Here is a 57,671-nt window from a genome sequence, read left to right as displayed (position 1 = left end):
TGCTGTATTAGATAAAACAAAGGAACCAGGAGCTATTGGTGAACCTCTATATTTAGATGTATTAAGAGCAGTAAATGAAATGGATAATCCTCCAAAGGTAGTAGGGGGAAGATTTGGATTAGGTTCTAAAGATCCATATCCAGCAGATATAGCTGCAGTTTATGAAAATTTAAAGAGTGATAATCCAAAGAATAGATTTACTATAGGAATCACTGATGATGTAACTAATTTATCATTAATATCTGATAAAGAAATAGATGTAGCAGTTGAAGGAACAACAGCATGTAAGTTCTGGGGCCTTGGATCAGATGGTACAGTTGGAGCTAATAAAAGCGCAATTAAAATAATTGGAGATCATACAAATATGTATGCTCAAGGTTATTTTGCATATGATTCAAGAAAATCTGGTGGAATAACTATTTCACATTTAAGATTTGGTAAAAATCCAATAAAGGCTCATTATGAAATAGATAAAGCGGATTTTGTAGCATGTCATAATCAATCATATGTATATTCATATGATGTTTTAGAAGGGTTAAGAAAAAATGGTGTATTTGTATTAAATACAATTTGGAGTAAAGACGAATTAGATGAAAAATTACCAGCAAAAATGAAGAAGTATATTGCAGAAAATAATATTAACTTCTATACAATAAATGCAGTTAAAATAGCTCAAGAAATAGGGCTTGGAGGAAGAATTAATATGATAATGCAAGCAGCATTCTTTAAGCTTGCTAATATTATCCCTGTTGATGAAGCTATTAAATATTTGAAGGAAGCAGTAGTTACTTCATATGGTAAAAAAGGTGAAAAAGTAGTAAATATGAATTATGCTGCTATTGATAAGGGATTAGAATCAGTAATTAAGATAGATGTACCAGAGTCATGGAAATCAGCGACTGGAGATGAAGAAAAAGAAAATATATCTGTTCCTGATTTTGTTAAAAATATTTGTATTCCAATGAATAAGCTTGAAGGTAATAATTTACCTGTATCAGCTTTTGTAAATAATAATATAGAAGATGGTACTTTTATGCATGGAACTACTAAATATGAGAAGAGAGGAATAGCAGTTAATGTTCCAGAATGGATTCCTGATAGATGTATACAATGTAATCAATGTTCATATGTATGTCCTCATGCATGTATTAGACCATTCTTATCTACAGAAGATGAATTAAAAGGCGCACCAGAAAGCTTTAAGAAACTTCAAGCTAAGGGAGTTAAGGGAGATGTACCTTATTTCTATACAATAGGAGTTACACCACTTGATTGTACAGGATGCTCTAACTGCGCAGAAGTTTGTCCAGCACCAGGTAAAGCGCTTATTATGAAACCATTTGATTCACAACATGATCAAATAGAAGCATGGAATTATGCTGTAGAGGATATAAAGAATAAGAAAAATCCTATGAATAAGAATACAGTTAAGGGAAGTCAATTTGAACAACCTCTTTTAGAATTCTCTGGGGCTTGTGCAGGTTGTGGAGAAACACCATATGCAAAATTGGTTACTCAACTATTTGGAGATAGAATGGTAATTGCTAATGCAACAGGATGTTCTTCAATATGGGCATCTTCAGGTGCAGCAACAGCATATACAAAGAACCAAGAAGGACATGGTCCTGCATGGGCTAATTCACTATTTGAAGATAATGCAGAATATGGACTTGGAATGTTTATGGGAGCAAAGACAATAAGAGAAAGAGTTGCTTCAAATATTAAAAAAGCATTAGATGAAGATTTATGTTGTAGTGCAAAAGAAGCAATGGAAGATTGGTTAAACAATAAAGATATAGGTGAAGGATCTAGAGAAAGGGCTCAAAAATTAGAAACTGCATTACAAGGATGTAGTGATGAACTTGCAAAAGAAATATTAAAAGATAAGGAATTTTTTATTAAGAGATCACAATGGATATTTGGTGGAGATGGTTGGGCTTATGATATTGGTTATGGTGGCTTAGATCATGTACTTGCAAGCAATGAAGACGTAAATGTTCTTGTATTTGATACAGAAATTTATTCAAATACCGGAGGTCAAGCATCTAAAGCAACTCCAACTGCAGCAATAGCTAAGTTTGCAGCTTCAGGAAAGAGAACAAAGAAAAAGGATTTAGGTATGATGGCGATGAGTTATGGTTATGTATATGTAGCTCAAGTTTCTTTAGGAGCTGATAAAAATCAAACAATAAAAGCAATAACAGAAGCTGAAAGTTATAATGGACCATCATTAATAATAGCATATGCACCATGTATTAGTCATGGAATTAAAAAAGGTATGACTAATACACCAGATGAACAAAAGAAAGCAGTTGATTGTGGTTACTGGAACCTTTATAGATATAACCCAACATTAAAGGGTGAAAAGAATCCATTTATATTAGATTCTAAAGAACCAAAATCAGATTTTAGAGATTTCTTAATGGGAGAGGTAAGATACGCAGCCTTAGCAAAAGTGTTCCCAGAGCTAGCAGAAGAATTATTTGCTAAGACAGAAAAGGATGCTAAGGAAAGATTTGAAAACTATAAAAAGTTATCACAAGAATAAGATAAAAGAGCTGAATTTATAAATTCAGCTCTTTTATCTTTTTATTAAATTTAGAATATACAGTATTTATTATGTAAGGTTCATTACAGTGAATGCTTAACTCATTGATAGGTAACCATTTAACACCACTAGTTTCTTCTTCGTTGACAATTAATTCATCTTCTTCATTAGCTTCCAATAGATAAGCAACAGATAAGTGTAAATGAGATGATACATATTTACCTTTTTTAATATGTCCATTAACATTAAGTACATCTAATCCAAGTATATTAGTCATAACGGGAGTTACGTTTTTAAGACCTGTTTCTTCTTTAGCTTCTTTTATAGCAACATGAAGTAAATCAGAATCACCATCTGCGTGACCACCGGTCCATGCCCAGCTCTTATAAATATTATGATAAATCATTAATACCTTTGTTCTTGATTTGTTTACTATATATCCTGAGCTAGTTATATGAGCAATAGTATTTTCTCTTGTTAATATATCATCATGAAGATTTATACATTTTAGTATTAAATCTTTATCTTTAGATTCTTGTTCATTGTAAGGTTTATAATTTTTTATATCTTCAATCCAATTCATAATATTAATCCCTTCTAAATTAAAGTATAATAAATATAATATCATACATAAGTAGAAAAAAGAATTATAATATTTATTGGATTAAAATAAGTATTACTTCAATATATAATATATAAATTAATTGCGAAGGGGAAAGATAAAAATGGATAATAATATAAAATGGGTTAATGAAATGAAAATAAACAGAACAATAGAAGCATTGAAAAAAAATAATATGGAGAGTTTTTTAATTAATACCCAAGGCGAATTGATAAATAAAATAGAAGAATTAGTTCAAGAAAATAGTAAAGTTACGGTTGGTGGTTCTATGACATTATTTGAAACAAAAGTTATAAACCATTTAAGAAGTGGAAGATATGAATTCTTAGACAGATATAAGGAAGGATTGACACCAGAGGAAATAAAACAAATATATAGGAATGCATTTTTTTGTGATGCTTATTTTACAAGTACAAATGCAATAACAGAAGAAGGGGAATTATATAATGTTGATGGTAATGGTAATAGAGTTGCTGCAATGTTATATGGACCAGATAAGGTAATAGTTATTGCAGGTGTAAATAAAATAGTAAAAAATATTGATGAAGCAATTTCAAGAGTTGAAAATCTTGCAGCACCAGCGAATACAAAGAGATTAAATAAGAAAACTCCTTGTGCAGCAATTGGAAAATGTATGAATTGTAATAGTCCAGAGAGAATTTGTAGAGAATATACAGTAATAAGAAAACCAGTACCAAATAGGATTTTTGTATTATTACTTAATGAGGAATGCGGATATTAAGAGTTAAGGAAGAAATTCAGCTTAGGCTGAATTTCTAAATTTAAAAGAAACTCCGAAAGGAGTTTCCATATAAACTATAAACTAATCAAGGGTATTCTAAAATTTGTACAGTAACTTCCCTTCTTCCCCATGCCATACATTCTTCGTAACTATTAAGATATACATCAATAATATTACCTTGAATAGCACCTCCGGTATCAGCTGCAATAGCAAGTCCATAGCCTGAAACATAAACCTTAGAGCCAAGTGGTATTACACCTGGATCAACAGCAATAGTACTTATACCGTCAGGATTTCTAACTGGTTTTAAACCAGAAGCTGTAATGCCATGTCCATAATATGCAGTGGATTCCATAGTTAATGTCTTAATTGCATTACCAACATTAGTACCTGTTGTTGGTATTGATGGAGTATTAAGCTCAGCAATCCTTGATTGAGCATTACTTATTCCTTCTTTAGCCATATTAATAGTTGTTGAACTATTTAATAATGGAATGTATGAGTTTAATGTATCGATAGCATTTTGTAATTCAGAGGCAGAAGCAGAAGAAGAGTTAGCAATAGATAATGGCTTTGATATTAATAATTTTTCATTTTCTTCTATAACTGAAAAAACTGCTTCCTTTTCAGAATTTAATTGTTCAACATATTGTTCTTGTTCGGCCTTTTTATCTTCGATATTTTTTAAATCTTCTTCAATAGTGTTCTTTAATAAAACTAACTCTGAGTTTTTTGTATTTAATGTTTGAATTGTAAGATCCAACTCTACTTTCTTTTCATTTATATTAGAGAGTATTTGTTTGTCAGTAGAAACTATTGTTGATATAGCTTGTACCTTAGAAAATAAATCAGATATACTTTTAGAAGTAATTATACTAACTAAAATATTAGAAGTCATATTTGTTTTATACATATTTCTTACTCTATTATCTAATACAACTTGTGCCTCATTTATATCTTCTTTCGTTTGTTCTAATTTAGCTTCTGTTGTTTTTATTTCATCTTCAATGTCTGCAATAGCTGCATTATTTTCATTTAATTGTATTGTAGTTTTATCGATCTCAACATCTAAGCCTTCAATTTTAGAATTTAATTCTAAAATTTGATTATCAAGAGTTTGATATTTTTCTAAGCTTTCATTTATCGTATCTTGTGGTGTAGCAGCATGCACCGAGACAAAACTTAATGAAGATGTTAATAATGCTGTAGCAATGGTTAAAGTAATTAACTTTTTAAACAATAAATGCACCTCCTATAAGAATTGTTATTCTTGACGTTACATTACTATAGAATTTTATATATGTCAAATTTACTGCATTAATATGTAATTTATGAGATATTATAATAAAATAAATAACATAATAGTAAATTTAAATATATTATAGCATATATTTATGGAAAAAAATAGAAGAAAAGATAGAATAGAAAATAAGTTGAATTATGAGATAAAGTAATATAAAATTTATAAAATAATATTTAGGAAATGGTTGGAGGTATTTTAATGGATAAGTTATATTATAAAGATCAATATTTAAAGGAATTTACAGCAGAAATACTTGATATAAAAGAGTCTGATGGTATGTTTCATGTAATTTTAGATAAAACTGCATTTTTCCCTGGGGGAGGAGGTCAGCATTGTGACTTAGGCTACATAGAAAATCATAAAGTAATTGATGTTTTTGAGAAGGATGGATTAATACATCATGTTGCAGAAACAAAGCCAATTAAGATACATAAAGTAAAGTGCAAAATAGATTGGAATAGAAGATTAGATGGAATGCAACAGCATTTAGGACAACATGTACTTTCAGGATGCTTTTTTAATTTGTTTAATGCCAATACAGTAAGTGTTCATGTTGGAAAGGAAATAAGTACTGTAGATATTCAAGGCTTTTTAGATGAGGAATCTATACGAAAAGCAGAGATAATGGCAAATGAAATTATTCAAGAAAATATTGAAGTAGAGTTTTTAACACCTTCAAAAAAGGAATTAAAAAAGTTAAAGCTTAGACGTGATTTGCCTAATACAGATGAGCAAATTAGAATTGTAAAAATTGGTGAATTAGATATTAATGCTTGTTGTGGTGTTCATCCTAGTAAAACATTAGATCTTCAAATAATAAAAATTAGGCGTTGGGAAAAGCATAAGGGTGCAACAAGAATTGAATATTTAGCTGGAAAAAGAGCTGTAGAAGACTATTTTAGAAAAGATGAATTTAGAAATAAAATATGTAGGTTTTTAAATTGTGGTGATGAAGATGCAATACATGCAATAAATAAATTATCAAATGAATTAAAAGATATTAATGATGAAAATAGAAAAATAAAGCTTGAAATTGGTGATTATCAAATTAAAGAAATGAAAGAAAATGCCATTAAGCTTAATAATATTAATGTAGTCAAAAGAATTTATAATGATGGAGATTTAAAATATATAACAAAAATTGCAGAAAAGATAACATTAGATGATAATATGGTGGTACTATTTGCAATAAAATTTGAAGATAAGGTTAATTTGATTTTTGCATGTTCGAAAAATATTAAAGGTTTATCAATGAATGCATTGTTAAAAGATACAATTACATTAATAGATGGAAGAGGAGGCGGAAGTGATTTTCTAGCTCAAGGAGGGGGAAAAAATAGTAGTAATTTAGATGGGGCAATGGATTATGCACTACGTAAAATAAACACCTTATAAAGTTATTTTCATATAATAGAGTATAAGATATATTCTAAGGAGATATGATTATGGACATAGAAGCTTCAAAAAATCACAATAATTTAGAAGAATCATATGAAAATTTTATAGAAGCTGAAGATGATGATAAGCTAATACAAGAAGAGAAATTAATACAAGAAGATTACATTACAGATGAGTATGACAATGTTATAATTAATGATTTGGATATAGATAATAATGAAGAAAATTATAACGATGTAGATGAGTTTGAAGGTAACTCTGAAGAAGTTCTTTCAGAAAAGATTGATTTAGAAAATTTGGATGAAGATAACGTTCATAGTTCAGAAGAAGATAATAGTAGAGTTACTAATAAAGGAAAAGAAGATGCTTATGATGAAGGTTATAAAGATGGTTATGAAAAAGGAGCTAGAGATGCAATGAAAGCTGCTTTTAGAGTTGGTTTTAGATATGGAATAAGAAGAAGTAGATATAGCAAATAATTATAATGTATGAGTATAAGTATTAGAGTATATATCAATTAGTAGATATATAATATTTATACTCATTTTATTTTTTTATAAAATAAGAATAATTAAATAGTAGATAGGAAAAATAAATATCAAAGGATTCAATTGGTGGTATTATCTTAAATAATCTTGGAGGATAATTATAATGAAAAGAAAAGTTATAATATATGCACTCCCCATTTTATGTATTTTAATGGTTGGTTGTGACTCTACTAGGATAAAGGAAAATAATGAAGTAAGTAATGAAAATACTGAATTTAAAAATACTGAATTTGTTAATACTGAAGAAGAATTAATAAATGCATTAACTAATGATTATAGTGTAACAATTACTGATAATATTACTTCAAATAATGAGCTTATTATCGAAGGCGAATTTTTAAAGACAGACACAACAGAGGAAAATAATGTTATAAGCGTTGGAAGAAAATTGAACTTATATAGTAAAGATGACAATAATAATGTAATTAATAATTATGTTTTAGAGGCTCCTAGCTTAACTATACAAAGTGAAAATACCGTGATAAAAGGTGGAACTTTTATAGGCGATGTTTATATTGAAGCTAAAGGATTTGAAATTGATAATACTAAGATAAAAGGAAATTTATATTTTAAGAATGAAGAAGCTAAGGGTACATTTGTTAAAAGTAATGCTTCTAGCGTGCAGGGAAAAATAAGTGTTAAAGAAAAAGAAAGTTAGCAAATATATGCTAACTTTTATTTTTAGAATATATTTTAAATTAAAATACATAAATATAAATATAAATATAAATGAAACTTGGGAGGTATATAAAAATGATGGATGAAATAAAGAAGGTATTACTGTTTGGAGTTGGAGCTGTTGCCAGCACTTATGATAAAGCAGCAGAAGTTGTTGAGGAATTAGTAAGCAAAGGGAAAATAACAGTTGAAGAGGGCAAGGAACTTGGAGAAGAGTTAAAAAGAACATTTAATGATAAGTGTAAGCATGAGGAAAAGAATCAATTATCAACTACAATTAAAGATATGAATATAGAAGTATGTAATTATGTAACTAGAGACGAATTCGAAATGTTAAAGGCAAGGGTATATAAGCTTGAAAGTATGTTAAGTGATGAGAAAAAGTAAAATTGTTAGATAATGGGAGGTAATTATGGAGGGGAGTTCAGTTAATAGATTTAAAGAAATATTAAAAGTATTCACAAACTATGGATTAGGATATTTATTAGGCAAAAAAGAAGAAAAAGAAAAAAAATCCCCTTCAAATCTTAGAAAGGCATTTGAAGAATTAGGGCCAACTTTTATAAAAATAGGTCAAATATTAAGTACAAGGCAAGAACTAATACCGGAAGAATATATAGTAGAACTATCTAAATTACAAGATAATGTACCAGCTGATGATTTTGTAAATATGGCAAAGGTATTTTACAATGAATTTAATAAAAATATTGAAGAGGAATTTCTTTATATAGATAAAACACCAATAGCATCTGCTTCAATAGCTCAAGTATACAGAGGTGTACTTAAAAGCGGTGAAGATGTTGTTATTAAAATACAGAGACCTAATATAAAAGAAACTATGAATATGGATTTAGATATCTTAATTGGACTTAGTGAAAAGTTTACAAAATTTTTTAAGGATACAGTGGTTAATCCTAAAGAAATTTTTTTAGAAATTAAAGCATCAACTGAAAGAGAATTGAATTTTATTTATGAAGCTGAAAATATTGAGAAGTTTCGAGAATTAAATAAGGATAGTGCTTGTATTTATGCTCCTTTTATTATTTATGATTATACAGGTCAAAATATTTTGACTCAAGAAAATATTGAAGGATTTAAAGTAAATGATAAAGAAGCGATTGAGAGTTTAGGCTATGATAGAGATGATATTGCAAAAAAACTAACTCTTTCATATTTTAAGCAAGTATTGAAAGATGGATTTTTTCATGGGGATCCACATCCAGGTAATATATTAATTCGTGAAGGTAAAATATGTTTTATTGATTTTGGAATTGTAGGAATATTATCTAAAGAAAAGCAAGAGGAATTAAATTTGGCTATTACAGCAGTGGCAAACGAAGATATAGATAAACTTACTGATTTTGTTATGAATATAGGTATTAAGAATGGTAAAACGGATAGAGAGTTACTTTATAAGGATATTGAATACATGTTTAGAAATTATTATACTACTTCATTAAAAAATATAAAGATATCTGTATTGTTTCAAGAAATGTCCGATATAGCTAAAAGAAATAACCTAAGATTATCTAGTGATTTCACTATGCTTATTAGAACAATGGTTATGGTAGAAGGATTAGTTGCTGAGCTTTCCCCTGAATTAAATATTATTAATTTAGTAATACCATATGTTAAGGGGTATTATAAAAATTATTTTTTTGAGCAATTTGATGTTAATGATTATTTATTAAAAGGATATAAATTAACTAGGGATAGTTTAAATATTCCATCGCGTTTAATTTCTTTAGCGGATACTTTAATAAGAGGAAGAACAAAGGTTAACATAGTAATTGAAGATAAAGATAAATATATAGATGTATTAAATAAAATGGTGAATAGATTATCCTTTGCTCTGGTAATTGCCGGAATGATAGTAGGATCGTCCTTGATCATTAATATAAATCCAGCACCACGTTTATATGGAATTTCGATTATTGGATTAATTGGATATTTTGGTTCAGGTATCTTAGGTTTATGGTTATTGATTTCAATAATAAGATCTGGAAGTCTTAAATAATATAATCGTTAAATTAAGTAAATACTAATATTAGTACAAAAGAGAAGGGAAGGAGTTTTAAATGCATTATAAAAAGGAATATTCAGATGTATTAAATGAAGTAAGTAGTAATATAAATGGAATATCTGATCAAGAAGCAAAGATAAGGCTTGAAAAGAATGGATTTAATGAATTAAAGGAAGGAAACAAGGTTCCTATATGGAAAATGTTTTTAGAAAATTTTAAAGATCCATTAGTAATAATATTACTTATTGCTGCAATAGTACAAATTTTTTTAGGTGAATTTGTAGAATCTTTTATCATATTTGTAGTAGTAATTTTAAATGCTTTATTAGGGGTCACACAAACTCGAAAAGCTGAAAGCTCCTTAGATAGCTTAAAAAAACTATCTTCACCTAATGCAAAAGTATTAAGAGATGGCAAGAAAAAGACAATACCGGTAAGAGAAATTGTTATAGGTGATATAGTATTTTTAGAAGCTGGAGATTACATACCTGCAGATGGAAGATTAATAGAAGCACAAAGTCTAAAGGTTGTAGAAGGAATGCTTACAGGAGAAGCAGAGGCAGTTTTAAAGCATAGCGATAAGATTGAGGAAGAGGTTGGTATTGGAGATCAAAGAAATATGGTCTTTAGTGGCGCTACGGTAGTATATGGGAGAGGTACTTTAGTTGTTACAGCAACAGGGATGAATACTGAGGTAGGAAAAGTTGCAACATTATTAGAAAGTGCAGGTAATAAACAAACACCACTTCAAGAAAAATTAGATGATTTTGGAAAAAAGCTAGGTATAATAATTATGATTTTAGCAGCAGCTATTTTTATTATCCAAGTAATTAGAGGATATATAGATGGTGAAAATATGAAAAATCTAATATTTAATTCATTTATGTTTGCTATTGCTGTTGCTGTTGCTGCAATTCCAGAGGCTTTATCATCAATAGTTACAATTGTGTTAGCTGTTGGAACAAAAGATATGGCTAAAAAACAAGCAATAATAAGAAAGTTACCAGCTGTAGAGACACTAGGATCTACAAGTGTTATTTGTACAGATAAGACAGGGACATTAACGCAAAATAAAATGACAGTTGTTGACTTTTTTATGTATGGAGTAAATAAAGCTAAAGTAGGAGAAAAAAATAATAATTCAAGCCAAGTTGAGGCTATGGATTTGTCATCTACACTTTGCAATGATTCGGAAATAACAGAGACTGGAAAGGAAATTGGAGATCCAACAGAAATAGCATTATTAAGGTTTGCAGAAAAGAGAGGAATTGATTATAAAGAGTTACGAGAAAAATATGATAGATTAAGTGAAATACCATTTGACTCTGATAGAAAATTAATGTCTACTGTTAATTCTATTAACGGAAATTCAATTATGTTTACAAAAGGAGCTCCAGATGTTGTTTTTTCACGCTCTAATACTGTTCTTAATAATGGTGAATTAGAAAAAATGACTGAAGAAATTAAAAATCAATATAGAAAGGTAAATGAAGACTTTTCAAATAAGGCATTAAGAGTATTAGCATTTGCAGTTAAAGATGTTCCGGATGAAAATTTCGTTCCTTGCTTAGAAGATGAAACAGAAATGACTCTAGTTGGACTTACAGCTATGATAGACCCTCCAAGAGAACAGGTTTATGATGCTGTTAGGGAGGCAACTGGTGCTGGAATAAAAACAGTAATGATTACAGGAGATCATAAAACAACAGCTTCTGCTATAGCAAGAGAAATAGGAATAATGGGAGAAGATGATATTTCTTTAACAGGAAAAGAATTAGATGATTTATCAGATGTGGAACTTAAAGAAAAACTTGAACATATTACAGTTTATGCAAGAGTATCACCAGAAAATAAAATACGTATAGTAAAGGCTTGGCAAGAAAAGGGGTATATTACTGCCATGACTGGTGATGGAGTTAATGATGCTCCAGCATTAAAACAAGCTGATATAGGTATAGGAATGGGTAGTGGAACAGATGTAGCAAAGGATGCATCAGCCATGATTTTAACAGATGATAATTTTGCAAGTATTGTATCAGCAGTTGAAATTGGTAGAACAGTTTATAGTAATATCAAAAAAGCAATTACATATTTATTTGCAGGAAATTTAGGTGCAATAATTGCTATTTTATTTGCTGTATTTGTAAATTGGTCAAATCCATTTTCTGCATTACAATTATTATTTATAAATTTGATAAATGATTCTTTGCCTGCAATTGCATTAGGGTTAGAAATGGCTGAGCCTAATATAATGAAGGAAAAGCCAAGGGATGTTAATGAAGGAATATTAGCTGGTGGAACATGGCAAGCTGTTATAATAAGAGGAATGATAATAGGAGTTTTTGTTATACTAGCACAATATGTTGGAAATTTAACATCTCCAATGTTAGGAGAAGCAATGGCGTTTTCAACTGTAACACTTGCAAGGATTTTTCAGACATTACCTGCCAGATCAAATTATGAACCGGTTCTTAAGATAGGACTATTTAAAAACAAATATGTTATAGGTGCAATAATAGTATGTTTGTGCTTATATAGTGTTGTATTAATTCCGGGAGTAAGAGGTATTTTTGATATACCGGATAGTTTTGGGGGATTACAATTGGGAATTTGCTTATGTTTTGCGATAATTTCAGCATTGATTATGGATTTAAGTAAACTATTTAAAAGAAAATAATAAAAAATAAGGCTGATACTTAACATCAGCCTTATTTTTTATTTTAAAACTTTATTAGCGAATTCTAATCCAAAATCATAAGCAGCCTTTAAGTTTTCTTCGCTAGGTTTAAATAGTATACCTAGTGGTTCACATACTACGTTAAATTTAAGTTGTTTATATCTTTCATTAATATTTTTAAGAGCTTCTCCACTCCAACCATATGATCCAAAGCAACTTGCTGGTAATCCCTTATGAATGACTGGATTTAATGAAGATAAAATAGTCCATATTTGTGGTAAAGTATCACATAATAATGTAGGAGAACCTAGTAATAAACCGCTGCATTGATTGATTTCATTTAATACTTCATTCATGTCTGCCGTAACTAAGTTGTACATTAAAATATCAACATCAAAGCTTGAAGCTTCAATACCTCTTTTTATTTCCTTAGCAATTTTTTCAGTATATCCGTAGGCAGTAACATAAGGTATTACTATACTTTGTTTCTCTCTTTTTGTTGGTTGACACCATTCTCTATAAAGATTTATAAACTTTTCAATATTAGTATCATCTAATACTAATCCATGTCCAGGACAAATATATTTTAAATTTAAATCTTTGATTTTATCCATTGCTTTAATCATAAAAGGTTTAAAAGGTCCCATAATCATTCTGAAATAATAATTATAAGCTTCTATATAGTCATCTTCTTTACTATCTTCAATTGAACTTTTTAAAATACGTTCATCACAATAATGAGCACCAAAAGAATCACAAGTAATTAATGTTTCATCTTCAATTACATATGTGTACATTGTATCAGGCCAATGTAATTGAGGAGCACTAATGAATTTTAAAGTTTTATTACCTAAAGATAATGTTTCCCCATCTTTAACTATCTTACTTTTGAAAGGTTTATTAATAATTTCACTTAAATATTTAATAGCTAAAGTACTTCCAACTACAGTTGCATTAGGAGCATATTCAAGTATTTTTTCAACTGATCCAGCATGATCAGGTTCTGTATGATTAACAACAACATAATTTATATCTTCTAAATTCACAATAGAGCGAATTTTATCTAAGTGTTCATCAAAGAATTTTTCTTTTACAGTTTCAAACAATGCAATTCCATCAGAGCCCTGTAAAAGATAAGAGTTGTAAGATGTTCCAAATTTAGTTTCCATTATTATGTCAAAAATTCTTAGGTTTGGGTCAAGTGCTCCCACCCAAAATAGGTCTTGAGTTATTTTGAATGTATTAGACATGTAAAAATCTCCTTTTTTATTTATTATTAAATACTATATGGTCTATAATAATAATTATAATCTATCAATAATTATTGTCAATAAATAAACGAGGACAAGTATAGTGTTTTAATAAATTTATTTTAGTATTTGCAATAAAATCTTAATAGATTACAAGTAAAAAAAACTAGCTAACTCAACTATAATTGCTTGTTAGCTAGTTTTTTTAATTTCTAGTATTAGAGTATTCAACTCCATATGAATACATAGATTCAAGAAGAGGAATTATTTTTTTGCCGATATCAGTAAGCCCATATTCTACTTTAGGTGGAACAACAGGATAGACTTTTCTAAATATAAGATTGTCTTCTTCTAAACTTCTTAATTGATTAGTTAGCATTTTTTGAGTTGTATCTGGTAATTTACGCTTTAATTCGCTAAATCTTAAATTATCATTACTTAAATACCATAAGATTAAAATTTTCCACTTTCCAGATAATATTTTATGAACAAGTACCATTGGGCATGTTTGATATTTAGCACAACGATTATTAAGTCTGCAATCATTATGAAAAGTAAGTATTTTATTCATGATAAAACCTCCTTTATTCGTACAATTATAAATAATAACATAAATAAAGGGGTAAAACTATATACTTAGTATCTTTTTTGATACTATATATAAAAAAAGTGCCTTCTTGTAGAATATAGACATAAAGAGTAATATTATGAATAGTTAAAATATCTAATTTAATTTAGTTGGATTTTAATAATTCAATATAAAATGATTAGAAAATCTTTTAATTGTTATTTAAAAATTAAATGTATAAAGATGGTATTTTTCTATTGAAGAAATAGAAATATCTTATTATACTAATAAGTGACAAAAGATTACAAAATTATACTAAAAATATTTCTAGGAAAAGTACTAGAAAAAAAATAAAAATGAAGTATAATAATTATTATTAAATAACAATTATTATTTAAAAAACTTTTAGGATAATGAAAGAAGGTATATTATCATGGCAAAGAAAATGATGACTATTGATGGTAATACAGCTGCTGCTCACGTAGCATATGCGTTTACAGATGTAGCCGCAATATTCCCTATAACTCCATCTACTACAATGGCAGAGGTTGTTGATGAATGGTCTGCTCAAGGGAGGAAAAATATTTTTGGACAAACAGTTAATGTTGTAGAAATGCAATCAGAAGCAGGAGCTGCTGGTGCGTTCCACGGTTCACTTCAAGCTGGTGCATTAACAACTACTTTTACTGCATCACAAGGTTTATTACTTATGTTACCAAACATGTACAAGGTAGCAGGAGAATTATTACCAGGTGTATTCCATGTAAGTGCTAGAGCAATAGCATCTCAAGCATTATCAATATTTGGGGATCATCAAGATGTTATGGCAGCAAGAATGACAGGATGTGTTATGCTTGCAGCTGGATCAGTACAAGAAGTTGCTGACTTAGCTCCAGTATCTCATCTTGCAGCTATAAAAGGAAGATTACCTTTCGTAAACTTCTTTGATGGATTTAGAACATCTCATGAAATTCAAAAAGTTGAAGTTTTAGATTATGAAGATTATGCAGAAATGTTAGATAGAGAAGCTTTAAAAGAGTTTAGAAATAGAGCATTAACTCCAAACAACCCTGTTACAAGAGGAACAGCTCAAAACTCAGATATTTACTTCCAAACAAGAGAAGCTTCTAATAAATTCTATAACGATATAATTCCAATAGTTGAAGAATATATGGCTAAAATGGAAGAAAAGACAGGAAGAAGCTATGGATTATTCAATTACTACGGTGCAGAAGATGCTAAAGAGATAATTGTTGCTATGGGTTCAGTAACTGAAGCTATAGAAGAAACTATAGATGAATTAAATGCTAGAGGGGAAAAGTATGGATTAGTTAAAGTTCACTTATTCAGACCATTCTCAGTAGAACATTTATTAAAGGTTATACCACAATCAGTAGAAAAGATTTGTGTAATTGATAGAACAAAAGAACCAGGATGTAATGGTGAACCATTATACCTAGATGTATGTTCTGCATTCTATGGAAAAGAAAATGCACCTAAGATAGTTGGTGGACGTTATGGATTAGCTTCTAAAGATGTAACACCATCTGATATCAAAGCTATATTTGATAACTTAAAGAAAGAAAATTCTAAGAACTTCTTTACAGTAGGTATTGAAGATGATGTTACTTTCACTTCAATTCCGGTAGAAGAAGAATTAAGAATAGCAACACCAGGAACAGTTAGATGTAAGTTCTGGGGATTAGGATCAGATGGTACAGTTGGAGCTAATAAGCAAGCTATAAAAATTATCGGTGAAAATACAGATAAATACGTACAAGCTTATTTTGCATATGACTCAAAGAAATCTGGTGGGGTAACTATGTCTCACTTAAGATTTGGAGATACACCAATAAGATCAACTTACCTTATTGATGAAGCAGATTACATAGCATGTCACGTACAAGCTTATGTAAATCAATATGATTTATTAAAGGGACTTAAAAAGGGTGGAAACTTCGTATTAAATACAATTTGGAGCGAAGAAGAAATTGAAAGAAAATTACCAGCTAAGATGAAGAAATACATAGCTGAAAATGAAATAAACTTCTACACAGTTAATGCAACTAAGATCGCTTCTGAAATAGGATTAGGTAGAAGAATTAATATGATAATGCAATCTGCATTCTTTAAATTAGCAGAAATTATACCTGAAGAAGAAGCTACTGAATACTTAAAAGCTTCAATTAAGAAGGCTTACGGTAAGAAGGGTGACAAAGTAGTTAACATGAACTACGAAGCTGTTGAAGCTGGTATGAATTCATTAGTTAAAATAAATGTACCAGAAAGCTGGAAGACTGCTAGTGAAGAAGCTAAAGTAGAAACTAAAGAAGTAACGGATTTCGTTAAGAATATAATGAATCCAATGAATGCTTTAGAGGGAGATAAATTACCAGTAAGTGCGTTTAATGGATTAGAAGATGGTACATTCCCAGCAGGAACTGCAGCATACGAAAAAAGAGGTGTTGCTACAGAGGTTCCAGAGTGGAATATGTCAAAATGTATTCAATGTAATCAATGTGCTTTCGTTTGTCCACATGCATGTATTAGACCAGTTCTAGTAAATGATGAAGAATTAGCAAAAGCGCCAGCTGGATTTGAAACTAAGAAAGCTACTGGTAAAACATTAGCTGGATTAAACTACAGAATTCAAGTAAGTACATTAGATTGTACTGGATGTAATAACTGTGTTGATATTTGTCCAGCACCAGGTAAGGCATTAGAAATGAAACCACTTGGTACTCAAGTAGAAACAGAAGTTGCAAACTGGGAATTCTCAGTATCAAAAGAAGTATCAAACAAAGAACACTTAACTACAGGTAAAACAGTTAAGGATAGTCAATTCAAGCAACCACTTATCGAGTTCTCAGGAGCATGTGCTGGTTGTGGTGAAACTGCATATATTAAATTAGCAACACAATTATTCGGTGATAGAATGATGATTGCTAATGCAACTGGATGTTCATCAATATGGGGGGGTTCAGCACCTTCAACACCATATACTAAGAACCATGAAGGTAAGGGACCAGCTTGGGCTAACTCATTATTTGAAGATAATGCTGAGTTTGGATATGGTATGTTCTTAGCAGCTGATCAAATGAGAAAGAAAATAGCTTCAAATATGGAAAGCTTAATTTCTATGGATATAGCTGAAGAATATAAAGAAGTATTCAAGAATTGGTTAGAAAATAAAGATAACGGAGAACTTTCAAAAGTTCATTCAAGAGAAGTTGAAGCTATTTTAGCTGAAAATAACATTGAAAATAAAGAAGCAAAAGTATTAGTTGAAGAAATTAAAGAAAGAGCTGATTTCCTAGTTAAGAGATCACAATGGATCCTTGGAGGAGACGGTTGGGCTTATGATATCGGATACGGTGGATTAGATCATGTATTAGCATCAGGACAAGATGTAAATGTATTAGTATTTGATACAGAAATTTACTCTAACACTGGTGGACAATCTTCTAAATCAACTCCTGCTGCAGCTATGGCAAAATTAGCAGCTTCAGGTAAGAAGACTAAGAAGAAAGACTTAGGAAGAATGATGATGTCTTATGGAAATGTTTATGTTGCACAAGTAGCTATTGGTGCTGATAAGAACCAAGTAGTTAAAGCAATGCTTGAAGCAGAAGCACATAATGGACCATCAATCATTATTGCTTACTCAACTTGTATCAGTCATGGATTAAAGAAGGGAATGGGATTCTCTATAAGAAACATGGATGAAGCAGTTAAGGCTGGATACTGGCATTTATACAGATTTAATCCAGAATTAAAGGAACAAGGAAAGAATCCATTTATCTTAGATTCTAAAGAGCCACAAGGAAGCTTTAGAGACTTCATAATGGATCAAGTAAGATACTCTGCAATTGCTAAGCAGTTCCCAGAACAAGCGGAAGAATTATTCCAAATGACAGAAGAACATGCTAGACAAAAATATGCAGAATTAAAAAAATTAGCTGAACAAGAATAATTATAGTTATATTAAATGGGAATGAGACAAGAGTGTTTCATTCCTATTTTTTTTAGGAGGAAATTAAATAAAACTAATTAGTAAAATATGAATAGAAAGAAGTATTATTTTAATACTTCTAATTAATGATAATAAAAGTTTCAATTTTGAACTTTAAATTAATATTTATTAAATATTAATAATAAAAAGTTGCTTTTTATTATTAGTATCTTATAATTATATAGACTATAATAGTTATATTATATTGCTAAAGGAGAGAAGTAATGGAGATAATTGTAATATTAGTATTTATAATAATAATGTTTTGCTATTATGAAAATAATGTTTTTGATACAACAAATATAAGTATAAAGTGTAATGTAAATGAAAAAATAAGAATAATACATCTTTCAGATTTACATAGTAAAGAGTTTGGAAAGAATAATAATAGGTTAAGAAAAGTTATAATTAATAAAAAACCTGATATTATATTTGCAACAGGAGATATGATAGATTCAAGTTTGAAAAATATGGATAAAATAATAGCTTTTTTAGTAGAGCTAAATAAAATTATTCCAGTAGTATATATACCAGGAAATAATGAAATGAGAACTGAAAAAATTGAAGAAATATTGGAAAAGCTTGATAATGGAAAGATTATTGTATTAAATAATGAAATTAAAGAATTATATTTAAATAGAAATAAGGTGCATATATTAGGCTTGGTAGAAAGAAGACAAGATGACGGTGAAATGTTTTATAATAAAATAAATAGCAAATATTACTATGATAATTATAAAGAGCTATTTGAAGAGTTAGAAAAGAAGGATGGAACTAAGCTTGTTTTATCACATTATCCTGAAAACTTTAAAGCTGTAGGAGAATATTCATATAACAAATATAATTTTGATATTATGTTTTCAGGTCATGCCCATGGAGGGCAATTTATACTACCATTTATAGGGGGATTATTTGCACCAGGTCAAGGGATTTTACCAAAGTATTATAAAGGAGTATATGGAGAAAGAAATAAATTAGTAGTTAGTAGAGGGCTAGGTAATAGTGGATTTCCATTGAGACTATTCAATAGGCCAGATTTGGTAATTGTTGATTTAATTTAAAAAATAAGAGCTTATTGCATATGCAATAAGCTCTGTTTAATATTATAAACAAATTACATTGATTTGTGGAATGTTCTGTTTATAACGTCTAATTGTTGTTCTCTTGTTAATTTAATGAAGTTAACAGCATATCCAGAAACTCTGATAGTTAATTGTGGATATTCTTCTGGGTGATCCATAGCATCTAATAAAGTTTCTCTATTAAATACATTTACGTTTAAGTGTTGAGCACCTTGAGAGAAGTATCCATCCATCATAGTACCTAAGTTGTGGATTCTGTTTTCAGGTGTTTTTCCTAATGCATCTGGAACGATTGAGAATGTATTAGAAACACCATCTTGTGAATGTTCGTAAGGAAGTTTAGCAACTGAGTTTAATGATGCTAATGATCCGCTACAGTCTCTTCCGTGCATTGGGTTAGCTCCTGGTGCGAATGGTTCTCCAGCTTTTCTTCCACATGGAGTAGTACCAGTCTTCTTACCGTAAACAACGTTTGAAGTGATTGTTAATACTGATTGAGTGTGGTAAGCATTTCTGTAAGTCTTGTTTTGTCTGATCTTATTCATCATGCTTTCAACTAACCATGCAGCAATTTCATCAACTCTGTCATCGTCGTTTCCGAATTTAGGGAAATCACCTTCAACTTCGAAATCTACAGCTATTCCTTCTTCATTTCTTATTGGCTTAACTTTAGCGTATTTGATTGCAGAAATAGAGTCAGCACAAACTGATAAACCAGCTATACCACAAGCCATAGTTCTGAATACGTCTCTGTCATGTAAAGCCATTTGTAATTTTTCATATGAATATTTGTCATGCATGTAGTGTATAACATTTAATGTATTAACATAAAGGTTAGCTAACCAATCAGTCATAACATCGAATCTTTCCATAACTTCGTTGTAATCTAAGTATTCACCAGTTAATGGAGCAGTCTTAGGTCCAACTTGCATTCCGTACTTTTCATCTTTACCACCGTTTATAGCGTAAAGTAAAGTTTTAGCTAAGTTAACTCTAGCACCGAAGAATTGCATTTGCTTACCAACTCTCATTGCAGATACACAACAAGCGATAGCGTAGTCATCTCCCCAGTATGGAGTCATTAAATCATCATTTTCGTATTGAACTGATGATGTATCAATAGAAACCTTAGAACAGAAATCTTTAAATCCTTGAGGTAATCTAGTTGACCATAAAACAGTTAAGTTTGGTTCTGGTGATGGTCCTAAAGTATATAATGTGTTAAGTATTCTGAATGAGTTCTTAGTTACTAAAGTTCTACCATCTAATCCCATACCACCGATTGATTCAGTAACCCAAGTTGGATCTCCTGAGAATAAATCGTTGTATTCTGGAGTTCTTAAGAATTTAACTAATCTTAACTTCATTACGAAGTGGTCCATTAATTCTTGAGCTTCTTCTTCAGTTATAACACCATTTCTTAAATCTCTTTCGATATAGATATCTAAGAATGTAGAAGTTCTTCCTAAAGACATCGCAGCACCGTTTTGGTCTTTGATAGCTCCTAAGAATCCAAAGTATAACCATTGGATAGCTTCTTTAGCGTTAGTAGCTGGTTGTGATATATCAAATCCGTAAGTAGCAGCTAGTCCTTTTAATTCGTTTAATGCAACAATTTGATCAGAGATTTCTTCTCTTAATCTGATTACATCTTCATCTATAGTTTTAACTTCTAAAGATAATTTTTGAGCATTTTTATCTTCGATTAATCTATCAACACCGTATAAAGCAACTCTTCTGTAGTCACCTATGATTCTTCCTCTACCATAAGCATCTGGAAGACCAGTGATAACACCAGATTTTCTAGCTAATCTCATTTCTGAAGTATAAGCATCGAAAACTCCTTGGTTATGAGTTTTTCTATATTTAGTAAATATTTCAGAAATTTTTGGGCTTACTTCGTACCCATAAGCTTTAGCAGCATTTTCAGCCATTCTGATACCGCCGTATGGCATAACTGCTCTCTTTAATGGAGCGTCAGTTTGTACACCAACAATTTTTTCGAAAGCTTGGTCAATATAACCAGGGTTGTATTCATTAATTCCAGATACAGTTTCTGTATCTACGTCTAATACTCCACCATTTTCTCTTTCTTTTTTGAATAATTCACTAACTTCAGCCCAAAGCTTAGTTGTAGCTTCAGTAGCTCCAGCTAAGAAGCTATCATCACCTTCATATGCAGTGTAGTTAGTTTGAATAAAGTTTCTTACGTCAATACTTTTTGTCCATGAACCTGTTTTGAAATCATTCCATTGTTCTTTCATCATAGCGCCTCTTTTCTAATTATTTAAAATTATATCAACAGTATTATCATATTTGTTAATAATAATTATTGTTTATTAATAACAATTATTATTTAACAATGGCCTATTTAAACTATATCACTAATTTTTCAAATTTTCAAGATAGAAATAAAAAAAATTACTACAAAAATTATAGCGAAATAGTACATAAATTATAATATCATAGTATTACATTATAATCAAAGGGAAGAAGTGGAGGTGTTATGCATAATATTGAAGGAATTATTAACAAAATGTAAAAAATAAATAATATAGAGATAAAATAGTTAAAAATTTAACAATAAATAATGATTAAATTGTAAATTTTATAAAAATTAATAAAAAGAGTCTATATAATATAACTTCATTTTCAGAAGACTTATTATATAAACTCTTTTTTGTAATTAATAAGTTTATTTATTTTTTTAGATTCCTTTTTCGTATTGTTCTACCATTCTTTTAACCATTTCTCCACCAACGCTTCCGCATTGTTTTGAAGTAAGATTACCATTGTAGTCAGTGAAAGGAACTCCCATTTCACTTGCTACTTCATTTTTGAACTTTGATAAACCATTTTTTGCTTCTGGAACTAATTTTTGTGCCATTATAAAGTTCCTCCTTTTAAATATTTATTTATAAAGTAATCATTTACTTTACACTATTATGATGTGTAAAAAAGCATTTAATAATCTATAAAAAAGTAGGTAATGGTTCCAAAAAAAATATTTCTATATAACAGATACCTTAATTAATATGCTTTAACTAAATTGTAATAATATTCAATTAGTAAATATAGCAAGGTAGGTTATCTAACTTGGGATAACAAAGAATTAGCAAAAAATAACTATATTAAGACAATAAAATAATATAAATATTAGATTAACAATTAAAGAGTTAGTTAGCTTTGCTAGGTTTCCTTTAAAGAAGCAATTGAAGAATTAAATACTAAAGTAACCGAAAAAGAAATTAATGGAAAATGAATGTGTATAAAAATTGAAATATTGTTTATTTAGATCTAACTATTTGCTATATAGCAACAGGTGGATTTATATCTACAATGACAATGGTTGAAGAAATTGATAGTGCTATAAAATAGTTTAAAAGGCTAATTACATTTTAAGTAACTAATTTTTTGTTATGTAAAAATTAATAAAATATAAAACAATTACTAATGATTAAAACAAATTAATATTTATAAAAAGATAAAAATGAAATTTTACCAAAAATATATAAAAATGTATGGTAAAATAATAATTGACAAATAAAACCAAAAGGGGTATTATTACTAATAATAATAATAACTTTAATACTTTAACGTGCTAAAGGGGGAGATTTAAATCAAAAATATTATACCAGAAGGAATGAGAGATTTTACTATTGATGAGTGCAAAAGGAGAAATAAGATTATAGAAACTATTACTGAAAGTTTTAAAAGCTGGGGATATAGTGAAGTGTCTACACCAACAGTTGAATACTATGAAACCTTCAATCATAAAACTCAAGATTTAAAAGAAGAAGAAATGTACAAGTTCTTCGATAATAGAGGAAGGATTTTAGTATTGAGACCTGATATGACGGTGCCTGTTGCAAGATTAGTTAATACCAAACTAAAAGAAATGGAGTTACCATTAAAACTTTTTTATAGTGCTGAGGTTTTTAGAGTTCATGAGAGTTTTGAAGGAAAAAGAAATGAATATTTAGATTGTGGAATAGAATTGATTGGGGCATCAGGAGAAAAAACTGACTTAGAGGTATTAGTAACAGCCTTAGAAGTATTGAAGGCATTAGATACTAAAAAAGAATTTAAGTTAGAAGTAGGTAATGTAAACATATTAAAATCAGCATTAAAAGATATGAATTTATCTATTGATAATCAAAACAAGGTTATTGAATTAATTAATAAAAAGAGTTTAACAAGTTTAAAAGAATATTTAGATGATATAGAAATTAAAGAAGAGTATAAGGAATTTTTAAATAAATTCCCTTGGCTTTTTGGTGATTATGAAATGATTAAAAAAGCTAAAGAGTTAGCATTTAATGAAGATATTAAAAAAAATATAGAGTATCTTGAAAATTTATATTTAAATTTACAAATGCTTGGATATGAGAAGTATATATCTGTGGATATTAGTATGGTGCCAAGAGTTAACTACTATTCGGGAATAATATTTAAGGGATATGTAAAAGAAATAGGTTCAACAGTTATTAGAGGTGGAAGATACGATAATTTATTAGATAACTTCGGTAAAAGCATTCCTGCAATAGGATTTTCAGTAGATGTAAATCTGCTTATTGATTCTTGTGATTATGAAGAAAAAGTTAAAGGTGAAAAAGTTATTTTAAATGAAGATAATTATTTAGAAGAATTAAAGAAAGTCATAAATAAAACTAGGAATGGTGAAAAGGTAGAAATAATTTATAAATAGAATTAAAAGGGTGTGGGTGAGTTGATTAGTATAGCACTTACAAAAGGTAGGATAGAAAAAGAAGCAATTAAGCTATTAGAGAAAGCAGGATTTGGAGTTGAAGAATTAAAAGATAAGGGAAGAAGGTTAGTTTTTAATGACACCAAAAATGATGTGAGATATTTTTTAGTTAAAGCTAACGATACTGTTACATATGTAGAACATGGAGTAGCAGATATTGCAATAGTAGGTAAGGACACATTATTGGAAAAAGAAGAAAATTACTATGAAGTATTAGATTTAGGTATGGGAAAATGTAAATTTATTGTAGCAACATTACCAGATGCTAATATTTTTAATAGAATAGGGCATATAAAAATAGGAACAAAGTATCCAGAGGTAGCAAAAAAGTATTTTGCGGGCAAAGGAATGGATGTTGAAATTATAAAAATAGAAGGATCTGTAGAACTTGCACCTATACTTGGAATTAGTGAAGGTATTGTAGACATAATGGAAACAGGTACAACACTGAAGGAAAATGGGCTAGTTGTTGTAGATGAAATTTGTGATATTAGCTCAAGAGTTATAGTAAATAAATCTAGTTTTAAATTAAAAAGAAATGAAATAAATAGTTTTATAGATAAAATAAGAGCAGTATGTAATTAATAGTGTTTGTTATATAAAAATAAAGGGGGCAAATTTAATATGATAGACATAGTAGAATTAAGTAATAAGAGTATAAATGAAATTGTAAAAAATTTAAAAAAGAGAAATAACACAGCTGATGTAAGAAAAAATGTTGAAGATATTATTAAAGATATTAAAGAAAATGGAGACAAGGCATTAAGAGAATATACATTAAAATTTGATAAAGTAGATTTAAGGGATTTTTTAGTTTCTGAAGAGGAAGTCAATAGTGCTTACAATAAATGTGATAAGTCTATATTAGAAATATTAGAAGAAAGTAAGGATAATATTACTAAGTATCATGAAAAGCAAAAAAAGACAGGCTATCTTTATCAAAAGGAATTGGGAATTTTTATGGGGCAAAGAATAATTCCAGTTGAAAGTACAGGCGTATACGTCCCAGGGGGAAAAGCAGCATATCCTTCATCAGTATTAATGAATGTAATTCCGGCAAAGGTTGCAGGGGTTAAAGAAATTATAATTGTAACGCCACCTAATAGTAATGGTGAAATTAATCCCAATATATTAGTAGCTGCTAAAATTTGTGGTGTTAATAAAATTTATAAAATTGGAGGAGTACAAGCCATTGCGGCATTAGCTTATGGAACAGAAAGTATTAATCCAGTAGACATGATAGTTGGGCCAGGAAATGCATATGTAGCAGAAGCAAAGAGGCAGGTTTACGGAGTTGTTGGTATAGATATGGTTGCTGGACCTAGTGAGATTTTAGTTATTGCTGAAAATGGTGCAAATGCAAGATATATTGCTGCGGATATGATGTCACAAGCAGAACATGATGAATTAGCATCCTCTATTTTATTAACAACATCTAAAAAGTTGGCTTTAGATGTTAAAAATGAAATTGGTATTCAAATTAAAAATCTATCAAGAAAAGAAATAATAGAAAAATCTTTAAGGGATTATGGAAAAATAATTGTGTGTAAGGATATTGATGAATGTATAAAGTTATCAAATTTAATTGCACCAGAACATTTAGAAATTTTACTTGAAAATCCTTTAGATTACTTAGATGAAATAAAAAATGCAGGATCTGTTTTCTTAGGAGCATATACACCAGAACCAATAGGAGACTATTTTGGTGGTACAAATCATGTATTGCCTACTAGTGGAACAGCAAAATTTTCATCACCGTTATCAGTTGATACCTTCGTGAAAAAATCATCATTCTTATCTTATTCAAAGCGTGCATTATATAGGGATGGGAATAAGATAATAAAGTTTGCAAATGAAGAAGGTTTAACTGCTCATGCAAATTCCGTAAAGGTAAGGTTAGAAGATGAAGAAAATTAAAAGCTATAAAGGGATAATGAATGATGAAATTGGTATAAGAGCAAATGGTAATGAAAGTTATAAAAATATTACAAAAGATGAATTGAATGAGGTTATTAATGAATTGAAAAAAGTAAACTTTAATAGATATCCTGATAATGATTCTATAGATATAAGAAAAGCATATGCAAATGTAATTGGAGTAAGTAAAGAAAATATTATTGCTGGTAATGGGTCAGATGAGATGATTGCTTTAATAATAGATACTCAAATAACTAAAAGGAAGACTGTGCTAACTATTAATCCAGATTTTTCAATGTATGATTTTTATACTTCTTTAAATGATGGGATAATTAAAAAGTATAATACAGAAAAAGATGGTGAGTTCTCAGTTAATAAATTTATAGCATATGGTAAGAAAGTAGAGCCGCAAGTTATTATTTTTTCTAATCCTAACAATCCAACAGGTCATGTAATAAGTACAGAGGATATTATTTTTATTTTAGAATCATTTAAAGATACTTTAGTAGTTGTGGATGAGGCTTATTATGAATTTTATGGACAAAGTATGATTGGATTTATAGAAAAGTATAGAAATTTAATTATTACAAGAACATTATCTAAAGCTTGGGGATTAGCGGCATTAAGAATAGGATTCTTAATTGCAAATAAGGAATTGATTAAAAGCTTAACTACAGATAAGGTTCCATACAATTTAAATACATTTTCTCAACTAGTGGGATGTGTTGTGTTAAAACATCCGGAAAAGATATTAAAAAATGTTGAAGAAATAGTGTATGAAAGAGAAAGATTATATAAATATTTAAAGGGAATAGAAGAGAATAGCAATGATGAAATTAAGTTTTATAAATCAAAGGCCAACTTTATTTTTGGTAGAACAAAAAGTAAAGAAAAATTAAAAAAAGCGCTAGAGGACAAAGGGGTATTAATAAGATATTTTGATGATGATAGCTTTAGAATTTCAGTGGGTTCGCCTTTAGAAAATGATTTTATCGTAAACATTATAGAAAATGTAATGTGTTGTTGTGTGAGGGAGAAGTATGAAGAGAGTGTCTCAAATTAATAGAAAAAGCAATGAAACAAATATAGCTTTAGAAATTTCTTTAGATGGAGACGGAAAAAGCAGTGTAAAAACAAATATCGGATTTTTTAATCATATGATTAATTTATTGGCATTTCACAGCAATATAAGTATTAATTTAAATGCAGATGGTGATATTGATGTTTGTGATCATCATTTAGTTGAAGATGTTGGAATAGCTTTAGGAAAATGTATAAATGAAGCATTAGGAGAAAGGAGAGGAATAAAAAGATATGGAACTTTCTTTCTTCCTATGGATGAATCACTAGTAATGGTATCATTAGATATTAGTGGGAGAAGTTATTTACATTTTGAAGGAGAATTTAAAAGAGAAAATATAGGTGATTTTTCTACGGAAATGGTTAAGGAATTTTTTAGAGCAGTTGCATTTAATGCCGGAATTACATTACACATAAAGGTCTTATATGGGGAAAATGATCATCATAAAATTGAAGGGATTTTCAAAGCTTTTGGAAGAGCATTAAAGGAAGCTATTACTATTGAGGGTAATAGCATACCTTCTTCTAAGGGTATTCTTTAAAGATTTTAAAGAATTGTAGGAGGATGTATGATTATAATTATTGATTATGGAATGGGAAATTTAAAGAGTGTATATAATGCTTTAATAAAACTTGGATTTAATTGTCGTATTTCCGGGGAAATAAAAGATATAGAAAAAGCAAATAAATTAATATTGCCGGGAGTTGGAGCTTTTAAGGATGCAATGGATAATTTAGAGAAAATGAATTTAATTCCTATAATAAATAAAAAGGTTAATGATGGGTGTCCATTACTAGGTATTTGTTTAGGTATGCAAATGCTTTTTGAAGAAGGCTATGAAGGAGAGCATAGAAAGGGGCTTGGATTTATAAATGGTACAGTTAAGCTAATGGAGCCAAATGAAGAAGTGAAAATACCTCATATAGGATGGAATAGATTAGAAATTAATAAAAAAAGTGAAATATTTAATGGTCTTAATGATGAAAGCTTTGTTTATTATGTTCATAGTTTCATGGCAACAAATATGCTAGCAGATAATTTAGTTGCATATTCAGAGTATGGTGGAATTAACATACCTGGAATGGTGAATAAAAAAAATATATATGGAGCACAATTTCATCCAGAAAAAAGCGGAGAAGTTGGATTGAAAATACTTAATAATTTTGGGGAGTTGATTGTATGATTATAATTCCAGCCATAGATATTATAGATGGTAAACCAGTGAGGCTTTATCAAGGTGACTATGATAAGAAGGAAATTGTAGGAGAAGATATATTAGAAATATCAAAGGGCTTTGAAAATGCGGGGGCAAGCTATATTCATTTAGTTGATTTAGATGGAGCAAAAAAAGGTGAATTAGTTAATAAAGAAATAATTATTAAGGTTGTTAATGAAGTAAATGTACCAGTAGAAGTTGGTGGAGGAATTAGAACTTATCAAGATGTTAAATATCTAATAGATAATGGAGTAAGTAGGGTAATTTTAGGTACGGTTGCAATTGAGGATTCCGAATTTGTTAAAAGAGTTGTTAATGAATTTGGAGAAAAAATTGCAGTTGGAGTAGATTGTAAAAATGAATATCTATGTGGAAGAGGCTGGATTGAAGAAAGCAAGCTTCATTATATTAGTTTTTCTAAAAAGATGGAAGAGTTAGGTGTCAAAAATATTATTTTAACTGATATTAGTAAGGATGGAACTTTAAAAGGTACAAATATAGATATGCTTAAAAAGTTAGGTAAAAATATAGAAATCAATTTAACAGCCTCAGGGGGAGTAGCTGGAATTGATGATATTAAAGAACTTAAAAATTTGAATATATATGGTGTGATTGTTGGGAAAGCAATATATTCAGGATACATAAATTTAAAAGAAGCTATTGATTTATGTAAAACAAATTCCTAAAAGGATTGAAGGTGAAGGTATGCATACAAAAAGAATAGTACCCTGTTTAGACGTAAGAGCTGGAAAAGTTGTTAAGGGGATAAACTTTGTAGGAATAAAAGAAGTTGGAGATCCTGTTGATCTTGGGGAATATTATTATAAACAAGGTGCTGATGAACTTGTTTTTTTAGATATTACTGCAACTCATGAAGGTAGAGGGATAATGGAAAAAGTAGTTGAAAGAGTCTCCGAAAAGATTTTTATTCCATTTACTGTAGGTGGGGGATTAAGAAATATTAGTGATATAAAGAGAATATTAAGAGCTGGTGCTGATAAGGTAAGTTTAAATTCTGCAGCTGTAAGAAATAAGGAGTTAATAAAAGAAGGAGCTTATTATTTTGGAAATCAATGTATTGTTTTAGCTGTAGATGCAAAAAAGAGAGCTGATAATAGTGGCTGGAATGTTTTTGTTAATGGTGGAAGAATTGATACCGGCATAGATGCACTTAGATGGATAGAAGAAGGCGCTAGATTAGGAGCTGGTGAAATATTATTAACTTCAATGGATGCAGATGGAACTAAGAAAGGTTTTGATATAGAGCTCACTAGAAAGGTTAGTGAACTTACTAATGTTCCAGTGATTGCTTCTGGTGGTTGTGGGACATTAAAAGATTTTGAAGAGGTATTTGAAGATGGAATGGCAGATGCTGCATTAGCAGCTTCATTATTCCATTACGGTGAATTAAGTGTTAGAGAAGTAAAAGAATATTTAAGACAAAGAAATGTTGCAGTGAGAATTTAATAATATAATTTATTAATATAAAGATAAATGATTAATGGGAGGTTTGAAATGAAAAAAATAATTTTAGACTTTGAAAAAGGAAATGGATTGATACCTACTGTTATTCAAGATTATGAAAGTAATGAAGTATTGATGGTTGCTTATATGTCAGAAGAAAGTCTTAGACTTACTTTAGAAAGTAAAAAGACGTGGTTTTATAGCAGGAGTAGAAATGAGCTATGGAATAAAGGAGCTACTTCAGGACATTTTCAAGAGGTTAAAGAGATTTGGACAGACTGTGATAATGATACATTATTAATTAAGGTGATTCAAAGTGGAGCAGCATGTCATACTGGTAAAAAGAGTTGTTTCTTTAGGAGGGTGTGTTAAATATGGTATTAGAAGATATATTTGAAATTATTAAAGATAGAAAAGAAAATGGAGAAGAGGGTTCATACACTAAATATTTATTTGAAAAAGGCACAGATAAAATATTGAAAAAAGTTGGGGAAGAATGCACTGAGGTGATAATTGCTGCTAAAGGTGAAGATAAAAATGAGATAGTAAACGAAATTTGTGATTTAGCATATCATGTACTGGTGCTTATGGCAGATAAAGAAATAACTTTAGAACAATTAAATGAACAATTAACAATTAGAAGAAATAAGATTAATAATTTTAAAGGTGAAAGAAAAAATATTGATAATGTTTAGTAAATTTTACTGAATTAAAGAAATAGATCTTTTATGAGTTATTAAAAAGTTTAATTGATAAAGATAGATGGATTAAATTAAAATTAAGACATTATATTAATGAAATAAAGAGCTAATGTTTTTATATAAATATGAAGGCATTAGCTTTTATATTATTTTAATATTAAAAATATAAATCAAATTTAAGTAAAAATTCACGAATGTGATTAATTGATGTTTTAAATTATATATATAAGTTAATAATCATAACTGGTGATGTATTATGATTAATATGTATAGAACTTTAGTTAATAGCATAGCAAAGGATGAAAAGTGTGAAGAGTGTAGCAGTAATTTTGATTTAAACAAAGATGATAAATATAATAGTAAGGTTAAATGTCCTAAGTGTCATAGTGAAAAAAATATTAAATTTGGATTTTATAATGGAATTCAAAGATATAAATGCAAGAATGAAGGTTGTTGTAAAACATTTATTGATGATAAAAATAATCCCTTTAGATGTTCTAAAAAGTTCAAAGAAAACTGGAAACAATATTTTGAACTTTTTATTAAAGGAATATCATTAAGGGAATGTGCTGCTAAAATGAAGATTACGTTAGTGACAGCATTTTTTTGGAGACATAGGTTTTTAGCAGATTTGTGTGAAAAAAATTACATTAAAAAAATAGGATCTTATGTTGAATTAACTAAGTTAGTTTTATATGAAAACTTTAAAGGGGATAGAAGATATCATGGAGAAGAGAGAGATAAAATTATAGTTGTTAATGCGATAAATGATTCAATAGATATAAGTCCAATAGTGGCTGGTAGAAAGTTTTTAGGGTTTAGTGAATTAAGAAATAATATTATACCTAGAATAGATACTAAAGCATATGTTGTTGGTTTTCAGGATAGTAGATTAAAGACTTTTGCTAATGCTTTAAATGAGATTAGGGGCGTAACATTAAATGAGGGTAATAATGAGTTGAAAATAGATTTAGCATATTCAAATAAGGTGAGGAAATGGCTTATTAAATTTAATGGAGTAGCAAGTAAGTACTTAGATTATTATTTAAGTTGGAGGGCTTTTGAATATAAAAATAATATAAAATATGAAAGAAGAAATATATTTTCAATAAAAAGAATATATTCTCAAATTAATGTAAAAGCAGAAATTAATACATATATATCATGGGAAAATATTAAAAATAAGACTATAGCAATATGATGTGAAAATTTAGATTCTTTTTTAGTGATAAGCTATTTTTTATTTAGAGAATAGCTTATTTGCAATGCTAATAATTAAAATATATTTACTTGGGGGAATATTGATACATATAGAATTGCATTTAGATATTTTTAATGAGAGAAAGTATAATGTTATATACTTAAGAGTATAGAGAGATGTTATATCAAAATGTTGTTAACAACATTTTGATATAACATCTCTCTATATGAAAAAATATATTAGTATAACAAGATATCAAGTTAAATTGTTAATGATAAATTACATTTATGGGGAGTGTAATAATGGATTAAATATAAAAAATAAAATTGCTGCATTAATATAATGATTAAATGAAAAGCTGTTTGATAATAATGTATTATAAAACTATGATATAATAATATTAGTACTATTTAATATAAAAAAACAAATGATAATATAAAATTCAATGGCAATAAGGAGAAGTGAAATGATTAAAGCTGTAATTTTTGATTTAGATGGAACGTTATTAGATACATTAGAGGATTTAGCTAATGCTTGTAATTATGCATTAAGAAGCTGTGGATATGAGGAACATGCTATAAATGAGTATGTGAAGTTTGTTGGAAGTGGAAGATATGTTTTAATTCAACGTATATTGCCAGAAATATATAGAGAGAATGAAGTAGTGATAAATAAAGTTTTAGCTCTTTTTGATGAGTATTATGGAGATCATATGCTAGATACTACGAAACCATATGAGGGTATTGATGACATGATAGATGGATTAAGGAAAAACAATATAAAGCTTGCTGTTGTATCAAATAAGCCAGATGAGTTTGCTGGAGAAGTAGTTAAAAAATATTTTGGAGAGAAATTTGAAATTACCTATGGACAGAGAGTAAATCATGCTGTCAAACCAGATCCAAGAACTGTATATGAAGTAATTGAGTATTTAAAAGTTAGTAAAGAGGAATGCATATATGTTGGAGATTCCGATGTTGATATGATTACTGCAAAAAATGCTAATGTTAAATCAGTAGGTGTAGCATGGGGATTCAGAGGAGAAGAAGAATTAGTAAGTGCCGGTGCAAATTATATTATTCAGAACCCTAATGAGTTATTAAGATTAATAAAATAGATAATCGATAATGGAATAACGTGAGGTAATTAATATAGGATAGTTAGTTTATTATTTCTAACTATCCTATATTTTTTACTTTTATTATCAATAATATAAATATATTGACATTTTAGTGAAAAAGATATAGTATTAGCGTATTACCGATAGGAATAATGGGTAATCCTTAAAATATTACAAAGAAGGTGATTTTATGAAGATTTCAACTAAAGGAAGATATGGCATAATTGCGTTGATTGATTTAGTAATCAATTCAGAATATGGTTCTGTAACATTGAAAGCTATATCAGAACGTCAAAATATATCAGAGAGATATTTAGAGCAAGTATTTTCATTACTTAGAAAGTCAGGGCTAATAGTTGGAAAAAAAGGGGCGCAAGGTGGATATACTTTATCTAAAAATCCAAGTGAAATCACAATAGGAGAAGTTTTAAGGTCTTTAGAGGGTGAGCTGCTTCTGATAGATGTAAAAGAGGGTGAATCAAGTGATGTGGAAGAATTTGTAAATAGAACAGTTTGGAGTGAAATAAATAAAAAAATAAATGACTATTTTGAATCAATAACATTAGAGGAAATTGTTAATAAATATAGAAAAGAAGAACAAGAAATTGTATATTATATATAATTTAAACTAGTATAATATATGATTTTCATGTAATATATATATTGGTATTTATAGACATATAGGAGGGCGGAAATGAACAATACTTTTTTATCGGAATTTATAATGATAACAAATTTTAAAACCATAGCATTTATTGCTATACTTGTAGCTATATTGTTTGGTGTAAATTTTATGGCTAAGAAGAAAGTTAAATTTTCAACAAGAATGATAATTTCAACTATCGCAGGATTAATTTTAGGTGTAATAATTCAATTAGTAGCAGGATTACCAAGTAATCCAGGAGAAGTTCAGTGGATTAATGAAGTAAACAAGTGGTATGGTCTTATTGGTTATGGATTTATGGATTTATTAAAGATGCTTGTAGTTCCTTTAATATTTGTATCTATCATCAGAGTTATTATAAATATGAAGGCTGGCGAAAATCTAGGAAAATTAACAACAAGATCAATCTTAACATTACTAGGTACGACTGCAATTGCTGCTATAGTAGGAATTATAGTAGGAAATTTATTTAAGCTTGGGGTTTCTTCAAGTATAGTTGAAAGTACAAGTGAAATAAGAGAAATAACTCCAGTTGTTGATACATTAAGGGGATTACTTCCATCAAATCCTGTTGCAGCAATGGCTGAAGGTAATGTAGTTGCTGTTGTAATATTTGCAGCATTTATCGGTAATTCAATGAAGATATTAAATAAAAAGTACAGTGATGTCATTAAGCCTGTAACTGATTTAGTTAATGCTTCATATAAGATTATTACTAGTCTAGCTATGACTGTTATTAAGTTTATGCCATATGCTGTAGTTGCATTGCTTGCAAATACAATAGCAGGAAGAGGATTAGCTGCAATAAAAGAAGTTGTTGGATTCATAGTTGCACTTTATGTAAGTATTATTATAGTATTTATAATTCATTTAATAATTATAGCTATATTAGGATTAAATCCTATTACTTATGTAAAGAAGGCAATGGAACCTCTAATTTTAGCTTTTACTTCACGTTCTAGTCTTGGTACTTTACCAGTTACTATTGAAACACTAACTGATAAGATTGGTGTTGATAATGGAATTTCTTCATTTGTTGGAAGTTTAGGCTCTAATATGGGGATGAATGGATGTGCAGCAATTTATCCTGCATTAATGGCAGTTACATTAGCTAATATGTCAGGAACTAAAATGGATATTAGCTTCTATGGAATGCTTATAGTGATAATTGTAATTGGATCTTTAGGTATAGCTGGATTACCAGGAAGTGCAACAATGGCTGTTTCGGTAGCAATTTCAGGAATGGGAATGGGAGCATATTTCCCATTAGCAGGAGGAATAATAGCAATTGATCCTGTATTAGATATGGGACGTACTATGTTAAATGTTAATGGAACAATGGTTACAGCAGTTGCTGTTGGAAAAAGCTTTAATAAGATTGACAAAGAAAAATATAATAGCAAATAAAGTGTATATTTTGTAATAAAACCCTCTGTAACAGTGTTTACAGGGGGTTTTTATTATGAATTTTATATAAAATTTCCACGGAAAAAATATAATATTAATATTAGTATCTTTTGATATAAAGCAAAATGTAGTAGAATAATAGTTATGTAACATAAATGGAATATATGTTAAATCTATGATGGGAGATAGAGGAATGGTAAACAAAAAGAAAAAGAAGAAAAAAGATAAAAAATCATTAGGCTATAAGCAGAGATTGAAGTTAGTTTATTCTATTGTATTTTGCTTGTTAGGTTTATTAGTTATTAGATTAGGATGGTTAACGTTAGTAAGTGGTAGATCGTTGGAAGCTAAGGCAAATTCGGAGTGGCAAAGAGAAATTAGTGTGACAGCGACTAGAGGTGATATTTTAGATAGAAATCAATCGGTATTAGTATCTTCTGCTAATGTTTATAGACTTGATTTTGATTTGGATGCCATTAGAACTCATATAAAAAATAAAGATGTAACTAAGGAAGAAATTGCAAGTCAAATAGCTTCTGTGGTATCGGATGTAAGTTATGATAAAATATTAGAAGCATTAAATAAAAAAAATAGTGATGGTAGTGATGCAACATATGCAAGACTTGTAGGAGGAATTACAAAAGATGTTGCAGATAGTGCAGATGATTTGGGGATATATGGCTTGATTGTATCAAGAGACGTTAAGCGATATTATCCAAATGGAAACTTTTTATCAACTGCATTGGGGGGAATTAATTCAGAAGGTGTTGGGTTAACAGGAATAGAGTTACAGTATGATGAATATTTAGCGGGAATTTCAGGAATGAAAATTGGAGGCTATGACAGTTGGGGAAATAGATTACCATTTGAAACATATAAATTTACACCTCCTGTAGATGGAAATGATATTATATTAACTATAGATGAAAACTTACAATATGTTGCTGAGAAAATTGCTCAAAAAGGTTTAGAAGAACATAATGCAAAGGGAGTTCATGTTTTAATAATGGATCCTAATAATGGAGAAATTCTTGCAATGGTAAATAAACCTGACTATGATCCTAATACTCCTTATGAAGGATATGAGACTTTTGAGGGTGAGACTGAAAATGATCAAATTCAAAATATGTGGAGAAATTGGTTAGTAAGTGATACTTTTGAACCAGGATCTACTTTTAAGACAGTTACAATGGTAGCGGCATTAGAAGAAGGATTAGTAAGTGATGATGATACATTTGTTTGTAATGGGTCAGTTAAATTTGGAAATACAACTGTTCATTGTTGGAAACATGAAGGTCATGGCACTCAAACTTTAGCTGAAGTATTAAAAAATTCATGTAATGTTGGTATGATGGAAATTGGACAAAGGCTTGGAATAGAAAAATTAAATGAATATATTTATAAATTAGGGTTTGGAAAAACAACAGGAATTGATTTGCCAGGGGAAGCATCTGGTATAGTTAAATCAAGCGATACTGTATCAGCTATTGACTTAGCAACAATTTCATTTGGACAAACTAATACAGTGACATCATTACAACTTATGACATCATTTAATGCAATTGCAAATGGTGGTGATTTAATACAACCACATATAGTTAAGGAAATTTCACATGAAGATGAAAGTGGAAATAGAATTATAGATGAAGAAATTAAACCAATTATAAAGAAAGATGTATTATCAGATGAAAGTACAGCTTTATTAAGAAGTTATTTAGAAAGAACTGTAACAAAAGATGGACCAGATGGTTCTTTTGTTCAAGGATATAATGTTGGTGGAAAAACGGGGACAGCTCAAAAGGTTGATCCAGAAACTGGAACTTACTCAAAAGATAAGTACATTTCATCAATGATAGCATTAGCTCCAGTAGAAAATCCACAAATAACAGTATTTATTGCAGTAGATGAACCAAGTAATGGAGCTTATTATGGTGGGGAAGTTGCAGCACCATTAATGAAAGAGTTATTTGAAGAAGTATTTAAGTATATGGATTCTCCACTTGCTAAAGAAAGATTCTCAATTTATAAGAACGTAATTATACCTGATGTAAGAGGAAAATCTATAGAAGAAGCTAAAGAAATATTAAAAGCAAATAATTTAGAAGCTGAAGTTAAGGGAAATGGTAAGACTATAGTTTCTATGGATATTTATCCAGGAGCAACAGTTAAAGAAGGAACTACTATTACAATAACGGCAAAGGATAGTAGTCAAATTGATAAGGAAGTAATAATGCCAGATTTAAAAGGAAACACAGAGGAATTTGCTATTTCTGTTTTAGATAATTTGGGATTGGTTTATGAATTTGAGGGAGAAGGGAATGTTTATTCACAAAGTGTTGCAGCTGGTAATAAAGTAGTTAAGGGAACAAAGGTTACTATAACGCTTAAGAAAGAGTTTGAATATTAATAAGTATATTCTGGGGAAGGTAATATGAAAAGTAATGGGAAAAATATAAAAAAGGGAAATGTGAAGAAAAAAGGACCTGTAAAACGAAAGCGAAGATATAAAGCTGTTAATTTATATATACTTTGTTCTGTTATGGCTTTAGTAGCGATTGGAATAATTATGGTTTTTTCAGCAAGTTATTATGATGCTTTATATAAGCATAAGGATGTTTTCTATTTCTTAGGTAAGGAGTTAACATGGGCCCCTATTGGTATTATAGCAATGATAGCAATGATGTTAATTGATTATCATGTGTGGAAAAAGTTCACTGTATTAGGATATGGGATAACACTTTTAGCATTAGTTGCAGTATTAATATTTGGAGATAGTATTAATGGTGCAACACGTTGGCTTAATATAGCGGGTGTATCTTTCCAGCCATCTGAGCTGGCAAAATATATAATTGTATTTTTCTTAGCAATGATGATTGAAAAATATGGTCAGGTGAAAAAGAATTGGATAGTTCCATTAATATATTTAGGCACTGCAGGAATATTTTCTATATTAGTTTATATGGAAAATAATTTAAGTATTGCATCTATAATAATGTTTGTTGCATTTATTATGGTTTTTGTATCAGGAATGAATGGAAAAGAAACAATTACATTAATGGGAGTAGGTGGGGTTTTAGGTGCCATTGGGATTTTTAGCACTGATTATAGACGAGAAAGATTTATGAGTTTTACAAATCCATGGAAATATGCTAATGATGAAGGATATCAATTAGTTCATTCACTTTATGCAATAGGATCAGGTGGATTATTTGGTGTTGGTCTTGGAAATTCTAAGCAAAAGGCATTATATATGCCAGAACCACATAATGACTTTATATTTGCAATAATAGCAGAAGAATTAGGTTTAGTTGGATGCGTTATAATTATGGCAATTTTTGCTGTGTTAATTATCGCTGGTATTGATGTTGCTATGAAGGCAAAAGATAAATATGGAAAGCTTTTGGCAACAGGTATTATTTCTGTAATAGCAGTACAGGTAATAATTAATATAGCAGTTGTTACAGGAAGTATGCCAGTTACAGGGGTGCCTTTACCATTTATAAGTTATGGAGGTACATCACTTGTATTTAACTTAGCTGCTGTAGGGGTGTTACTTAATATATCAAGGCAAACAAAAAGTCATAAAGATGAAATACAAGAAAAGATAATTAAGAGTAAAATAAATGTTTAATAAATAAGGGGCTACAAGTGTAGCCTCTTTTCTTTTCTATAATTAATGATTATTTATTGAAAAACAATAAATAATTATTGACTAACTATAAAAAAATCATATAAAATAGCAATGAGGTGATTAAGTTTGAAAAAAGTACATTTAGAAAAGTATTATACATAATGTCAGTTATAGCTATTTGTATTACTGTTGTTGGATGGATGTGTATACAGGGGTTAACAAAGTGGTATTACATTAGTTTCACTAATATGGAAATTCCAAAGTATATTAATACATTTTTATTTATTACAATTATTCCATTTTTACTTTTACTAATTGAAGTAATGAAATTATCTAAAAGTTTACTTAATGATACATATTTAAATAAAGCAACCTTAAAAAGGCTAAAGAAAATAAGTATTTATTCATTAATAGAATTTTTTATTTATATAGTAGCAGTTATATTTATGTACCATAATTTGGTATTTATTGTAGTTACTATTGCTACTTTGATGATTTTTATGATTACATCGGTAATTAGAGAACTTATAGTAAAGGGAATAGAATTAAAAGAAGAAAATGACTTAACTATATAAGGAGAAAAAACTTAATGATTATTGTAAATTTAGATGTTATGATGGCAAAAAGAAAGATGAGTGCAACAGAGCTTTCTGAAAAAGTAGGAATAACTATGGCGAATCTTTCTATACTTAAAAATAATAAAGCAAAGGCAATTAGGTTTTCTACTTTAGATGCTATCTGTAAGGCTTTAGATTGTCAGCCAGGAGATATTTTAGAGTATAGAAGTGATGAAGAGGATTAAAAAATATGAAAAGTAAGGGTAAAAAGTATTAAAAAAAACATGGTTAATAGCTTTAATATTAGAAATAATAATATTTTTAATATTTTATTTATTTAAATTGAAGATATCTTTATTTAATATTACTCCAAATATTATTGTATTAGTATTATATGTTCTATAATGTTTGCAGTAATAGGTAGTGAAGTTTTAGAGGATGGAACACTTAAAGAACAATTTTTTTAATACCAATTGGTTATTTATTTTTGGAGTAAGTATTATTCTTAATGAAACAGACTTCATTAATATAGGAACATTTTTATTATTATTTGTAGGATTTTTAATTTTGACTAATATTAAGGTAGAAGCTACTGAAGAAGTATCTGATTTTATAAATAAAAAATTAAGTTATATGAATTATTTAAATATTATCTATTTGATAATCGTTCTTATTGTGGTTAGGGATAAAATAGTAATGATGGCAGCGTTTAATATAGAGGTATATTTATTAGCTATATACTTAATAACAAGAAATATGTATGCTGAAAGACTTAGATATGTAAAGAGAGAACATGAACATGTATTAAAAAAGCAAGAAAGTAGCGTGTGGTGGAGATGGAAAATATGGATTAATCCTTATGAAAAAGTAAAGTTTTCAGAAAGATTATCAGCAATTAAGCTTTTTGACATTGTTAGTATAATTATAGTTGCTTCTGTATTTTCAAATAGATCTATCGATGGAATAATATTTTTACTTCTTACCATTAGACCTATAGCTTTTATATTGGAATTAATAATTCTTGTACAAACATCTATTTGTGGTATATGTACAGATATAGTTGAAAAATCTGAAAGCAAAAGTTCTAGAATTTATTATGCAATTTATATAACTGATTATGAAAAGAAAAGAGAGTATATTCTTTATGTTAGAGATTATCCATATATTAGTAGCGGGCAAAAATTAACGGTAGTGTATGGAGCCATATCTAAAAGAGCAATTTATGTAAAAGAAATGAATTTAGATATAAGATAAATATTTTTGTGCGAATTCCTATTAAAACATAATTAAATAAAATAACGGAGTGAAGAGATTATGAACATTTTTAGTTTGTTAAATAATGATACATCAGAGCTAAGCGAAGAGGAAAGAGTGTTTGCAGAAAATTTTAATGAAGCAATAAGAGAAAAATTAATAGATACATTAGCTAAATGTGAAGTAAGTGAATTAATAAATGAGTTGAATTATAATGAAAATGATTTTAGAGAGAAACTAACAGATATTTTTATCAATGGGAAAAAAGGATATGTTAAAATGCCTACTAAGACTTTGATAGATATATTTCTAGATAAAAAAGATGAAGGTGAGTTTATAAATTTAATTGAAAGTATAAGTGGTATAGAATAATAAAGAAAATTTATAGATGTGATAAAGTGTGTGAATCATCAAAATTACCTAACATAGGCAAAGAGATTGAACTACAGATAAGTATTCTAACAAATTATTTAATTAATTTGTTTTTTTAGAAAGGTAATTAAAAATATTTTTTAGTGATTAAACAAAAGTGTGTTTTCATACGTCTATATATTTATTTAGTGAAGTTGGAACATCTTGTATAGATCAGGATGAAAGAGATGATGATTTTTATGTGAAATCATATTTCAAATTAAATGATACAAGTATGGATAAGTTAGAATTAGAAGTTGGATGGATAATGAAGGACAATATTAAAGGAAATTCAATAGAATTAATTAAAAATAAATTAGTATTATAGGATAAAGTAATAGTAAAATTTTATTAAAAGGCAATGAATAATAGGAGAATTCATTGCCTTTTTGGTATACTATAATAATATATAGTAAATATATTTAAACTATTTATCTTATAAGTTGAATGTATATTATAAAAATTAGATTGGAGGATTTATAATATGAAAATATTATTGATGAAGTTAGAGTTAAGAGCTGAATGGGTACATTCATTAAAAGAAAAAAGGATGATTGTATTAAGTTTAACTAAGAGACTTTCTAATAAATTTAATGTTTCAGTATCAGAAGTAGAAATGCAGGATGTTCATCAAAATATAGTTATAGGAATTTCTTCAGTAGCTACATCTAAGGATATTTTATATTCAGTAAAAGAAAAAATATTAGATTTTGTTGAAGATAATACTGATGCAGAGCTTATAAGAATAGAGGAAGATATTACTGAGTTTTAAACTTTATAAAAAATAAGTGTAAAAATGTGTAAATATGGTGAATTTACACATTTTTAAGTTTAAATTAAGCTTACTCATTTATAATTAACATAAATATTTATAGTTAAGTTAGAGGTTAATTAAATGGGGAAAATAAAAAATGAATTAAAAAGAATATATAGATATAAGATGATAAGTTTAGGAATAGGAGCTATTATATTAATGTTAATAATTTTATTAAATGTTAATATAAAAAAATAAGGAAATCAAAATATCTAAAGAAGTAAATATTGCAGTGTTAAATGAAAAAAATTTTATAGTATGTATAGATGCTGGTCATGGTGATTGGGATATTGGAGTTGAGGATATTAGTGGTATTTATGAAAAAGATATTAATTTAGAGGTTATATTAAGTTTTGGAAAAGTTTAAAGCTTGTGAAAAAATTTACCAAAGAAATTATTGACAAAATAGACAAACTAATATATATTAATATCAACAAAGCAAAACAATTAAATATTTGAATCTTATCCAGAGTGGTGGAGGGACTGGCCCTGTGAAACCCGGCAACCTGTTAAAAGTTAACAGTTGATAGTTAAAATAAGAAATGTTTTTATTTTTTAGAAATTCAGTAGAATTTTATAAATAATTACTAACTATTAATTATAAACAAAAAATTATTAACGTTGGTGCTAATTCCTGCAGTTTTATGACTGAATGATGAGAGAGTAAATTAGTGGTGATTTTTATACGCACTTGAGTTTATTCTCTAGTGCGTTTTTTGTTATCTAAAATTAATTGTTTATCAATATGGAGGTGGACGACTATGATTAAAATGCAGAATGTGAAAAAAAACTTTGGAAAAACTGAGGTATTAAAAGATATTTCTTTAAATATAAATGAAGGTGAAATTTATGGGCTTATAGGACATAGTGGAGCCGGAAAATCAACTCTTTTAAGATGTATAAATGCTTTAGAGGATTACAACGAAGGTTCAGTTAAAGTTATGGACAAAGAGGTTAAACTTTTAAGTGGAAAAGGTAAAAGAAAATTAAGAAAAGAGTTGGGAATGATATTTCAAGGATTTAATCTTTTAAACAGAAAAAATGTATTTCAAAACGTATCATTACCCTTAGAAGTATGGGGATATGATAAGGCATTTATAAATAAAAGGGTTAATGAGCTTCTTGAAATAGTAGGACTTGCAGAAAAGGCTAAAAGTAAGCCGGCAGAATTAAGTGGTGGACAAAAACAAAGAGTTGCAATAGCAAGAGCACTAGCATTAGAGCCAAAGATACTATTGTGTGATGAAGCTACTTCAGCATTAGATCCAAAAACAACGAAGGATATACTTTCACTATTAGAGGATATAAATAAAAAATTAGGAATTACTATAGTGGTGGTTACACATCAAATGGAAGTTGTTAAGCAAATATGCCAAAAGGTTGCATTACTTCAAGGAGGAATTCTTGTTGCAGAGGGTAAAGCTGAAGAAGTATTCCTAAGACCAGAAGTTTCATTAAAGACATTTTTAGGGGAGTTAGATGATGATACATTACCAAGAGAAGGGGTTAATATTAAATTATTCTTCCCAAGTGATTCATCAGAAAATGCACTTATAACAAAAATGGCAAGAGAACTTAATATTGACTTTTCTATAGTAGGTGGAAAGCTAGAGAAGTTTAGGGAAAAAGTCTTAGGTACTTTAACTATAAACATAGATGAGAAAGATAGAGAAGAAGTAATGAAATATCTATCAGATAAAGATATTATATTGGAGGTGTTATAAAATGGATAGTAAAATGATAAACATTATAATTGAAGCACTTGGACAAACTATTTATATGGTATTTTTCTCAACGTTATTTGCAAGTGTTTTAGGCTTTATATTAGGAGTAGTAGTAACTGTTACATCCCCAACTGGATTAAGGCCAAATATCATTATATACAAGTTTTTAGATGTAGTAATAAATGTACTTAGAAGTTTTCCATTTATAATATTAATAGTTTTTATTATTCCATTAACAAGGGCTATTGTAGGAACACCAATTGGTGAAACTGCAGCGATAGTTCCCTTAACAATAGCGGCAGCACCATTTGTTGCAAGAATAATAGAATCAGCTCTTAAAGAAGTTGATCCAGGAGTAATTGAAGCGGCTAAATCATTTGGAGCTTCAAATTTTCAAATAATTTTTAAGGTAATGCTTAAGGAAGCAGTGCCAGCAATAATTTCAGGTTTAACATTAACTATTATTAATATAATAGGATATTCTGCAATGGCAGGTAGTGTTGGAGCAGGAGGATTAGGAAAGGTAGCGATAAGCTATGGGTATCAAAGATATCAAACAAATGTAATGATTGTTACAGTTGTTATTTTAATAATAATGGTTCAAGGACTTCAAAGTTTAGGGAACTATTTATATAAAAAATTAAGTTGATAGTATATTTATAATAAATTTAGGGGGAATTAAAAATGAAAAAAAGAAGTATTTTAACAGCAATAATAGCAGGGGTATTATCAATTGGATTAATTGGGTGTGGTAATAGTGCAGGATCATCTAATGATAGTTCTTCAAATGGTGATGATAAAGTAATTAAGATAGGGGTTTCACCAGTTCCTCATGAAGAAATTATGGAAGTTGCAAAACCACTTTTAGAAGCAAAAGGATATACAGTAGAAATAGTTGAATTTACTGATTATGTATTACCAAATACATCATTAGAATCAGGGGAAATAGATGCAAACTATTTTCAGCATATAGCTTACTTAAATTCATTTAATGCAGATAATGGAACTCATTTAACTTATACAGCAGAAATTCATTTAGAACCAATGGGAGCTTTCTCAAATAAATATAAGACAGTAGACGAAGTTGAGGAAGGTGCAGTAGTAGCAGTTCCAGATGATCCATCAAATGAAGCAAGAGCTTTAAGGGTTTTAGCTGCAGCAGGATTAATTGAGGTTAATGATGGGGAGTTAATAACTACAGCAGATATTACTTCAAATCCTAAAAAATTAGAGTTTAAAGAATTAGAAGCAGCAACTTTACCAAGAGTTTTACAAGATGTTGATATAGCTGTAATTAATGGTAACTATGCTTTAGAAGCAGGGCTTGATGTTAATAATGATGCATTTTATGCTGAAGATAAAGATGTTGAAAGCTTAAAAGAAAGAAGAAATGTTTTGGCTGTTAAAGAAGGTAATGAAAACACTCAAAAGATAAAAGATTTAACAGAAGCTTTAACTTCTGATGAAGTTAGAGAATTTATAGAAGAGAAATACAAGGGTGCAGTTGTTCCAGTATTTTAATCATATAAAAGCAATAAATAAAACTATAATAATTATTTGGGGAATTAGTTATTATACAGGGGCTTAAATATAGAAAAGGGATTTGCAATTAATTTTGTAAGTCCCTTTTATAGACTAGAAAAGATTTTAAATGATATTTTTAATATTAACAATATAAAGACAAGCTTTAAAAATATAAACAAATAAAGTATACTGTATATTATGTGTAAATATAGAAAAATATTATTGGAATAATAGTACGTGTTTAAAGCGTTTAGTTAGAAAGGAGACAAGCTATGAAAGTTTCAAGTATAAATGTAGGATTGACTGGAGAAGATTTAATAAGTATATACAATGATTTTGTAGCTATTAAAGAAATTAAAATTAATAATATTGAGGTAAAAGAGGATATAAGAATTTTAGGATCTTTTACAAAAGGGCTTACAATAAATTTTGAGTTGAAGGTGAAGTTAAATTCTATGGAAAATGGCTTGATTAATGGGGAGTTAACTGGATTTAAAGTATTAAATATAGGAATACCTTCATTTATAAGAAAAACAATATTAAAATTTGCATTAAAATCATTAACTGAAGTGGGAATTAATTATGATAAAGGAAAAGTTATTATTCAATATAAGTATTTATTAAAAGATATACCATATGTGGATTTTGATATATATAGTATTTATTGTGCCTATGGAGTTTTTAATGTTGAACTTAGAAATGCTAAATTCTCTTTAGGAGGAGAATTAAAGAAAGAAATCGAATTGTTAAACTTTGAAAAGGAAAAAGCATCAGAGTTTAATGAGGAGGATATAAGTAAAACCGAAGATTCGTATACTAAAGGAAGGGATAAGATAAAAGATAAGTTGCCTAACAATGCAAAGAAGTATAGTGACTATATATTTGTATTGCCAGATATTGCAGCATTAATATATAGATTACTTAAAGATAAAAGAGTAAGTATGAAAACAAAGCTAGTTATTTCAGCAGCTGTAGCATATATTGCAGTGCCATGCGATATTATTCCAGATAAGGTACCTTTTATAGGAAAAATAGATGATGTTGCAATAGGAGTTTTTGCATTAAATATTATAATGACAGATGTACCATTAAATGTAGTATTAGAAAATTGGCAAGGTAAAAATGACATATTAATAGTATTAAAAAACGTTATTGATTATGCAACTAATTTTACAGGGGCAAAAAATATTGATAGTATTTATAGAGTTATGGAAGAGGTTTTATCAGTTTAAATTAAATATTTTATTTTAAATGAAAATATAAAAAAATAACTATAGGACATAATTTTAAGAAAGTGTTATATAAATAAGAAAGGATGATTAAACTTGAAGTATTATGCTGTTTATAGAGGTAAATCAGGAGCACCTAAAATTTTTACTTCATGGGATGAATGTAAAAAGGAAGTAATAGGATTTAAGGGAGCAATATACAAAAGTTTTCCGACAGAGCAGGAGGCAGTGAATTTTATTTCTATAAATTCTCAAGGAAAAACATCTTGTAAAGATGATGCTGAAGGCATAGAAGATGAAAAAGGGTTATTTATTTATGTTGATGGTAGTTTTGCTGTTGATAAAGGAAACTTTTCTTATGGTTTAGTAGCTGTGAATGATGGTGAAATTATTCATGAAGATAAGGGGCAAGGTTTCGATAAAGAAGCAATTTCTTTAAGGAATGTATCAGGAGAAGTTCTTGGAGCAAAAATGGCTGTTGAATTTGCACTTGAAAATAATTTCAAGGAGGTAACAATAGCATATGACTATCAGGGCGTTGAATCTTGGGCATTAGGAACTTGGAAAAGAAATAATAAGATAACATCAGAGTATAATGAATATATGCAAAATAAGATGAAAGAAATAAAGGTTAAATTTAAAAAAATAAAAGGTCATAGTGGACATAAATATAATGATTTAGCAGATAAATTAGCTAAAGAAGCATTAGGGATAATATAAGCACTCTATTATTAAGGAAATATGTACTTATTTGACGAATTTGAGTATATAGGTATTTTAAAAAATGATTATTTTATAATGAAAATACACATACTACTTTTAGAAAATAAAAAGAGAGGTGTTTTTTTTGGGAAAAATAATTAAAAGTTTAGCGATAGGAACTGTTTTTGGAGTAGCAATGGGAATGATGATTTTACCAGAGTTAGATAAAAAGACTCAAAGAAACATAAAAAAAACAAGTAGAAAAATTATGGGTGCTGCAGGAGATGCATGCGATAATATTTTAGATTATATTTATTAATAAAAAGATGTTAAAACTGTTATAGAATTCTATAACAGTTTTTTTAGAATTATTTTAAATATAATTGAAATTAAAAGTCAAAAAATATATTTTTTTGGTTTTTTTTATGTTATAATATAATTATAAATAAATGTATAATAAATATAAATGTGGGTAAAGGAAGAAAAAGCTATGGAGATACTTACTTTAGGTGAAAAGATAAAGAGGCGAAGAAAAGAGTTGCAAATGACACTTAAGGACTTAGCAGGAGACAGAATTACACCAGGACAAATTAGTTTAGTTGAGTCAGGAAGATCAAATCCGTCAATGGATTTATTAGAGTATTTAGCTAATACTCTACAGACATCAATAGAATATTTGATGGAGTCAGAAGAAACTCAGGCAGAAAAGATATGTGTATATTATGAACAAATGGCAGAAACATACATTTTGAATCAGGACTATATAAGTGCTGAAAAATACATAGAAAACGCATTATACTATACAGAAAAGTACGATTTAGAGTATAGAAAAGCAAAAAATTTATTTTTAAGGGCGAACATATATAAAGCAAAGAATGAATTGGTATTGGCTCAACAATTATATTTATCTGCAAATGTAATATTTATTAAGCAAAATAATTTTGAACAAGTTATAAATACATTTTTAAATTTAGGAAAAATAACTTTAAGTCTAAAGGCATATCACTCAGCAATTAGTTATTTAAAACAAGCCGAAAAAGTATATTTAGATAATAACATTGGAAATGATTCCCTATTAGGCGAGATCTATTATGAAATGGCAGAGAGCTATTTTAAAATAGATAATATAAAAAAAGCCATAGATTATACGTTTTTAGCTAAGCAAAAATTTGAACAAGTTCAACATCGTGAAGAATACGGAAAAGCATTACTGTTGTTATCTCAAGAATATAATAAAAAAGGTGATTTAATAAATGCTATAAAATACTCAAAAAAGACATTAGAGGTATACAAAGAGTTAGAAGAAGAAAAGAATATTTCAGCAATTGAAAATAATTTGGGGAAATTATTCTTTGAGTTTGATAATATAGAAGAAGCATTTAGACACTATAATGTTGCAAAAGAAATACGTATGAGAAATAATGATATTAATGTAATAGAAACATTAATAAATATTTGTGAAGGATATATTAAAATCAAAGAAATTAATAAATGTGAAAGGGTATTAGATGAAATAAAAACATTAATAGATGGAACTAATGTTGAACAAATAATAGAACAAAATTTATTATGGTATAGAGTATATACTATTAAAGAAATGGCTGATGAGTCAGAAGTTATATTATTAGAAACATTTAATTTAGCTAAAGTAAATGGATTAGATAAAAAGGCAGCAGAATTAGCTATACTTTTAGGCAGATACTACATAGGAATTAAAAAAGACTATGAAGCAGCTAAATACCTAGACGAGGGAGTTAAAATATTTAGAAACTTAGGAATACTAAATAACTAAACTGGGGGTAGCCATGGAGATATTATCAACAGGAGAAAAAATAAAAAGAGCAAGAGTGTATAAAGGTATTACTCTAAAGGAATTATGTAGGGATAGGATTTCTATTTCTAAAATGAGCTGTATTGAAAATGGAAAAATTAAAGCAGATAAAGAATCACTTAAGTATATTGCTGAAAAGTTACAGATTGATTATAATTATTTAACTCAAGATGTTTATGAGCAAATTAAATTAAATATAGATACTATTAATAAAAGTAATTATTCTTTAGATAAGTTAGATGAAATGATTGGATATAATCTAGAATATTCATGTAGATATAATTATACTGATTTAGCATTAGAATTAACTCATACTTTGTTCAAGTTATATATAGAAAATAATAAACTTGAGAGAATACAGTTATTAATATCAAGGTATTATGAACTATATCAAAGTTCAAAGAATAATCAAGATATTATTACTTATTATAATGATATGGCAGGATTCTTTATGAAAACATGTGAATATCATGAAGCAATAAGTTATTATTCAAGAATAAGAGAAGTTTTTGAAAAAGAAAAATTACCTTATAATGATAAATATGTTTATGCGTGTTTTTATGAGGGAATTTGTTATAAGAATATCAATTTGATAGAGAAAGCATATGACTGCCTAAAGAAAGTAATAGATTATACAGACGAATTTAAAACAGATAAAGATAAAGGTGATTATTATCACGAATTTGCGATTGTTAATATTTTATTATATAAAGTTGAGGCTGAAAAATATTTAAATATGGCACTTCAATACAAAAAGAGTGATTCAATTGAATTTGCAAGTTTTAAAGAAAAAAATGGTGAAATTTACTTCAAGGTTTATCAAGTAGATAGGGCTATGGATGAAATAAGAGAAGCTATTAAAATATATCCTAGAACTGAAAAACATGGATGTGGAGATTTTTTAATAAAATCTATATCAACTTTATATAAAAATAAGCAATTTGATGAAGCATTTAAATATACTGATGAGGCGTTAGATTTAGCAATTAATATAAATGACGAAAAGTTAATAGAAAAAGCATATTACTTTAAAGGTATGATACATCAAAAAAGACATGAATATATTCAAGCAGAAATGTATATGAATTTAGCAACAGATTTTTTATTAAGATTTGCTAATAATGAAGAAAGATATATAAGATATAATGAAATGGCAGATTTATATTATAACTTGAATGAGTTAAAAGACTCGATAAAATATTTTACTTTAGCAATACAGTTAGAAAAAAAAATATAAAAAAGCAAGAAGTAGAGAAATATTTCTCTACTTCTTGTTTTTATATATTAAATTTATAGAGCTCATAATAATTATTTAGTTGTCATGATGTAAAAGGTTTGACATCCAAATCCAAAATGACCACTTTGCTTTAGTGTTATTTAGTAATGATGGATTAAAAAATAGTCCTCTCATAAAAAACGCCCCTTTGCTTTAAACTTTATATTATTAGTATATAGCAAATAAAAAAATATTGTATTCACGGTAATGCTTTAGATTTTGTACAATAAGTGCTAAATGAGAAAAAAGAAAATTTAATTAAAAGCATAAAAACACCTAAAAAAGGTGTTTTTAGTACATTATTTAGTGTTTTTGAGTACAATTAGTTTAGCGCCATAGCCTTTTAATTCTGTTATAACATTTAAAACTGAACTTTTTTTTGAATATTTAAACTCTATCTTAGGATAGGAAGCTTTATGAAGTATTTCCTTCTCTTCTTTACTAAGCCTATCAGGAGACCCCATAGAAAGCCAGTAATTATATGAAGAACCTGTTGTTTCATTTACTTCATAAGTTATTATCCTTGAAGAAGTTTTAATATTAACTATATTAAGTGAATATTTTCTTTCAAAGGATTTTTTCACTCCACCTTTTTGATAAATATCTTCATAGTTTGCTAAGGAATTAACATCATCATTATGTGAATATAATAAAATTGCGTAATAGTCATCAGATTTAGTTACTATATAGCCATCAGCTAATGAGATTATGTCACTACCAAGTTTGCTAAAAAGATAATAAGCATAGTATGAAGGTTTTCTAATTCCCATGTCATTTACTATTCCGGGAGCTCCAATAAATACCTCGTTAGTAATATTAATTTCTTTTTCTAAAACGTCAAATGCCTTTAAAAAGTTTAGTGAGTTACTCTTGAAAAGAGTATTATGAATAATATAAGGCAACATATATGCTGTATCATATATAGAATTTAAATGTGAACTAGATAAAAAATCTGTAGTAGATACATCTAGTTCATAGTTAATAGTTATAAATTCTCTTAGGTTTTCTTTAATAGAAGGTGATAAACGGGAATCAAATTGAAATTTAAATTCATTTATATCAACGATATCTAATTCATTAAAATAATCAATAAAGCTACTTAATATATTTTTATATTTTTCTAAAGAGTATTCAAGGTTATCAAGTAAAATTAATGGCTTAAGATAAATTGTTGATAAAAAGTCTAAAACACCTTTAGCCTTATTCCAGTTATAAAAATCTGAATCTAAGAATACTCCCATATCACTATGGAACATTTTTTCCAACCTACCATACTCAAAATGTATTTCTTCTTGAATTTCTTCTAATATATCCTTATTATCTTCTATAAGTAAATCAAATGATTCACCTAAATTAATACACTCTTTAAAGTTCTTTTCTAAAGGTTTAATAACTTTATCCATATCTACGTGAATATTCCATAGCTTATTTTCAAAGTTAAATCTGCTATAATTATCTAAAGAATATGATAATGACTCTAAAGCTTCAGCTAATGGAAGCTCTGTATATTGTTTAGAGGCTTCATATTGTTTTTCGGTAGTTGCATTTTTTTTTCTATATTGAAGAGGTGTGCAGCCATAATAAGCCTTAAAATTTTTATTATAATAACGAACATGTGAAAATCCTATTTCATCTGAAATTTCTGATATACTCATATCACTATCTAATAATAACTTAATAGATTCTTCTATTCTTGTTAAGTTAATTAAATCTGTAAAGCTATAACCTGTTGCATATTTTATCTCGTGAGAAAGATAATGCGGACTTAAAAATTCTTTCTTTGCAATTTCTTGTAAGGTTATATTATTATTATAGTTATTAAATATATATTTAGATATTCTATGATACCTATCTAATTGTTCTGTCTTTTCTTTAAGTTCCTCTTTTTCATGTGTTAGATAATGAAAATTATTAATAAGATGATAAAGCAATTTTATTAATAGTTCTTCAATTTCTTCATCATAATCTTCAAGTTTTTGTACATATTCACAAAGTGTTTCTGAAAGAAGTGTTTTCAACTCATCATATTCTTCGCCATTTTGCTTTTCGTTAGCATTAGAATTAGTATAAAAAAATACATTATTTATATCCTTGTAATATTTACCGAAGAAATATGGATCTATATTAAAAATTAAAACCTTATTATCATCGGTGCTTTTTATTTCATGAGATTCATCTGAATTTATAATTTCGACTTCTTTCTCATTAAGTACAAAGGAATCAGTATCTATTTTTATATGTAATGAGCCTTTCAAAACATATATGATTTCAATTGAATTATGCCAATGAGTTGGATAGTTTTTTATATTTAAGTAGGAGATTTTTATTGGTAAATCAAAAGGATAGTTTATATATTCTCTTCTCAAAAGTTCCACCTCAAATTTCGTGTAAATTAATTCTGTAACTATTATAACAATAAGTTCCAATAAAAACAAAAAAATAAATATAAATAAAGTATAATAAGTTAAAAATAAGCTATAATTAATACAGTAAAAAAATGTTAAAAAAATAAAAAAAATTTACTTTGACTTTCTTTGACTTTTGTATTAAAATTAAATTAAAGTTAAGAATACTAATAAGAGGTGATTATAAATGAATGTTGAAAGAATGACATTAAGAGTACAACAAGCACTAAATGATGCAAATTTAATAGCAGTAAAATATAGTCATCAACAAATTGATGTAATTCATTTATTTGCTGCGTTAGTGGAGGCCGATGATGGATTAATCCCCAATATTTTCACTAAAATGGGAATCAATATTAAATTAATGAAAGTTGATATAAAAAATGCTTTAGATAAAATGCCAAAAGTTATGGGAGAAGGAGCAAATAGTTCTGGAGTTTATATAACAAGGCAAGTTGATGAAGTACTTGTAAAGGCAGATGATTTAGCTAAAAAGTTTGGAGATTCTTATATTAGTGTAGAACACTTAATATTAGCAATAATGGATGTTGATAAAAATGGACCTTCTAAACAAATTTTAAATAAATACAATATAAATAAAGATAATTTCATGAAGGTTTTATCTGAAGTTAGAGGAAGTCAAAGGGTTGATACGCAAGATCCGGAAGGAACTTATGATGCACTTGCCAAGTATGGAACTAACTTAGTAGAGCTTGCTAAAAAGCATAAATTAGATCCTGTAATAGGAAGAGATGAAGAAATAAGAAGAACTATTAGAATTCTTTCAAGAAGAACTAAAAATAATCCAGTTCTAATTGGTGAACCTGGAGTAGGTAAAACTGCTATAGTAGAAGGATTGGCTGAAAGAATAGTAAGAGGAGATGTACCGGAAGGTTTAAAAGATAAAATTATTTTTTCATTAGATATGGGGTCTCTTATAGCAGGGGCTAAATATAGGGGGGAATTTGAAGAAAGATTAAAGGCTGTGTTGAAGGAAGTTCAAAATAGTGAAGGGAAAATTATATTATTTATAGATGAAATTCATACTATTGTTGGAGCAGGGAAAACAGATGGCGCGATGGATGCAGGTAATTTAATTAAGCCTTTACTTGCAAGAGGTGAATTGCATTGTATTGGTGCCACAACTTTTGATGAATATAGACAATATATTGAAAAAGATAAGGCGCTTGAAAGAAGATTTCAGCCTGTTATTGTTGATGAACCATCAGTTGAAGATGCAATTTCAATTTTAAGAGGATTAAAAGAAAGATTTGAAATTCATCATGGAATTAGAATTCATGACTCTGCGATAGTTGCGGCAGCTAAGCTTTCTGATAGATATATTCAAGATAGATATTTACCAGATAAGGCAATTGACCTTATTGATGAAGCTGGGGCTATGATAAGAACTGAAATAGATTCATTACCAGCAGAACTTGATGCTATTAGAAGAAGAATAGTACAATTAGAAATTGAAAAAGAAGCTTTAACAAGAGAAAAAGATGAAGGTTCTAAAAAGAAATTAGAAGCATTAGAAAAAGAATATTCAGAGTTAAAAGCTAAAAATGATGAAATGACAGCTAAGTTTGATAAAGAAAAAGGTGCTATCTTAAAATTAAAAGAATTAAAAGGTAAGCTTGATGAAGCTAGAGGTAATTTAGAAGCAGCTCAAAGACAATATGATTATAATAAGGCAGCAGAAATTCAATATGGTGAAATTCCAAGTCTTGAAGCAGCTATTAATCAAATGGAAGTAGAAGTAAAAGAAAATTATGAAGGTGCATTATTAAAAGAAGAGGTTACTGAAGAAGAAGTATCCCAAGTTTTATCTAAATGGACTGGAATTCCAGTATCTAACTTGCTTGAAGGAGAAAGAGAAAAATTATTAAGACTTGAATCTGAAATGGAAAAGCGAGTAATAGGTCAAGAGGAAGCTATTAAATCTGTTACTTCATCAATTTTAAGGGCAAGGGCAGGTCTTAAAGATATAAATAGACCAATAGGTTCATTTATTTTCTTAGGTCCTACAGGAGTTGGTAAAACAGAACTTGCAAAAACTTTAGCAAGGAATCTTTTTGATTCAGAAGAAAATATTATAAGGATTGATATGTCTGAATATATGGAGAAGCATTCTGTATCTAGATTAGTTGGAGCGCCTCCAGGATATGTTGGATATGAAGAAGGTGGTCAATTAACAGAAGCTGTTAGAAGAAAACCTTACAGTGTAATATTATTTGATGAAATAGAAAAAGCTCATGATGATGTATTTAATATGTTCTTACAAATACTTGATGATGGTAGACTTACAGATAATAAAGGTAAGACTGTAGACTTTAAAAATACAATAATAATTATGACTTCTAATATAGGAAGTAGTTACTTACTTGAAAATAAAGATGAGGATGGTATTGAACCACAAATTAGAGAGCAAGTAATGAATGAGATGAAGATTAGATTCAAACCAGAGTTCTTAAATAGAGTTGATGATATTATTATGTTTAAGCCATTATCTGAAAATGGAATTACTAAGATTATTGATATCTTTGTAAATGAAGTTGCTAATAGATTAAAAGATAGAAATATATCATTAGATATTACACCTGCAGCTAAGCATATATTAGCAGTTGAAGGTTATGATCCAGTATATGGAGCAAGACCACTTAAGAGATATATCCAAAATACTTTGGAGAATAAACTTGCAAGGTTAATTATTGCTGGAGATATTAATTATGGTTCACATGTTACTATTGATGGTATTGATGATGAAATAATAATTAAAAGTGAATAATAATAAATAAAAATGCTATGTCATAAATAAAATGACATAGCATTTTTATATTCAAATTAATCTTCGTTTATAGTGGCTTTAGGATTTAAAGGAATTAAAATAATAAATGAAATTAAAATTATTATTGATGAAATAAGGAAAGGTAATTTATTTCCTAAATCAAATATAAATCCTGCAAGTAAGGAGCCCGTTACTTGACCTACAGCTTTTGAAGAGTTAAGGATTCCCATAAGTGATCCATAATTACCTTTAGAAAGTTTAGTAATTATGCTTTGTTGTAGCGGTATATGGATGCTAGCAAAGGCTGTAAATATAGCTGCACAAGTTAAGAATAAGATAACATTTTTTGATATAACCATAAGCGCTAAAGCTATGCTAATACAAATAGTAATAGCTTTAAATATATTTATTTCTTTAAAATATTTTGCAAGTAATGGAGTAAATGTTAAGTTTGCAATAAAGCCTAATACACTCGTAAATGCAATAAAACCACCTATAAATGTTGGAGATAATTTTAGAACGTCTTCTATATAATAATTGATACTTGAATTATAGCTAGTTGCTGCAAAGTAAAATCCTATTACAACTATAAGCATAATAAGTAGGTTTTTATTTAAGAATTGAGAGTAATTTAACTTTTCATGTTTTACGGAATTAGAAGTATTTATTTTTTCTTTAAGTGGTTCCTCTAAAAGGAAGAAAATTAAAATGCTTAAAATACAACAAAGTATAAATTGTGTAAAAAAAGTATACTTGAAGTTATTAGTGCCGATTATACCACCTAGTAAAGAACCTAATGCTGTACCTATTGTATTTGCAGCAGAGTAATATGTAATATATTTAACTCTATTTTCTTTTGTTGTTACATCGGTTAAATAAGCCATAGAAGTGGTTAAATAACTAACTACAAAAAAACCACCTGTAAACCTAAATATAAGTATTATAAAGGGATTTGTATTAAAACCAAATCCAAGCTGGCTAATGCCATAACCTAGTGCACCAAGTATTAAAAATTTAATCCTTCCCCTTTTATCAGATAAAGAACCCCAAAATGGTGAACCAATAAAATTCCCTATAGACATTGTTGCAAAGAATAGTCCAAACATAAAGGTTGGTAATCCTAGTTTATTTATGAACATAGGGGTAACTGGATGAGCCATGTTAAATGAAAGAGAACTAAAAATAGTTAAAACTATAATAAAAATTAATGATTTGTTTTTTGATTTCATTATTCCTCCTTAAGTTATTAATTAAAATGATAAATTTTATATATTCTTATAGTATATATTTAAAATTAAGAAAATGAAATGATTTTAACAATAATTAAAAAATAAGTGTATTATCTTAAAATAGATAATACACTTATAATATAAAGAAAATTAATTTTTAAATTAAGGTAGTTCATTGCCAGCTGCTAAATAAACTTCATACCATTCTTGCCTAGATAAAGTTACATTTGAAGCTGTACAGATATCTTTTAATCTATTTTCGTTAGTTGTTCCAACAATAGTTTGGATTTTAGCTGGATGTCTAAGAATCCAGGCAGTAGCAATTGCTGTTGTACTAACATTGTATTTTTCAGCTAATTCATTAAGCTTTTTATTAAGCAATGGGAATTTAGGATTATCTATGAAAACTCCTTCGAAGAATCCATATTGATAAGGTGACCAAGCTTGAATATTTATATCTTTTAAACGGCAATATTCTAAAATCGATCCATCTCTATCAATTGAATGTGAATTTTTCATATTAACATTTAATCCAGAGTCGATAATTCCAGTGTGCATAATACTAAATTGAAGTTGATTTATAGTTATTTTATTAGTTAAGTATTTATTTAATAACTCTATTTGCATTGAATTATGATTGCTAACACCAAAGTTTCTTACTTTACCTTCCTTATATAGCTTCTCGAAGGCTTCGTTTACTTCTTCAGGCTCCATTAAAGTATCAGGTCTGTGTAGTAATAATATATCTAAATATTCAGTATTAAGTCTTTGTAAAATTCCATCTACAGAATTTATAATATATTCTTTAGAAAAGTCATACATACCAGATCTAATTGAGCATTTTGATTGTATAATCATTTTTTCTCTTAAAGAAGGCGTTAAAGATAGGGCTTCACTAAATATTTCTTCAGATTTTCCATTGCCATAAATATCAGCATGATCAAAAAAATTTATTCCGCACTCTAAGGCTGTGTTAATTAAACTATTTACAGTGCTTTTGTTTAAGTCTGCAATTCTCATACACCCTAATCCAATTTCAGATGCTTTTAAATTACCATTTGCCATAATTATTTCTTTCATAGTGTAATCCTCTCAATTTATTAGTTAATCATTTACATTATATCATTGCAAATAATTATTAGTCTATTAAAAAAAGAATATAAAAAAATGAAAAAATAGTGTTGACAAACATCGACAAAGATAATATACTAAACAACGTAGTCGATACGCGGGTATCGTATATCGGTAATACTCCAGCCTTCCAAGCTGGAAAGGTGGGTTCGATTCCCACTACCCGCTCCATTTT

The 57,671-nt window shown here is 28.4% G+C and carries 51 protein-coding genes, 1 tRNA gene, 1 pseudogene and 1 riboswitch (1 of these 54 running past the window's edge); of the genes and pseudogenes, 44 read left to right on the top strand and 9 right to left on the bottom strand.

Annotated elements, in window-relative coordinates; genetic code table 11:
* Positions 1 to 2,548 carry the 3' portion of a pyruvate:ferredoxin (flavodoxin) oxidoreductase gene (gene nifJ / locus I4V63_RS12035; RefSeq protein WP_196001490.1) on the top strand. 968 nt of this gene lie to the left of the window's left edge, so the window shows 2,548 of its 3,516 coding nt (coding positions 969-3,516); its start codon lies beyond the left edge, outside the window; it ends in the stop codon at positions 2,546 to 2,548.
* Positions 2,549 to 2,564: 16 nt separating this feature from the next.
* Here the strand turns inward: nifJ (I4V63_RS12035) and I4V63_RS12030 are convergent, their stop codons facing one another.
* Positions 2,565 to 3,131 (bottom strand): NUDIX hydrolase, encoded by a 567-nt coding sequence (locus I4V63_RS12030; protein ID WP_196001489.1) that lies wholly within the window; start codon positions 3,129 to 3,131, stop codon positions 2,565 to 2,567.
* A gap of 142 nt (positions 3,132 to 3,273) precedes the next feature.
* Between I4V63_RS12030 and I4V63_RS12025 the strand changes: the two genes are divergently transcribed.
* Positions 3,274 to 3,912: a lactate utilization protein gene (locus I4V63_RS12025; protein ID WP_196001488.1), complete on the top strand. Its 639-nt coding sequence runs from the start codon at positions 3,274 to 3,276 to the stop codon at positions 3,910 to 3,912.
* Positions 3,913 to 3,997: 85 nt separating this feature from the next.
* On the opposite strand, the gene I4V63_RS12020 is transcribed toward I4V63_RS12025, so the two are convergent.
* The gene (locus tag I4V63_RS12020) at positions 3,998 to 5,152 is read right to left on the bottom strand and encodes a 3D domain-containing protein (protein WP_243280501.1); all 1,155 of its coding nucleotides are present in this window, start codon (positions 5,150 to 5,152) and stop codon (positions 3,998 to 4,000) included.
* Between the two features lie 261 nt (positions 5,153 to 5,413).
* Here I4V63_RS12020 and I4V63_RS12015 point away from each other — a divergent pair, with 261 nt between their 5' ends.
* The 6 genes from I4V63_RS12015 to I4V63_RS11990 all read left to right on the top strand — a co-directional run bounded on the left by I4V63_RS12015 (position 5,414) and on the right by I4V63_RS11990 (position 12,539).
* Complete coding sequence (locus tag I4V63_RS12015; RefSeq protein ID WP_196001487.1) at positions 5,414 to 6,610, top strand: DHHA1 domain-containing protein; 1,197 nt, start codon at positions 5,414 to 5,416, stop codon at positions 6,608 to 6,610.
* 50 nt (positions 6,611 to 6,660) lie between these two features.
* Positions 6,661 to 7,092 carry a hypothetical protein gene (locus tag I4V63_RS12010; RefSeq protein ID WP_196001486.1) on the top strand — a complete coding sequence of 144 codons (432 nt, stop codon included), beginning with the start codon at positions 6,661 to 6,663 and terminating at the stop codon, positions 7,090 to 7,092.
* A 172-nt stretch (positions 7,093 to 7,264) separates the two neighbouring features.
* Positions 7,265 to 7,819 (top strand): hypothetical protein, encoded by a 555-nt coding sequence (locus tag I4V63_RS12005; RefSeq protein WP_196001485.1) that lies wholly within the window; start codon positions 7,265 to 7,267, stop codon positions 7,817 to 7,819.
* 95 nt (positions 7,820 to 7,914) lie between these two features.
* Entirely contained in the window at positions 7,915 to 8,226 is a 312-nt protein-coding gene (locus I4V63_RS12000; protein WP_196001484.1) for a hypothetical protein, read from the top strand.
* A 25-nt stretch (positions 8,227 to 8,251) separates the two neighbouring features.
* On the top strand, positions 8,252 to 9,856 hold the full coding sequence (locus tag I4V63_RS11995) for an AarF/ABC1/UbiB kinase family protein (protein WP_196001483.1): 1,605 nt from the start codon (positions 8,252 to 8,254) through the stop codon (positions 9,854 to 9,856).
* Between the two features lie 61 nt (positions 9,857 to 9,917).
* On the top strand, positions 9,918 to 12,539 hold the full coding sequence (locus tag I4V63_RS11990) for a calcium-translocating P-type ATPase, PMCA-type (RefSeq protein WP_196001482.1): 2,622 nt from the start codon (positions 9,918 to 9,920) through the stop codon (positions 12,537 to 12,539).
* A 38-nt stretch (positions 12,540 to 12,577) separates the two neighbouring features.
* Here I4V63_RS11990 and I4V63_RS11985 read toward each other — a convergent pair whose 3' ends face one another.
* Entirely contained in the window at positions 12,578 to 13,789 is a 1,212-nt protein-coding gene (locus I4V63_RS11985) for an FprA family A-type flavoprotein (RefSeq protein WP_196001481.1), read from the bottom strand.
* Positions 13,790 to 13,994: 205 nt separating this feature from the next.
* Complete coding sequence (locus tag I4V63_RS11980; RefSeq protein ID WP_196001480.1) at positions 13,995 to 14,360, bottom strand: helix-turn-helix domain-containing protein; 366 nt, start codon at positions 14,358 to 14,360, stop codon at positions 13,995 to 13,997.
* 430 nt (positions 14,361 to 14,790) lie between these two features.
* On the opposite strand from I4V63_RS11980, the gene nifJ (I4V63_RS11975) reads away from it, so the two are divergent.
* Both nifJ (I4V63_RS11975) and I4V63_RS11970 read left to right on the top strand, forming a co-directional pair.
* Positions 14,791 to 18,330: a pyruvate:ferredoxin (flavodoxin) oxidoreductase gene (gene nifJ, locus I4V63_RS11975; RefSeq protein ID WP_196001479.1), complete on the top strand. Its 3,540-nt coding sequence runs from the start codon at positions 14,791 to 14,793 to the stop codon at positions 18,328 to 18,330.
* Between the two features lie 263 nt (positions 18,331 to 18,593).
* Positions 18,594 to 19,430, top strand: coding sequence for a metallophosphoesterase (locus I4V63_RS11970; protein WP_196001478.1), 837 nt, complete (start codon positions 18,594 to 18,596; stop codon positions 19,428 to 19,430).
* A gap of 53 nt (positions 19,431 to 19,483) precedes the next feature.
* On the opposite strand, the gene pflB is transcribed toward I4V63_RS11970, so the two are convergent.
* Together pflB and I4V63_RS11960 are read right to left on the bottom strand one after the other, a co-directional pair.
* The gene (gene pflB / locus I4V63_RS11965; protein ID WP_196001510.1) at positions 19,484 to 21,715 is read right to left on the bottom strand and encodes a formate C-acetyltransferase; all 2,232 of its coding nucleotides are present in this window, start codon (positions 21,713 to 21,715) and stop codon (positions 19,484 to 19,486) included.
* A 443-nt stretch (positions 21,716 to 22,158) separates the two neighbouring features.
* Positions 22,159 to 22,338 (bottom strand): alpha/beta-type small acid-soluble spore protein, encoded by a 180-nt coding sequence (locus I4V63_RS11960; protein WP_042400710.1) that lies wholly within the window; start codon positions 22,336 to 22,338, stop codon positions 22,159 to 22,161.
* Positions 22,339 to 22,548: 210 nt separating this feature from the next.
* Between I4V63_RS11960 and I4V63_RS15940 the strand changes: the two are divergent.
* The 32 genes and pseudogenes from I4V63_RS15940 to I4V63_RS11800 form a co-directional block, all read left to right on the top strand.
* A pseudogene (locus I4V63_RS15940) lies at positions 22,549 to 22,651 on the top strand (iron ABC transporter ATP-binding protein); the annotation flags it as partial.
* Between the two features lie 443 nt (positions 22,652 to 23,094).
* Complete coding sequence (gene hisZ, locus I4V63_RS11955) at positions 23,095 to 24,159, top strand: ATP phosphoribosyltransferase regulatory subunit (protein ID WP_196001477.1); 1,065 nt, start codon at positions 23,095 to 23,097, stop codon at positions 24,157 to 24,159.
* Positions 24,160 to 24,171: 12 nt separating this feature from the next.
* Entirely contained in the window at positions 24,172 to 24,804 is a 633-nt protein-coding gene (hisG, locus tag I4V63_RS11950; RefSeq protein WP_196001476.1) for an ATP phosphoribosyltransferase, read from the top strand.
* Between the two features lie 39 nt (positions 24,805 to 24,843).
* Complete coding sequence (gene hisD / locus I4V63_RS11945; protein WP_196001475.1) at positions 24,844 to 26,136, top strand: histidinol dehydrogenase; 1,293 nt, start codon at positions 24,844 to 24,846, stop codon at positions 26,134 to 26,136.
* Positions 26,123 to 27,199, top strand: coding sequence for a histidinol-phosphate transaminase (hisC, locus tag I4V63_RS11940; RefSeq protein WP_243280500.1), 1,077 nt, complete (start codon positions 26,123 to 26,125; stop codon positions 27,197 to 27,199). The genes hisD and hisC overlap by 14 nt, the downstream gene beginning before the upstream one ends.
* Positions 27,177 to 27,758, top strand: a complete 582-nt coding sequence (gene hisB, locus I4V63_RS11935) for an imidazoleglycerol-phosphate dehydratase HisB (RefSeq protein ID WP_196001474.1) — start codon at positions 27,177 to 27,179, stop codon at positions 27,756 to 27,758. Before hisC ends, hisB begins: the two co-directional genes overlap by 23 nt.
* 27 nt (positions 27,759 to 27,785) lie before the next feature.
* Complete coding sequence (gene hisH / locus I4V63_RS11930) at positions 27,786 to 28,400, top strand: imidazole glycerol phosphate synthase subunit HisH (protein ID WP_196001473.1); 615 nt, start codon at positions 27,786 to 27,788, stop codon at positions 28,398 to 28,400.
* Complete coding sequence (gene hisA / locus I4V63_RS11925; RefSeq protein ID WP_196001472.1) at positions 28,397 to 29,119, top strand: 1-(5-phosphoribosyl)-5-[(5-phosphoribosylamino)methylideneamino]imidazole-4-carboxamide isomerase; 723 nt, start codon at positions 28,397 to 28,399, stop codon at positions 29,117 to 29,119. Before hisH ends, hisA begins: the two co-directional genes overlap by 4 nt.
* Positions 29,120 to 29,138: 19 nt before the next feature.
* Positions 29,139 to 29,900 carry an imidazole glycerol phosphate synthase subunit HisF gene (hisF, locus tag I4V63_RS11920; protein WP_196001471.1) on the top strand — a complete coding sequence of 254 codons (762 nt, stop codon included), beginning with the start codon at positions 29,139 to 29,141 and terminating at the stop codon, positions 29,898 to 29,900.
* Positions 29,901 to 29,948: 48 nt separating this feature from the next.
* Complete coding sequence (gene hisI / locus I4V63_RS11915) at positions 29,949 to 30,269, top strand: phosphoribosyl-AMP cyclohydrolase (RefSeq protein WP_196001470.1); 321 nt, start codon at positions 29,949 to 29,951, stop codon at positions 30,267 to 30,269.
* Positions 30,270 to 30,271: 2 nt separating this feature from the next.
* Complete coding sequence (gene hisE, locus I4V63_RS11910) at positions 30,272 to 30,592, top strand: phosphoribosyl-ATP diphosphatase (RefSeq protein ID WP_196001469.1); 321 nt, start codon at positions 30,272 to 30,274, stop codon at positions 30,590 to 30,592.
* A 262-nt stretch (positions 30,593 to 30,854) separates the two neighbouring features.
* Positions 30,855 to 31,799: a hypothetical protein gene (locus I4V63_RS15675; RefSeq protein WP_243280499.1), complete on the top strand. Its 945-nt coding sequence runs from the start codon at positions 30,855 to 30,857 to the stop codon at positions 31,797 to 31,799.
* A 466-nt stretch (positions 31,800 to 32,265) separates the two neighbouring features.
* Positions 32,266 to 32,916, top strand: coding sequence for an HAD family hydrolase (locus I4V63_RS11900; RefSeq protein WP_196001468.1), 651 nt, complete (start codon positions 32,266 to 32,268; stop codon positions 32,914 to 32,916).
* 193 nt (positions 32,917 to 33,109) lie between these two features.
* On the top strand, positions 33,110 to 33,541 hold the full coding sequence (locus I4V63_RS11895; RefSeq protein ID WP_196001467.1) for an Rrf2 family transcriptional regulator: 432 nt from the start codon (positions 33,110 to 33,112) through the stop codon (positions 33,539 to 33,541).
* Positions 33,542 to 33,613: 72 nt separating this feature from the next.
* Complete coding sequence (locus I4V63_RS11890; RefSeq protein ID WP_196001466.1) at positions 33,614 to 34,990, top strand: cation:dicarboxylase symporter family transporter; 1,377 nt, start codon at positions 33,614 to 33,616, stop codon at positions 34,988 to 34,990.
* A 193-nt stretch (positions 34,991 to 35,183) separates the two neighbouring features.
* On the top strand, positions 35,184 to 37,397 hold the full coding sequence (locus I4V63_RS11885; RefSeq protein WP_196001465.1) for a stage V sporulation protein D: 2,214 nt from the start codon (positions 35,184 to 35,186) through the stop codon (positions 37,395 to 37,397).
* A gap of 24 nt (positions 37,398 to 37,421) precedes the next feature.
* Positions 37,422 to 38,621, top strand: a complete 1,200-nt coding sequence (ftsW, locus tag I4V63_RS11880; RefSeq protein ID WP_196001464.1) for a putative lipid II flippase FtsW — start codon at positions 37,422 to 37,424, stop codon at positions 38,619 to 38,621.
* 116 nt (positions 38,622 to 38,737) lie between these two features.
* On the top strand, positions 38,738 to 39,196 hold the full coding sequence (locus I4V63_RS11875) for a DUF2975 domain-containing protein (protein WP_196001463.1): 459 nt from the start codon (positions 38,738 to 38,740) through the stop codon (positions 39,194 to 39,196).
* Between the two features lie 14 nt (positions 39,197 to 39,210).
* Positions 39,211 to 39,423, top strand: a complete 213-nt coding sequence (locus I4V63_RS11870; protein ID WP_196001462.1) for a helix-turn-helix transcriptional regulator — start codon at positions 39,211 to 39,213, stop codon at positions 39,421 to 39,423.
* A gap of 193 nt (positions 39,424 to 39,616) precedes the next feature.
* Positions 39,617 to 40,432 (top strand): hypothetical protein, encoded by an 816-nt coding sequence (locus tag I4V63_RS11860; protein ID WP_207746558.1) that lies wholly within the window; start codon positions 39,617 to 39,619, stop codon positions 40,430 to 40,432.
* A 60-nt stretch (positions 40,433 to 40,492) separates the two neighbouring features.
* Positions 40,493 to 40,804, top strand: a complete 312-nt coding sequence (locus tag I4V63_RS11855) for a hypothetical protein (protein WP_196001460.1) — start codon at positions 40,493 to 40,495, stop codon at positions 40,802 to 40,804.
* A gap of 157 nt (positions 40,805 to 40,961) precedes the next feature.
* Entirely contained in the window at positions 40,962 to 41,171 is a 210-nt protein-coding gene (locus I4V63_RS11850; RefSeq protein ID WP_196001459.1) for a hypothetical protein, read from the top strand.
* Between the two features lie 156 nt (positions 41,172 to 41,327).
* Complete coding sequence (locus tag I4V63_RS11845) at positions 41,328 to 41,615, top strand: DUF503 domain-containing protein (RefSeq protein ID WP_196001458.1); 288 nt, start codon at positions 41,328 to 41,330, stop codon at positions 41,613 to 41,615.
* A 274-nt stretch (positions 41,616 to 41,889) separates the two neighbouring features.
* Entirely contained in the window at positions 41,890 to 42,024 is a 135-nt protein-coding gene (locus I4V63_RS11840; RefSeq protein ID WP_196001457.1) for an N-acetylmuramoyl-L-alanine amidase, read from the top strand.
* A gap of 92 nt (positions 42,025 to 42,116) precedes the next feature.
* Positions 42,117 to 42,319: riboswitch (SAM riboswitch) on the top strand.
* Positions 42,320 to 42,418: 99 nt separating this feature from the next.
* On the top strand, positions 42,419 to 43,381 hold the full coding sequence (locus tag I4V63_RS11835; protein ID WP_196001456.1) for a methionine ABC transporter ATP-binding protein: 963 nt from the start codon (positions 42,419 to 42,421) through the stop codon (positions 43,379 to 43,381).
* Between the two features lie 13 nt (positions 43,382 to 43,394).
* A complete protein-coding gene (locus tag I4V63_RS11830) occupies positions 43,395 to 44,030 on the top strand; it encodes a methionine ABC transporter permease (protein ID WP_196001507.1) in 636 nt (211 codons plus the stop codon).
* 35 nt (positions 44,031 to 44,065) lie between these two features.
* Positions 44,066 to 44,902 (top strand): MetQ/NlpA family ABC transporter substrate-binding protein, encoded by an 837-nt coding sequence (locus I4V63_RS11825; protein ID WP_196001455.1) that lies wholly within the window; start codon positions 44,066 to 44,068, stop codon positions 44,900 to 44,902.
* Between the two features lie 275 nt (positions 44,903 to 45,177).
* The gene (locus tag I4V63_RS11820) at positions 45,178 to 46,137 is read left to right on the top strand and encodes a YkvA family protein (RefSeq protein ID WP_196001454.1); all 960 of its coding nucleotides are present in this window, start codon (positions 45,178 to 45,180) and stop codon (positions 46,135 to 46,137) included.
* Positions 46,138 to 46,230: 93 nt separating this feature from the next.
* On the top strand, positions 46,231 to 46,854 hold the full coding sequence (locus I4V63_RS11815) for a ribonuclease H family protein (protein WP_196001453.1): 624 nt from the start codon (positions 46,231 to 46,233) through the stop codon (positions 46,852 to 46,854).
* 118 nt (positions 46,855 to 46,972) lie between these two features.
* Positions 46,973 to 47,155, top strand: a complete 183-nt coding sequence (locus I4V63_RS11810) for a YtxH domain-containing protein (protein ID WP_196001452.1) — start codon at positions 46,973 to 46,975, stop codon at positions 47,153 to 47,155.
* Positions 47,156 to 47,326: 171 nt separating this feature from the next.
* Positions 47,327 to 48,628: a helix-turn-helix domain-containing protein gene (locus I4V63_RS11805; RefSeq protein WP_196001451.1), complete on the top strand. Its 1,302-nt coding sequence runs from the start codon at positions 47,327 to 47,329 to the stop codon at positions 48,626 to 48,628.
* 13 nt (positions 48,629 to 48,641) lie between these two features.
* Positions 48,642 to 49,904 (top strand): helix-turn-helix transcriptional regulator, encoded by a 1,263-nt coding sequence (locus I4V63_RS11800; RefSeq protein ID WP_196001450.1) that lies wholly within the window; start codon positions 48,642 to 48,644, stop codon positions 49,902 to 49,904.
* 338 nt (positions 49,905 to 50,242) lie between these two features.
* Here I4V63_RS11800 and I4V63_RS11795 read toward each other — a convergent pair whose 3' ends face one another.
* Positions 50,243 to 52,309 (bottom strand): helix-turn-helix domain-containing protein, encoded by a 2,067-nt coding sequence (locus I4V63_RS11795; protein WP_196001449.1) that lies wholly within the window; start codon positions 52,307 to 52,309, stop codon positions 50,243 to 50,245.
* Between the two features lie 226 nt (positions 52,310 to 52,535).
* Between I4V63_RS11795 and clpB the strand changes: the two genes are divergently transcribed.
* The gene (gene clpB, locus I4V63_RS11790; RefSeq protein ID WP_196001448.1) at positions 52,536 to 55,136 is read left to right on the top strand and encodes an ATP-dependent chaperone ClpB; all 2,601 of its coding nucleotides are present in this window, start codon (positions 52,536 to 52,538) and stop codon (positions 55,134 to 55,136) included.
* A 56-nt stretch (positions 55,137 to 55,192) separates the two neighbouring features.
* On the opposite strand, the gene I4V63_RS11785 is transcribed toward clpB, so the two are convergent.
* Positions 55,193 to 56,365, bottom strand: a complete 1,173-nt coding sequence (locus I4V63_RS11785; protein WP_196001447.1) for an MFS transporter — start codon at positions 56,363 to 56,365, stop codon at positions 55,193 to 55,195.
* Between the two features lie 162 nt (positions 56,366 to 56,527).
* The gene (locus I4V63_RS11780) at positions 56,528 to 57,445 is read right to left on the bottom strand and encodes an aldo/keto reductase (protein ID WP_196001446.1); all 918 of its coding nucleotides are present in this window, start codon (positions 57,443 to 57,445) and stop codon (positions 56,528 to 56,530) included.
* Between the two features lie 148 nt (positions 57,446 to 57,593).
* Between I4V63_RS11780 and I4V63_RS11775 the strand changes: the two genes are divergently transcribed.
* Positions 57,594 to 57,667 (top strand) — tRNA-Gly (locus I4V63_RS11775).
* Positions 57,668 to 57,671 lie beyond the last annotated feature (4 nt).

This window comes from Clostridium sp. 1001271B_151109_B4 (assembly GCF_015670405.1).
GTDB lineage: Bacteria > Bacillota > Clostridia > Clostridiales > Clostridiaceae > Clostridium.
The sequence above is the reverse complement of the archived record's forward strand: the minus strand, read 5'-3'. Positions and strand labels throughout refer to the sequence as shown.

Excerpts from the sequence above, each read along its gene's own strand:
- I4V63_RS12030 (WP_196001489.1), bottom strand. The coding sequence starts at position 3,131 with ATGAATTGGATTGAAGATATAAAAAATTATAAACCTTACAATGAACAA.
- I4V63_RS12025 (WP_196001488.1), top strand. The coding sequence starts at position 3,274 with ATGGATAATAATATAAAATGGGTTAATGAAATGAAAATAAACAGAACA.
- I4V63_RS12015 (WP_196001487.1), top strand. The coding sequence starts at position 5,414 with ATGGATAAGTTATATTATAAAGATCAATATTTAAAGGAATTTACAGCA.
- I4V63_RS12010 (WP_196001486.1), top strand. The coding sequence starts at position 6,661 with ATGGACATAGAAGCTTCAAAAAATCACAATAATTTAGAAGAATCATAT.
- I4V63_RS12005 (WP_196001485.1), top strand. The coding sequence starts at position 7,265 with ATGAAAAGAAAAGTTATAATATATGCACTCCCCATTTTATGTATTTTA.
- I4V63_RS12000 (WP_196001484.1), top strand. The coding sequence starts at position 7,915 with ATGATGGATGAAATAAAGAAGGTATTACTGTTTGGAGTTGGAGCTGTT.
- I4V63_RS11995 (WP_196001483.1), top strand. The coding sequence starts at position 8,252 with ATGGAGGGGAGTTCAGTTAATAGATTTAAAGAAATATTAAAAGTATTC.
- I4V63_RS11990 (WP_196001482.1), top strand. The coding sequence starts at position 9,918 with ATGCATTATAAAAAGGAATATTCAGATGTATTAAATGAAGTAAGTAGT.
- I4V63_RS11985 (WP_196001481.1), bottom strand. The coding sequence starts at position 13,789 with ATGTCTAATACATTCAAAATAACTCAAGACCTATTTTGGGTGGGAGCA.
- I4V63_RS11980 (WP_196001480.1), bottom strand. The coding sequence starts at position 14,360 with ATGAATAAAATACTTACTTTTCATAATGATTGCAGACTTAATAATCGT.
- nifJ (WP_196001479.1), top strand. The coding sequence starts at position 14,791 with ATGGCAAAGAAAATGATGACTATTGATGGTAATACAGCTGCTGCTCAC.
- I4V63_RS11970 (WP_196001478.1), top strand. The coding sequence starts at position 18,594 with ATGGAGATAATTGTAATATTAGTATTTATAATAATAATGTTTTGCTAT.
- pflB (WP_196001510.1), bottom strand. The coding sequence starts at position 21,715 with ATGAAAGAACAATGGAATGATTTCAAAACAGGTTCATGGACAAAAAGT.
- I4V63_RS11960 (WP_042400710.1), bottom strand. The coding sequence starts at position 22,338 with ATGGCACAAAAATTAGTTCCAGAAGCAAAAAATGGTTTATCAAAGTTC.
- hisZ (WP_196001477.1), top strand. The coding sequence starts at position 23,095 with ATGAGAGATTTTACTATTGATGAGTGCAAAAGGAGAAATAAGATTATA.
- hisD (WP_196001475.1), top strand. The coding sequence starts at position 24,844 with ATGATAGACATAGTAGAATTAAGTAATAAGAGTATAAATGAAATTGTA.
- hisC (WP_243280500.1), top strand. The coding sequence starts at position 26,123 with ATGAAGAAAATTAAAAGCTATAAAGGGATAATGAATGATGAAATTGGT.
- hisB (WP_196001474.1), top strand. The coding sequence starts at position 27,177 with ATGAAGAGAGTGTCTCAAATTAATAGAAAAAGCAATGAAACAAATATA.
- hisH (WP_196001473.1), top strand. The coding sequence starts at position 27,786 with ATGATTATAATTATTGATTATGGAATGGGAAATTTAAAGAGTGTATAT.
- hisA (WP_196001472.1), top strand. The coding sequence starts at position 28,397 with ATGATTATAATTCCAGCCATAGATATTATAGATGGTAAACCAGTGAGG.
- hisF (WP_196001471.1), top strand. The coding sequence starts at position 29,139 with ATGCATACAAAAAGAATAGTACCCTGTTTAGACGTAAGAGCTGGAAAA.
- hisI (WP_196001470.1), top strand. The coding sequence starts at position 29,949 with ATGAAAAAAATAATTTTAGACTTTGAAAAAGGAAATGGATTGATACCT.
- hisE (WP_196001469.1), top strand. The coding sequence starts at position 30,272 with ATGGTATTAGAAGATATATTTGAAATTATTAAAGATAGAAAAGAAAAT.
- I4V63_RS15675 (WP_243280499.1), top strand. The coding sequence starts at position 30,855 with ATGATTAATATGTATAGAACTTTAGTTAATAGCATAGCAAAGGATGAA.
- I4V63_RS11900 (WP_196001468.1), top strand. The coding sequence starts at position 32,266 with ATGATTAAAGCTGTAATTTTTGATTTAGATGGAACGTTATTAGATACA.
- I4V63_RS11895 (WP_196001467.1), top strand. The coding sequence starts at position 33,110 with ATGAAGATTTCAACTAAAGGAAGATATGGCATAATTGCGTTGATTGAT.
- I4V63_RS11890 (WP_196001466.1), top strand. The coding sequence starts at position 33,614 with ATGAACAATACTTTTTTATCGGAATTTATAATGATAACAAATTTTAAA.
- I4V63_RS11885 (WP_196001465.1), top strand. The coding sequence starts at position 35,184 with ATGGTAAACAAAAAGAAAAAGAAGAAAAAAGATAAAAAATCATTAGGC.
- ftsW (WP_196001464.1), top strand. The coding sequence starts at position 37,422 with ATGAAAAGTAATGGGAAAAATATAAAAAAGGGAAATGTGAAGAAAAAA.
- I4V63_RS11870 (WP_196001462.1), top strand. The coding sequence starts at position 39,211 with ATGATTATTGTAAATTTAGATGTTATGATGGCAAAAAGAAAGATGAGT.
- I4V63_RS11860 (WP_207746558.1), top strand. The coding sequence starts at position 39,617 with ATGGAACACTTAAAGAACAATTTTTTTAATACCAATTGGTTATTTATT.
- I4V63_RS11855 (WP_196001460.1), top strand. The coding sequence starts at position 40,493 with ATGAACATTTTTAGTTTGTTAAATAATGATACATCAGAGCTAAGCGAA.
- I4V63_RS11845 (WP_196001458.1), top strand. The coding sequence starts at position 41,328 with ATGAAAATATTATTGATGAAGTTAGAGTTAAGAGCTGAATGGGTACAT.
- I4V63_RS11835 (WP_196001456.1), top strand. The coding sequence starts at position 42,419 with ATGATTAAAATGCAGAATGTGAAAAAAAACTTTGGAAAAACTGAGGTA.
- I4V63_RS11830 (WP_196001507.1), top strand. The coding sequence starts at position 43,395 with ATGATAAACATTATAATTGAAGCACTTGGACAAACTATTTATATGGTA.
- I4V63_RS11825 (WP_196001455.1), top strand. The coding sequence starts at position 44,066 with ATGAAAAAAAGAAGTATTTTAACAGCAATAATAGCAGGGGTATTATCA.
- I4V63_RS11820 (WP_196001454.1), top strand. The coding sequence starts at position 45,178 with ATGAAAGTTTCAAGTATAAATGTAGGATTGACTGGAGAAGATTTAATA.
- I4V63_RS11805 (WP_196001451.1), top strand. The coding sequence starts at position 47,327 with ATGGAGATACTTACTTTAGGTGAAAAGATAAAGAGGCGAAGAAAAGAG.
- I4V63_RS11800 (WP_196001450.1), top strand. The coding sequence starts at position 48,642 with ATGGAGATATTATCAACAGGAGAAAAAATAAAAAGAGCAAGAGTGTAT.
- clpB (WP_196001448.1), top strand. The coding sequence starts at position 52,536 with ATGAATGTTGAAAGAATGACATTAAGAGTACAACAAGCACTAAATGAT.
- I4V63_RS11785 (WP_196001447.1), bottom strand. The coding sequence starts at position 56,365 with ATGAAATCAAAAAACAAATCATTAATTTTTATTATAGTTTTAACTATT.
- I4V63_RS11780 (WP_196001446.1), bottom strand. The coding sequence starts at position 57,445 with ATGAAAGAAATAATTATGGCAAATGGTAATTTAAAAGCATCTGAAATT.